The organism is Saccharothrix xinjiangensis, from assembly GCF_039527585.1.
Taxonomy (GTDB): Bacteria; Actinomycetota; Actinomycetes; order Mycobacteriales; family Pseudonocardiaceae; genus Actinosynnema; species Actinosynnema xinjiangensis.
In genome coordinates this window covers 1-56,652 of the sequence record NZ_BAAAKE010000024.1, presented here as the reverse complement: position 1 = coordinate 56,652, position 56,652 = coordinate 1, and the positions used below count along the sequence as shown (strand labels likewise).

The following is a 56,652-nucleotide window of genomic DNA, read 5'->3' as shown; positions in this document are numbered from 1 at the left end:
CTGGACCTGGGGGTGCTCGCGCGCGGCGCCCTGCCCGACGACTGGCCGTGGTGGGCCCGGCTGCTCACCGCGGCGGCGTTGGCGGCGGGCCAGAGCGCGCCGGTGCTGTGGTGGCGGCGGCGGTCCGTGCCCGTGTGGGCGGCGCTGCTGGTCGCCTGCGGAGCCGCGCACGCGGTCGAGGTGGGGATCGGGGCGAGCACCGGCAGCCTGTTCACACCGGGGCAGTGGGCGGTGCTCGTGGCGCTGCACGGCGTGGGCCTGACCGGGCGGCCGGTGGCGGCGGCGGCCACCGCCGGGGTCACGGTGGCCGCCGCGCTGGTCGTCGAGGTGACCCGGCCCGAGATGGTGGTGCTAGCCGTGGCGTCGGCCGTGCTGCTCGGCCGGTCGCGGGCCGCGCGGGCGGAGGTCGCGCGGGCGCTGGCCGTGCGCGAGGAGCGCACCCGGGTCGCCCGCGAGCTGCACGACGTGGTGGCGCACCACATGTCCGTCCTCGCCGTGCAGGCCGAGACCGCGCCCTACCGGCTCGACGGCCTGGGACCGGAGGCGGCCGAGGAGTTCCGGGAGGTGGCCGAGAAGGCGCGGCAGGCTCTCAACGAGATGCGCGACCTGCTGGGGGCGCTGCGCGGGGGGCGGAGGCCGAGCGCGCACCGCAGCCGACGCTCGACCAGGTGGACGCCCTGGTGGAGTCCATCCGCCGGGTCGGCACCCCGGTGGAGCTGGAGTTCGACGACGGCCTGCGGCGACTGGAGCCGCTGCGCGCGCTGTCGGTCTACCGCGTCGTGCAGGAGAGCCTGAGCAACGCGCTCAAGCACGCGCCGGGTCAACCGCTGGAGGTCCGGCTGACCCGGTCCGGCGGAGCCGTCCGCGTCCACGTCCGCAACCGCCTGGTCACCGCCCCCGGGCCCGCCGGTCAGGGCATCTCGGGGATGCGCGAACGCGTGGACCTGCTCGGCGGTAGCTTCCGGGCGGAACCCGACGGCGAGGGCGGTTTCACCGTCGACGCGGTCGTCCCCGAGCGAGGAGGGCCCAGGTGATCAGGATCGTCGTCGTCGACGACCAGGCGATGGTCCGCGACGGCTTCACCGCCCTGCTGGACCGGCAGCCCGACATGACCGTGGTGGGCGCGGCGGGCGACGGCGAGCACGCCGTGGTGCTGTGCCGGCGCGAGCGGCCGGACGTGGTGCTGATGGACGTGCGGCTGCCGGTGCTGGACGGGCTGGCCGCCACCCGCCTCCTGCTCGACGGCCCGCACCGGCCGCGGGTGCTGATCCTGACCACCTTCGACCTCGACGAGTACGTGTACGAGGCGCTGCGCTCGGGCGCCGGCGGTTTCCTGCTCAAGGACGCCCGCGCCGAGGAGCTGGTCAACGCGGTCCGCGTGGTCGCGCAGGGGCACGCGCTGCTCGCGCCGCAGGTCACCGCCCGGCTGATCGAGCGGTTCGTCGCGCAGGCGCCGACGCGCCCGCGCGAGCTGGCCGGGCTGACCCCGCGCGAGACCGAGGTGCTCGGCCAGGTCGCGCGCGGCCTGTCCAACGCCGAGATCGCCGAGCGGCTGTCCATCGCGGAGGAGACGGTCAAGACCCACGTCGGCCGCATCCTGGCCAAGCTGGGCCTCCGCGACCGCGTCCAGGCGGTCGTGCTGGCCTACGAGAGCGGTCTGGCGGGCGACCGGCGGCGTTGACCGGCGGCGTTGACCGGCGGCGGACCCGGTCGGGTGACAGGCGCTTCGCCGGGCGGCCTCCGGGTCCCCGGGCCCTTCAGCCCCGGTCGTCGGCGCAGATGCCGATGGCGGCCCAGAGGACGCGGCCCTCGTCGAGCGTGGGCGTGTTGCCGCAGGCGGTGCTGAGCCGGCGGATGCGGGTCAGGTCGAGCCGGCGGCCGGCGGCGCGCGGCGACGGACCGGTGTGCCGGACGGCGACGGTGAGCTGGTCCGGGAACCGCTCGATGCGCAGCACCAGGGTGGAGCCGGCGTGCGCCCTGGTGATCTCGACCAGCTCGCCCGCCAGCAGCACCGCGCGCGGGCCGGCGTGGCGCAGGTTCCACTTCAGGCAGGTGCGGCGGGCGAAGTCGCGGGCCAGGTGCGGCGCGTCGGTGTCCGGGGGCAGCTGCATCTCGTTGCGGTGCCGCCGCGCCGGCGTGGTCGCCACGGCGAGCGCGGCGTCCAACCGGTCGTGGCAGGGCACGAACCGGCTCAACCCGGTGCGCCCCAACATCCTGCGGTGGCGCTCGGTGGTGGCCACGAGCATCAGCGGCACGCCCGGCCAGCGGCAGCAGCGCATCCACACCGCGGCGAACACGGCGGCCAGCGGGTCGCTGCCCAGTTCGAGGTCGGGCCCGAGCACGACGACGACGGCGTGCGGCTGCTCCGCGACGTGCTTGAGCAAACCGTCGCGCATCCCCACGTAGGTGGACAGGTCCAGCCGCCCCACGGGGGACAGCAGCACCACGTCGCCGCGGGTCACCGCTCGTAGCGACAGGTCGGTGTCGATCGTCACGCAGTCTCCACCCATGGCAGGTCGGCTCGCCGAGTGCTCCTGGTCGAATCCCCTCCTCCGTCATAGCCGGTCATCGGGACCGTGTCACTGCCAGTACGCTGCCAGGGGGCTTCATCTCACCCGTTTGCCGATCCTCGTCACGTGGAATCCGCGCGGTTGCAGGGTTTTGTCCGTTTTCGCCCCCGGTTTTCACCGGGGCGCGGGCCCGGTGCTCCGCCGCACCACCAGCCTGGGCCGGAAGACCACGTTGTGCTGCGGCGGCCGGTCGCCCAGGAGCGACCACAGCCGCTGCCACGCCAGGCTGCCCAACTCGTGCTGCGGCACCGACGCGGTGGTCAGCGGGGGAGTGGTGTACCGGGCGAAGGGGATGTCGTCGAAGCCGGCGATCGAGACCCGGTCGGGCACCGCCACGCCCAGCTCGTGCAGCCCGCTGAGCGCGCCGAAGGCCACCAGGTCGTTGAACGCGACCACCCCGGTCGCCCCGGAGTCGAGCACCGCCCGCGCCGAGGCGTGCCCGTTGACGAACGTCGAGCCGCACGGCAGCTCCACCAGGTCGACGCCCGCGCGCTCGCGCGCCAACGACCGCAGCGCGGCCGAACGCGCCTGGTGGGCCGCGCTGGAGCCGGGCCCGGCCAAATAGGCCAGCCGGGTGTGCCCGAGCGCGAGCAGGTGCTCGGCCACGTCCCGCACGCCCGCGCCGTAGTCCACGGTCAGGCTGGGCACGGTCAGCCGCGGCAGCTCCCGGTTCACCAGCACCAGCGGGCCGAGGCCGGGCGCCAGCGCGACCAGCCGCTCGTCGGGCAGCCGGGACGAGGCCAGCACCAGGCCGTCGCACCGCCGGGCCACCTCGGCGGCCAGCACCTCCTCCTCGGCCGGGTCCTCGTTGGACTCGGCCACCATCACCCGGTGCCCCTGCGCCGCCGCGGCCTCGGACAGGCCGCGCAGCACCGCCTGGAACATCGGGTTGGCCAGGTCGGGCACCACCAGGCCCACCGTGGTGGTGCGGCCGAGCGCCAGGCTGCGCGCGTGCGGGTTCGGCTCGTAGCCCAGCGCGGACGCCGTGGCCCGGACCCGGTCGGCCAGGTCCGCCGCCACCGTCGACCGGCCGTTCATCACCCTGGACACCGTCGCCCGGGACACCCCGGCGGCCGCGGCCACCTGGCTGATCGTGACGCCCGCCCGCCTGCCGGTCGGCGCGCCCCGCTCGGCGCCGGCGGTCACGGCGCCTCCCCGGCGGACGGCCGGTGCCCGGGGCGCTGCCGCAGCACCTCGACCAGGCCGGCCCGCGGCACGCACCCGGAGAACGCGAAGCAGGCCGCCAGCTCCTCGGCCTCCTCCGGGCCCACGCCGGCGAAGCAGCGCCCGAACTCGCCCACCAGCGGCTCGGCCAGCAGGATGTTGCGCACCAGCGTGGTGGCCCACGCCCGGCGGCCCCACGGGAACGGGTCGTAGTCGGGGAACTCGCGCTCGAACAGCTCCTCGACCGGGTCCAGGAGGCTCCTGACCCCGCTGTCGTCACCGCCCCAGGCGTCCGCGCCCAGCCGCGCCTTCTTCGCCAGCACCGGCGCGATCCGCTCCAGGTAGGCGCAGTCCGGGCGGGTGTGCACCAGCCCCTGCAACCCGATGTCCTTGTAGGTCCACAGGCTCCAGTCGGCGTCGTGCTCGTGGTAGATCTCCAGCTGGTCGCTCAGCAGCCGGTACCGGGCCTCGTCGGTGCGCGCGTCGCCGGTGTAGACTGGGCCGAACTCCCCGATCCAGATGGGGGTGCCGGTCCGGCGCATGAACTCGGTGCGCCGCAGGAACGCCCGCTCCAGCGCGCCGCGGTCGAAGAACTCGCCGCGGGTCGTGCCCGGGTACTCGCCGCCGCGCGCGATGCCGGGCAGGGCGTAATCGTGCGCGCTGTAGACCGCGTTGTCGAAGGGCTCGGTGAAGACGGAGAAGTCGGTGGAGTACCGGTTGCCGTCCAGGAACAGCACGTGGCGGTCGTCCACGGCCCGGATGGCGCGCTCCAGCCGCTGGTAGAACGGGCCGATCACCTCGCCCGACGCGTCGGCGGGCTCGTTGACCGGGTTGTAGCCGGCCACCTCGGGGCGGTCGGCGTAGCGGTCCGCGATGACCTCCCACAGGTGCACGACCCGGTCCTGGAAGTGCCGGTGGGCCCAGAACTGCGCCCAGTGCGTCGGGTTGTCGCTGTGCCAGTGCTGGTTCTGGCAGCCGGGCAGGGCGTGCAGGTCCAGGATCGTGTAGATGCCCTGCTCCGCGCACCGGTCGATGAGCCGGTCCAGCGGCCCGAAACCGGCTTCGAGGATCTCGAACGGCCGGTCGTCCGCCTCGAAGTGGCGGTAGTTCAGCGGCACGCGCACCGCGTTCAGGCCCAGCGAGGCCAGGAAGCGGGCGTCGTCGACGCCGAAGAAGTCGTCCAGGAACCGGTCGAAGAACCGCCGGTACCCCTCCTCGCCCAGGTTGGCGCGCAACGCCTTGCGCTGCAACGACTCCGTGGCCGGGTAGCCGGTGATGAAGTTCTCCATGTTCATCCAGCCGCCGAGCCCGTACCCGGTCAGCGCGACCGGTGCGCCGGAGTCGTCGGCCAGCCGGGCGCCGCGGACCTCGACCCAGGGCAGAGCGGGCATGGGCTCCTCCTCACCGGTGGACCGAGCCAGGTCACGGTAACCGGTTTCTCACCGTTACGAAACTTATCGGAGCTGTTCACAGTCCTGGGACATGTGTTGAGACGCCCACCTTGAAACCTTCCAAAGCAAGGATTGACACCCTGACGAGCAGCACGGTAGAAAGCGGTTTCCCGGTCAGTGTGGTGCGGGCCACAGGCCAGGTGGGCGGGCGACGTCGCCGAGGAGGGCGCATGGCCGGTTCCGAGGGGGCGAGGCCGGGCGGCGTGCCGGAGACCCCGGGGCCGGTCGCGGGCAGCCCGGCGCCACCCCGGCGGTCCGCGCCGCCACGCCGCCGGGGCAGCGTGCGGCGACGGGACGGCCGGGCGGCCTACCTGTTCCTGGCGCCCTGGGCCGTCGGCATGGTCGTGATCACCATCGGCCCGGTGCTGGCCTCGCTCTACCTGTCGTTCACCAACTACTCGCTGCTGCGCCCGCCGAAGTGGACCGGCCTGGACAACTACGCCCGGATGCTCGGCGACGAGCGGCTGCTCACCTCGCTCGCGGTCACCTTCCGCTACGTCTTCGTCTCGGTGCCGCTCCAGCTGGCGGTGGCCCTGGGCCTGGCCCTGCTGCTCAACCGGGGCGTGCGCGGCCTGGCGTTCTACCGCTCGGTCTACTACCTGCCCTCCCTGCTGGCGGGCAGCGTGTCGATCGCGATCCTGTGGCGGCAGATGTTCGGCACCGAAGGCCTGGTCAACGACCTGCTGGCGCTGGTCGGCATCCAGGGCGTCGGCTGGATCGCCCACCCCGACTGGGCGCTGGACACCCTGGTCGTGCTCAACGTGTGGACCTTCGGCGCGCCGATGGTGATCTTCCTGGCCGGGCTGCGGCAGATCCCGGTGGCGCACTACGAGGCGGCCACCGTGGACGGCGCCGGCCGGTGGGCCCGGTTCCGGCACGTGACGATCCCGCTGCTCACCCCGATCACCTTCTTCAACCTGGTGCTCCAGCTGATCGACGCGTTCCAGAACTTCACCCAGGCGTTCGTGGTCAGCGGCGGCACCGGCGGCCCGTCGGACCGGACCCTGTTCTACACGCTCTACCTCTACGAACGCGGCTTCGGCTCGTTCCAGATGGGGTACGCCTCGGCGCTGGCCTGGCTGCTGTTGCTGATCGTCGCGGCGCTGACCGCGCTCAACTTCCTGCTGGCCAGGCGATGGGTGTTCTACGGTGACTGAGCCCCGGGCGCGTGAACGCGGACTGCCCGCGCCGCTGCGGCACGGCCTGCTGGTCGTGCTCGGCGTGGTGATGGTCTACCCGCTGCTGTGGCTGGTCTCCAGCTCCTTCAAGCCGACCGACCTGATCTTCCGCGACCCGTCGCCGTGGCCGAGCTCGTTCACCCTGGAGAACTACGTCAACGGCTGGACCGCGCTCGGCCCGGGGTTCCAGCAGTACCTGCTCAACTCGGCGTTCATCGCGGTGGCGTCGGTGATCGGCAACCTGCTGTCGTGCTCGATGGCGGCCTACGCGTTCGCCCGGCTGGACTTCCGCGGCAAGCGGTTCCTGTTCGCCCTGACGCTGGCCACCGTCATGTTGCCGGTCCACGTGCTGATCGTGCCGAGGTACGTGCTGTTCTCCCAGCTGGACTGGATCAACACCCACCTGCCGCTCGTCGTGCCGAAGTTCCTCGCCACGGACGCCTTCTTCATCTTCCTGATGGTGCAGTTCATCCGGTCGCTGCCCCGGGAGCTGGACGAGGCGGCCCGCATCGACGGCTGCGGCCACTGGCGGATCTTCTGGCGCGTCATCCTGCCGCTGTCCACGCCCGCGCTGGCGACCACCGCGCTGTTCACGTTCATCTGGACCTGGAACGACTTCTTCAGCCAGCTGATCTTCCTGACCGACCGGGACCTGCACACCGTCCCGGTGGCCCTGCGCACCTTCCTGGACGGCCAGGGCAGCAGCTCGTGGGGCGGGCTGTTCGCCATGTCGGTGGTCGGGCTGGTCCCGGTCTTCGGCTTCTTCCTGGCCGGGCAGCGCTACCTGACCCAGGGCATCGCGACCACCGGCATCAAGTGAGGAGTGGGGACATGACCAGGCTCTTGCCGTCCTTGGTCGGCGTCGTGGCGCTGGCACTGGCGCTGCCCGCCTGCTCGTCCGGCGGCGACGACGCCGGCGGCCCGGTCGAGCTGCGGTTCTCCTGGTGGGGCAACGAGAAGCGCGCCGAGGCCACGGAGAAGGCGCTCGACGCGTTCCGGGCGGCGAACCCCGACATCGGGGTCACGGGGGAGCACGCCGACTTCAACGCCTACTTCGACCGGATCGCCACGCAGGTCGCGGCCGGCGACGCGCCGGACGTGATCACCATGGGCGGGGTGTACCCGCGCGAGTACGGCGGGCGCGGCGCGCTGCTCGACCTCGAAGAGGTGGCCGGCTCGCTGGACCTCGGCCGGCTCGACGAGGCCGCGCTGTCCAACGGCGAGTTCGACGGCGTCCGGTACGGCGTGCCCACCGGCGTCAACACCTACGGCCTGGTGGCCAACCCGGCGGTGTTCGAGGCCGCGGGCGTGCCGCTGCCCGACGACGACACCTGGACGTGGGCCGATTTCGAGCGCATCGCGGGCGAACTGGGCGACGAGGTCCCCCCGGGCACTTACGGAGTGGAGGACCCGACCGCGCCGGAAACGCTGGAGGTCTTCTCCAAGCAGCGCGGGGAAGGGCTCTACACCGGTGGCGGCGAGGTCGCGATCAGCACCGGCAGCGTCGAGGACTGGTTCGACATGACCGGGCGGCTGCGCGACGCCGGCAGCACGCCGCAGGCCACGGTGACCGTGGAGCAGATGTCGGTGTCCGCGCCCGAGCAGACCCTGATGGGCCGCGGCCTGGCCGCCATGAGGTTCGACTGGAGCAACCGGCTCGCCGCCCTGCGCACCGCCTCCGGCCGGCCGCTGGTGATGCTGCGGGCGCCGGGCGAGACGGCGGGCGAGCAGGCCGGCATGTGGTTGCAGGCCTCGCAGCTCTACACCGTCAACTCCCGCACCGGGCACCCGGAGGCGGCGGCGCGGCTGATCGACTTCCTGGTCAACGACCCGGCGGCGGGCGCGGCGATCGGCACCGACCGCGGCATCCCGGCCAACCGGGAGGTCCGGGAGCGCATCGCCGGGTCGCTCGACGAGCACCAGGCGGCCGAGGCGGCGTTCATCGACGAGATCGGCGACGAGGTCACCCCCGCGCTCGTGCAGGGACCCGTCGGCTCCACCGACACGCTCCAGATCCTCCAGCGGGTCAACTCCGACGTGCTGTTCGACCGGATCGGCGTGCCCGACGCCGCCCGCCGGTTCGTCGACGAGGTCACCGCGGCGATCGGCGGCTGATGGCGGCGATCGACCGCAGGGCCCTGGTCGACCGGTACGCCGTCGACGTGGTGGGCGTGGCGCCGAGGTCGCCGCTGTCGGTGGGCAACGGCGAGCTGTGCTGCACGGTGGACGTCACCGGGATGCAGACGTTCCCGGGGCTGTACCCGGTGGGCGAGGACGGCGGCACGCTGCTGGCGACCCAGGCGCAGTGGGGCTGGCACAGCACGCCGCCGCCGTCACCCGCGCCGGACCTGGCCGACAGCGTGCGCGAGTACGACACCCCCCGGGGCCCGGTGCCCTACGTGGACCTCGCCGACGACTTCGACCGGGCCACGCCCGCCCAGCGCTGGCTGCGGGCCAACCCGCACCGGCTGGACCTGGTCCGGATCGGCCTGCTGGTCGACGGCGCCCCGCCCGCGCCGGACGGGCCGCGCGGCGCGCGGCAGCGGCTGGACCTGTGGACCGGTGTGATCACCAGCGACGCGCGGCTGGCCGGCGCGCCGGTCCGGGTGGTGACGTGCTGCCACCCGGACCGGGACGTGCTCGGCTTCCGGGTGGTGTCGCCCGCGCTGGCCGACGGCCGGCTGGCGGTGCGGCTGGCGTTCCCCTACGGCTCGGAGGCCTGGGACGACGCGGCCGACTGGCGCAGCCCGGACCGGCACCGCAGCACCCTCCGCCGCCGGGGAGCCGGGTTCCGGGTCGACCGCGAGCTGGACGGCACCCGGCTGGCGGTCGAGGTCCGCTGGGGCGCGGACGCCGAGGTCCGGCGGACCGGGCCGCACGAGTTCGTGGTCGTCACCGGGGGAGGGGCGCTGGAACTGGCCGTGCGCTTCACGCCGGGCGACGTCGCGCCGGACCGGGCGCCGGTGGCGTTCCCCGAGGTGCTGGCCGCGAGCGAGCGCGGGTGGCCCAGGTTCTGGTCCTCCGGCGGCGCGGTGGAGCTGGACCACGGCCCCGACCCCCGCGCCCCGGAGCTGCAACGGCGGATCGTGCTGTCGCAGTACCTGACGGCCGTCCAGTGCGCGGGCTCGCTGCCGCCCGCCGAGACGGGGCTGCTGGCCAACAGCTGGCGCGGCCGGTTCCACCTGGAGATGCACTGGTGGCACGGCGCCCACTTCCCGCTGTGGGGCCGGCCGGAGCTGCTGGCCCGCGGCCTCGACTGGTACCCGCGGGTGCTCGACGTCGCCCGCGCGACGGCCCGCGAGCAGGGCTACCGGGGCGCGCGGTGGCCCAAGCAGGTCGGCCCGGACGGTCGGGAGAGCCCCAGCCCCATCGGCGCCTTCCTGCTCTGGCAGCAGCCGCACCCGATCCACCTCGCGGAGCTGGTGCGCCGGGCGGGCGACGAGGGCGCGGTGGCGCGCTACGGCGAGTGCGTGCTGGCGTCGGCGGCGTTCATGGCCGACTTCGTGGTGGCCACCGAGGAGGGGTACGCGCTGGCTCCGCCGCTCGTGCCCGCCCAGGAGTCCTACTACCGGGACCGCGCCCGCACCGCGAACCCGACGTTCGAGCTGGCCTACTGGGCCTGGGGGCTGCGGGTCGCGCAGCGGTGGCGGCGGCTCCTCGGCCTGCCCGAGGAGCCGCTGTGGACCCGCGTCGCGGACGGCCTGGCGCGGCCGCCGGTGCGCGAGGGCCGCTACGCCGCGATCGGGACGCCGCCGTGGACCGTCCGCGAGGACCACCCGTCGATGCTCTGCGCGCTCGGCGTGGTCCCCGAGACCGGGCTGGTCGACCACGGGGTCATGCGGGCGACCCTGCGCGACGTGCTGGCCGACTGGGATTGGTCGAGCACGTGGGGCTGGGACTACCCGGCCATGGCGATGACCGCGACCAGGCTCGGCGAACCCCGCACCGCGGTGGACGCGCTGCTGCTGGACTCGCCCAAGAACGGCTACCTGCCCAACGGGCACAACCGGCAGACCGCGCGGTTGCCCGCGTACCTGCCCGGCAACGGCGGGCTGCTGGCCGCGGTGGCCCTGATGGCCGCGGGCTGGGACGGCGGGCCGCCGCGCCCGGGTTTCCCCGCCGGCTGGCCGGTGCGGCACGAAGGTCTCGTCCAGGCGCCTTGACCGGTTCGAAAGGAAGCGCAGTGCAGCCCAAACCCAGTGGGCGGTCCCGTCGCCGCTACGCCGTCGTCGGCGTCGGCCACCGCGCCGCCATGTACGTCGAGGCGCTCGCCGGCGAATACGCCGACGACGGCGTGGTGGTGGCGTGGTGCGACCCGAGCCCCACCCGGATGTCCTACTACGACGAGGTGCTGGGGCGGGCCCCGGCGCGCTACGCGCCCGAGCGGTTCGCGGACCTGCTGCGCGAGCAGCGGCCGGACGCGGTGATCGTGACCTCCCCGGACGCCACCCACCACCACTACGCGGTCACGGCGCTGCGGGCGGGCTGCGACGTGGTGGTGGAGAAGCCGCTGACCACCACCGCCGAGGGCGCGCGGGCGATCTCCGACGCCGTGCGCGAGTCGGGCGGCGAGCTGGTCGTGACGTTCAACTACCGCTACTCGCCGCGCAACGGGGAGCTGCGCGGGCTGATCGCGGGCGGCGCGATCGGCGAGGTCACCTCGGTGCACTTCGAGTGGGTGCTCGACACCGTGCACGGCGCGGACTACTTCAGGAGGTGGCACCGGGACAAGGCCCACTCCGGCGGCCTGCTGGTGCACAAGGCGAGCCACCACTTCGATTTGGTCAACTGGTGGTTGGGCGACGTGCCGCGGACCGTGTTCGCGCTGGGCGGCCTGCGCTTCTACGGCGCGGACAACGCCGCCCGGCGCGGGTTGGGCGCGCGGCCGGGGCGTTCGACCGGCGCGCCGGGCGCGGACCGCGACCCGTTCGCGCTGGACCTGGCCGCCGACGACGTGCTGCGCCGGCTCTACCTGGAGGCCGAGCCGGACGACGGCTACCTGCGCGACCGGGACGTGTTCAGCGGCGGCATCACCACCGAGGACAACCTGTCGGTGGTCGTCGGGTACGGCTCGGGCGCGTCCCTGAGCTACTCGCTCAACGCCCACTCGCCGTGGGAGGGCTACCGGGTCGCGGTGAACGGCACGGCGGGCAGGCTGGAGCTGGACGTGGTGGAGCGCGGGCACGTGCTGCCCGCCGGCGCGGCCGGCGTGGTCGGTCGACCGGCGGTCGACCCCGGCGTCGCACCGGACCGCCCGGCCTCCGCGTCGGCGGCGAACCCGCGCCCGGCGGGTGAGCGGCTGCTGCTCCAGCGGCACTGGTCGGTCGCGGAGGAGGTGCCCGTGCCGCAGGGCGACGGACCCCACGGCGGTGGCGACGCCCACCTGCTCGACGACGTGTTCCGACCCGGTTCCGCGCCGGACCCGCTGGGTCGCCGGGCGGGGGTGGAGGACGGGTTGCGCAGCGCCGGTGTCGGCATCGCGGCGAACCGCTCGCTGCGGACCGGCGAGGTGGTGCGGATCGCCGACCTGGGGCTCTCCGCGGACTGGTGACGGGGTGTGGTGGCCAGGGCGGTGAGGGGGTACGGCGGCCGGAACGGTGACGGGAGCGGCGACCGGAACGGCGAGGAGCGCAGCGGCCGGAACGCTGACGGGGTGCGGCGATCGGAGCGGCGAGGGGCCGATGACCGCAGGTCTTCGGCGGTCGGCGGCCCCCGCGGTGGCACGATGCGGGCCATGATCCTGCTCGTGCCCGCCGACGTGCTCCACCCCCGCCGCCCCGACGAGCACTTCGCGGCCGAGGCGGAGGCCGCCCGCGCGGCCGGGGTGGCGGTCGCCCTCGTCGACCACGACGCGCTCGCCGACCCGTCCGGCGACGCCGACCGGGCGGTGCGCCGGGTGCCCGAGGGCGGCGGCACGGCCGCCTACCGCGGCTGGATGCTGGACTCCGACCGGTACGCGGCGTTCGCCGGTGCGCTGCGGCGGCGGGGCGTGGACCCGTGGACCGACCCGGAGCAGTACCGGAGGGCGCACGAGCTGCCCGGCTGGTGCTCGGACCTGGCGGAGGTCACGCCCCGGTCGGCGTGGACGGTGGGCGACGACCGCGCCGGTTTCGACCGGGCGCGCGGCGAGCTGGGCCCCGGTCCGGCGGTGCTGCGCGACTACGCCAAGTCGATGAAGCACCACTGGGACGAGGCCGCCTTCATCCCGGACCTGGCCGACGCCGACGCCGCGTGGGCCGTGGCGAGCCGGTTCCGGGAGCTGCGCGAGGACGTGGTCGGCGGGTTCGTGCTGCGCCGCTTCGAGCGCTTCGCCTCCGCCGAGGTGCGCACCTGGTGGGTCGACGGCGCGTGCCGGTTGGTCGGCCCCCACCCCGACACCCCCGACGACCTGCCCGGGGTCGGACCGGACCTGGCCGGCATCGCACCGCTCATCGCCGGCCTGGGGCTGCCCTTCGTCACCGCCGACCTGGTCCGGCGCGACGACGGCGAGTGGCGCGTGGTCGAACTGGGCGACGGGCAGGTCAGCGACCGGCCGTCGACGATCCCGCCCGCCGCGCTGGTGGACCTGCTGCCCGCGGGGGACCAACCCCGTGAAATCGGCGGGCGCCGGCCGTCGACATGACCTCTTGGATTAAGCGCGACCACCACCCCGGGAACTCCGAGAACGCAACTCCGCATTCATGCGGAACGTGATAAGCCATTCGAGTATTGACCATCGGGGTGAATTGATAGTGCGTGCACCATGTGGGTGATCTGCTGTTCAGTGCCGTTGATTCACTTCCCGGCGTTGCTACGCTGCCGATCGCGGCTACTCATCGGGAAGGGACATGAGCGGCTTCGAGGTGGATGTAGAGGGTTTGCGGAAAGCCGCCGCGGCGGCGATTTCCGCCGGGGAACAAGCCGGTCGGGTCGAACTCGGGTCGACGCCCCGGGACGTGCCCGCCGCGCTGCCCGGCTCGGAGTCCGCGGCCAAGGCCGAACCCCTCGCCCACGCCTGGACCGAGCGCCTGGCCTGCTGGTCGACGGACGTCAACCGGCTCGGCGGGAACCTGTCGGCCGCCGCGGACCGCTACGAGGCCGACGAGGGCGCCGCCGAACAGGACTTCACGCTGCTGGGTTGGTGGCCGGGCGGATGACCCTGAGCTACCACGACGTCCGCCGGTGGGACGCCGACGCGATCGAGACCACCGCCCGGTCGATCCGCACGCGGAAGGACAGGCTGATCGGGCTGGAGGACGAACTGGACCGGTCGTTCGGCCCGCTCCTGTGGCACGGGGACAGCGCCACCGCCGCGCGCGGCGAGCTGAGGGCCATCCGGGACCGCGCCGAGCACCTCGTCGCGGAGGCGAGCGCGGTCCAGCGCGCGCTGCACGAGGCGTCCGACGCCGTCGCCGACTTGAGCCGCCTGGTGCACGAGACCGAGTCGACCGCCGGCGCCCACCACTTCGCCATCGGCGCGGACGGGTCGATCGCGGACGCGTCGCCCCAGGTCGCACCCGACCCGCAGCGCGCCCGGCTGGCCGACGAGCTCGCCCACGCCGTGAGCCGCATCCTGGTCGCCGCCGAGGAGATCGACCGGGCGCTGGCGCACACCATGGCCAAGGCGGAGGCCGCCGGCGTCCCGGACCAGGGCGCGACGAGCCTGGCCGGGGCCGACGTCGGCCGGCGCACCGCCGACGGCCGCTACCGGATCGGCGCACCGGACCGGCCGGACTTCCGGTTCGACGAGGACTTCGCCCACGGCTCGGCGGACCCGACCCCGGGCGACCACCTCGCCAAGGCGCAGTGGCTCGCGACGCTGCGCGGCGCGCAGCTCATCGGCGACATGCCGGACGCCACGCAGATGTACGAGCACTACTGGAAGAACACCGGTGAGCCCAGGGAATTCGACTACGAGAAGGCCTACCGCGAGGACCCGCACGTCCGCGCGGGCGCGGACGGGGAGATCACCCGTGCGGCGCTGGCCGCGGAGGAGTTGATCCGGGCGGGGAACACGGAGTTCCCGATGACCGGCGAGGCCACGGCGGCCAAGCCCTACCCGGCGACGGAGAACTGGCAGAAGGCGATCGGCGACCACCAGGTGTGGAGCCACGGGAACGTCAGGGTGAACGGGAACACCGTGACGATGGAGATCGTCGTCGAGGCCGAGGACCGCTACAACTTCAACCGCGACGACGAGGACGTCAGGACCGGGTTGCCGGACAACGGCAACGGCCGGTTCACCGAGGTCGGCTGGGCGAAGCCGTTCGACGCGCACGGCACGATCACCAGGACGGTCACCTGGGAGCTGGGGCACCCGCCCACCGGCGCGCCGGGTGAGGAGATCGACGCGCGCGGCGCCGAGCGCGACCGGGGACCGACCCCGGACAACCCGAGGGAGCGACGTCGGTGAGCAGGACATCACCCCGGCCCTGGGTCCTCGCGGTGGCGGCCGTCGTGACGTCGGGGATCGTGGTCCTGGTCGGCTTCATCGGTTATCGGGTGGTGGGGGTGGGCGTGAGCGGGTCGATGGAGGGCGCGGCCGCGGCGAAGTCCGGCACGGGTGAACTGCGAACCGACCTCGCCCCGCTGGTCAAGCGCTTCCCGGTGCTCGACGCGCCGGACGCGGCGCGGTGGATGTCGGGGACGTTCGGGCGCTCCGACGTGCCCGGACCCTCCACCTACTGGATCGACGCGGTGGTCACCCTGGCGCCGGACGCGGTCGAGCGACTGGTGTCCGCCTACGCGCCGACCGCGGCGGGCGAGGTCCCCGACGTGGTGGAGGGCATGCGCGACCGGTTGCCGAGCGGGCCGTTCCTGAGCGGGGACGCGCTGGACGCGGCGTTCGACCACGAGCGCTGGTACGCGTCCGCCTACCTCGACCCGGGGTCCGGCGAACTCGTCCTGGTCGCGACCGGGGTCTGACGACCGACTCGGGTCTGACGGCCGACCGCCGGGGCGGGTTTCGCACGTACCCGTGACGAGGTCCCCGGTCACCCTCGCGCACGAGGGCGACCGGGGACCCGGCGGTCAGCTGGTCGGGAAGTTGTCCGGCGTGCTGACCCGGCTCTTGATGTACGCACCGGACTCGGTGAGCACACCGCTGCTGGAGTAGTCGCCGCCGTTGCAGGTGCCGGGCCGGAGCGCGGCGCTGCTCTCGTTGGCGTCGGAGTACGTCCAGTTCGCGTAGCTGATCTTCAGCTGGTCGAGCAGGTCGAGCCAGGCCGCGGTGCTGGTCCGGTCGTACGAGCCGCCGCCGGTGGCGGTGACCGTGCCGAACTCGGTGACGAACAGCGGCAGGCGCGACGCCGCCCGGCTCACGGTGGACCGGTAGTTGTCCTTGTGCGAGGCGGCGTAGAAGTGGAACGCGTACATGATGTTGGTCGCGTTGACCGGGTTGTTGATCACCTCGGACTCGTTGGAGCCCTCGGACACGCCCAGCGACGACCAGGCGCGGGTGCCGACGATGACGATCGCGTCGGGGTCGGCGGCGCGGATGACCGGGATGACCTGCTCGGCGTAGCTCTTGATGCCGGCCCAGCTCACGCCGTTGGGCTCGTTGGCGATCTCGTAGATCACGTTGCGCTTGTTGGCGTTGCGCGCGGCGACCGCGGCGAAGAACGTCTTCGCGCGCTGGAGGTTGTAGTTGGGGTCGCCCGGCGTGAGGGTGTGGAAGTCGATCAGCGCGTACATGCCGCGGGACTCGGCCATGTCCACCAGGGCGTTGACCCGGTTGGTGAACGCGGTCGGGTTGGTCTCGTAGCCCTGCTCCTGCACGTACATGGCGATGCGGAACAGGTCCGCCTTCCAGTCGTTGACCAGCGCGTCGAGCGAGGCGTTGTTGTAGCACTTGTCGAACCACTGGATGCCGTGCGTGCTCATGCCGCGCAGCTGGATCGGGCGGTTGTACTGGTTGCAGAGGTTCACGCCGCAGACCCGCAGCTGGCCGTTGGCCTCCACCGGGTTGCGGGGCGTCGGCGGGTTCGAGGTCGTGGTGGTCGTCGTGGTCGTGGTGTTGGTCGTCGTGGGCGACCCGGTGCACGCCACGCCGTTGAGCGCGAACGACGTGGGCACGGGGTTGTTGCCCGACCACGTGCCGGTCAGCCCGAGGTCCGTGGACGCGCCGGTGGCGAGCGACCGGTTCCAGTCGACGTTGGTCGCGGTGACCGAGGAACCGGACTGCGACCAGGTGGCGTTCCAGCCCTGGTTCACCTTCTGCGAGGTGTTCGGGAAGGTGAACCCGAGCGACCACCCGCTGAGGGCGTCGCCGAGGTTGGTGACCTTCACGTTGGCCTGGAACCCGCCCTGCCACTGACTCGTGACGGTGTAGTCCACCCGGCAGCCCTGCGCGGCGGCCGCGGCGTGCGGGAGCACCGCCGCCGCGCAACCGAGGGCCACCGCGGATGTAGCCAGTACGGCGGTGGAGCGCTTCACTGAGCCCCTCCTCATCTCGACAGCGTTCTGGGAGCGCTCCCAGAGCGCTCCTAGACCGGGGACCGTACACCGAGATGCACGTGCACGTACATAGCGTCGTGCCCGGTAACTTTGCGTGATCAAGGGCACGGGGCGACCCCGGGCACGGGTCCGCCGCCCCGCCGGGAGCGCTTCCCGGCGGGGCGGCGGACCGCTCCGTCAGCCGTTCGCGGGCCCCGCCCACCCCTGCGGCACGTGCCCGACCCGCACCCGCTGCGGGTGGTCGCCCACCGGCACCGAGAGCAGCTTGCGCCCGGTGGCGAAGTCGATCGCGGTGACCTGGTCGGCGCCGCTCTCGGAGATCACGCAGGCCCGGCCGTCGCCGCTGACCGTGGCCCAGTACGGCTTGGCCGCCGGCACCAGCGGCCCCTCGCGCAGCGACGCGCGGTCCACGACGGTGGCGTAGTCGTCCATGGTCCCGGCGACGCACAGCTTGTCGCCGGCCGGGCTCATGGACATGCCGTGGTGGCGCGAGTCGTTGACGAAGGTGGTGCGGTCGTCGCTGGTGCCCGGGTTCTTGGGCAGCTCCTTGAGGCGGGTGACGCGGTCGCCCGCCACGTCGTACTCCAGGAACCCGTTGAAGAACGAGACCTGGAAGTACAGCGTGGACTCGTCCGGGGTGAACGCCACCGGCCGCACCGAGTCCGACAGGTCCGACCGGCCGAAGGCGTCCAGCCGCTGCCGCATGTCGACCACCCGCTCCTGCCGGAACGTGGCGGTGTCGACGACGGTGATCCGCCGGTCGCCCTTGGTGAAGTCCAGGGCGGGGTCGTCGAGGTCGGTGTTGACCTCGCCGATGGACATGTTCCACAGGCGCCCGCCGCCGTCGGTGAAGACGTTCTCGTGCGGCTTGTCGCCGGTGGCGAACTTCCCGACCTCGCGGCCGGTGTCGATGTCGAGGACGTGCACGGTGTTGGACGTCGAGGCCGACACCGCGACCCGCGAACCGTCGGGGGAGACGGCCATGTGGTCGGAGCGGAAGCCCGAGACCGGGAAGCGCCACCTGATCCCGCCGGTGGCCAGGTCGACCGACACCACGTCGGCGAAGCTGGGCCGCGACGCCACCACGGCCGAACCGTCCGGCGTGGTGTACATGTCGTCGACGAACTGGTCGTGCCCCTCGCCGGGGCCGTGGCGGATGCCCAGGAAGAAGATCAGCTTGATCGGGTTGAGGTAGATCTCCCGCAACCGCTCCTCGCGGTCCGGGATGATGTTCACCCGCCCGATCCTGCCGAAGTCCCCGGTGGAGGCGATGACGTCGGCGGTGCCGTCCCAGTTGTTGCCCACGAACATCACCTCCCGCAGCTGCGCGGCGCCCGCCGGGGCCGCCGACCCGGTGGCGACCAGCCCGGTGGCCACCAGCCCGGCGGTGATCACCCCGGACAACCGCGCGCGTCGGCCGCGGTGCGACGATGTCTTGGTCATGCGGACTCCCAACCGAAACGGCTCTGTTCGCGGCGGAAAGGCCCGAACCGGCGGTCGCCCGGCGGGCGACCGTGTTGCTACTCTGCGGTAGCCACAGCGAACCAGTGGGTGGCGCACCCGTGGTAGGGGCGGCCGGCCAACAACCCGGCGAGCCTGTTGTGGCCCTGCCACAGCGCCGTGGTCGGGAGGAGCCGTGCCCGCAGCGAACCGGAGCGCGCTGCTCCGCGAGGTGCTCAAGGCGATGTCCGAGGACGACCGGGTCCTCGACGAACTGGTCCTGGCGGCCCGGACCCGCTCACCCGAGGTCGCGCGCCTGCCCGAGGCCGAGAACCGCCGCCACGTCCAGGTGCTGCTGGCCGCCGGCCTGGACTCCCTGGCCCGTCCCGCGCACCCCGACGACCAGGACTTCGCCACCGCCGAGGCGCTGGGCGCGGACCGCGCCGCCCAGGGCGTGCCCATCACCGCCCTGCTGTGCGGGGTCCAGGCCGGCCGCACCCGCGCGGTGCGCATCGCCATCGACCGCAGCCGCGCCGCCGGCGTGCCCGACGACGTGATCCTGGAGGCGGTCCTCGACCTGGACCGCTACACCGGCGCGCTGGAGCGCCACATCGTCAACGGCTACCACGCCGCCGAGCTCCAGCTGTCCCGCACGACCCGAGACGTGCGCACGCGGCTGCTGCGCGGGCTGCTGCTGCCCGGCGACCGGGAACCGCCGCGCGCCGAGGACCTCCACCGGGCCGGGCTGCGGCCGGGCGGCCGCTACCACTGCGTGGTCTCCGACGTCACCGAGCCCTCCCTGGCCCGCGCCCTGGAACAGCGGCTGCTCGGCCTCGGCGGCGTGTACGGCCTGGTCGAGGGCAGGCTGACCGGACTGGCGGGCAGGCCGCCGACCGCCGATGACCTCGCGCCCGACGTCCTGCTGGTCGTCGCGCCCGGCGCGGCCCTGGCCGAGCTGCGCGACGTCCACGCCCTGTGCGCGGCCGCGCTGCCCATCGCCGCCGGGCAAGGGCTGCGCGGCGTGCGCCACCTCACCGAGCTGGCCGGTGAGACCGCGCTGGCCGCGCAGCCCCTGCTCGCCGACCTGCTCGTGGACAGCGCGCTGGGCCGGCTCGACCCCGCCGACGACTTCCACCGCGACCTGGCCCGCACCGCGCTGGCCTACCTCGACCACGGCCGCCGCCTCGGCCACACGGCCGCCGCCCTGCACCTGCACCCCAACACCGTCCGGTACCGCCTCGACCGCCTGGCCGAGATCACCGCGCTGCCACTGGACGAACCCGCCGCCGACGCCCGCTCGACCGTGCTCGACACCCTGCGCGCCTGGTGGGCGCTGCGAACCTGGCTGGGAAGGCGGTCGCGCGACCGCACCGCGCGGCTCGCGCGCACGAGCCGATCGCACCCGTCCCACGAGTCCGCGACGGCGAACCCCGGCCGCGGGTAGGCCGCCGCCGGCTGCCATCGCCGCCAGAGCACCGAGCCGTCACCCTCCCGCCGCCGCCCGACCGCTCAGACGCCGAGCGGTGAGTCCGCCGGTCGACTCTCGGTGAGCGCGCGGAACAACCAGCCGTCCTCTCTCGGCAGCACGCTGTTCCACACCTCCACGACCCGGTGGTCGACCACCCCGCGGTAGGTGTAGGTCTTCGGCGTCGACGGGTTGGTGCGCAAGAGGGCCAGGTTCAGCGCGGCGGCCCAGAGCACCAGCCGCTCCAACGCCTCCACCGTCGAGCACGACGGCGGCACCGCGCCCCTCAGCACGCCGCGGTGGTCGATCTCCCACAGCAGACCCCGGTCGTGCAGGGCGCGGTCCAGGCCTGCGCCGTAGCGGTTCATCGCTTCCGCGACGGCTGTGTTGACCGTGCAGGTCATGGTGGACATGCGGTTCCGGCTCCAGTGCGATCGAGGACGACGACGCCGGCATCATTCCAATCGGGACACTTCCTCGATCAGGCGATCACCGCGCCCCACCGGGCAACACCGCCCACCGTCGCGGGGCGGTCGGAGGCCGCCTCACCCGTCCGCCCAGGGGTTTCACCGGTTCGAGGCATGGCCCGGGGGCCCGCTCCCGGTCCACACTGGAGGGAGGCCGTCCACCGACCCGGAGGAGCCCGTTCCACCGTGAGCACCGACGAGCGCGACCGGACCGCCGGGCCGGCGCTCGGGCATCGGGTCCGGCGCGTGCGGGAGGCCGTGGCCCTCCCGGGGCCCTTCCCCGCCGCGCCCGCGGGCAGCGGGCTGGCCACCGTGCCGGGTGATGCAGGCAGTCCGCTGGTGGGCCACACCTTCAGCGCGACCCGGGATCCCGTGGCGTGGGGCCGGGGCCGGCTGGCCGAGCACGGCCCGATCAGCTGGTCGTGCGGGTTCGGCAGGCGCATCGTGTCGGTGGTGGGGCCGGAGGCCGCCGAGGCCGTGCTGGTCAACCGGGAGCGGGTGTTCGCCGCCCGGCCGGGGTGGGAGCACTTCCTGGGCCCGTTCTTCCGCGGCGGCCTGCTGACGCTGGACGGCGACGAGCACGTGCGGCAGCGCCGCGTGGTGCAGCAGGCGTTCACGGCCGACCGCCTGCGCGGCTACCTGGACCGGATGAACCGGGTGATCGAGGCGGGCCTCGACGGGTGGCGGCCCGCGGACCCCTTCCCGGTGGTGCCCGCGGTCAAGCGGCTGACCCTGGGACTGGCCGCCGACGTCTTCCTCGGCGCCGGGCTGGGCCGCGAGTCGGAGGTGGTCCGGGCGGCCTTCGCGGACATGACCGGGGCCGTGACCTCCCTCGTGCGGGTCGGCCTGCCCGGCACGCGGTGGGCGCGCGGCCTGGCCGGCCGGCGCGTCCTGGAGCGGTTCTGCGCGCAACGCCTGCCCGCCAAGCGGGCGGGCGCGGACCCCGACCTGTTCGGGATGCTGTGCCACGCCCGCGCCGACGACGGCCTCAGGTTCGACGACACCGAGGTGGTCGACCACGTCATCGGCCTGCTGCTGGCCGCGCACGACACGACCACCTCGGCGCTCAGCTCGATGGTCCACCGGCTGGCCAGGCACCCCGAGTGGCAGGACCGGGCGCGGGCGGAATCCCGTGCGCTGGGCCGGGGTTTCGTCGAGTGGGGCGACCTGGGCCGGCTGACCGCGCTCGACCTCGTGGAGAAGGAGTCGCTGCGGCTGGTCACCCCGATCCCGGTCTTCCCGCGCCAGACCGCGCGGGACACCGGGCTGCTGGGCCGCCACCTGCCCGCCGGCACCCTGGTGACGGTCACGCCCCAGGTCAACCACCACCTGCCGGAGCTGTGGCCGGACCCGGAGCGGTTCGACCCCGAGCGGTTCGCCGCGCACCGCCGCGAGGACCGGGTGCACCGCTACGCGTGGACGCCGTTCGGCGGGGGCGTGCACAAGTGCGCGGGCGCCCAGTTCGCCGACGTGCACATCAAGGCGTTGCTGCACCAGGTGCTGCTGCGCTTCCGGATCGCGGTCGCGCCCGATTACGAGACCCGGTTCGACTTCTCCGCGCTGCCGGTGCCCCGGGACGGCCTGCCCGTGCGGCTGGAGCGGATCGGGTGAGGTCCTAGGACTAGGACCCGGGCGGCGGGAACCCGGGCAGCAGCCGGGTCAGCTCGGCGGGCGCCAGGACGGTCAGCACGCGGCTGTCCGCCGCCCTGGCCACGAGACCGCGTGCCAGGAACGCGTCCAGCACGGCCTTGCCCAGCACGCCGCCCAGGTGCGGCAGGCGGTGGGTGCGGTCCAGGCAGGCGGTGGCGAGCTTGCGGCGGCCCGGCGCGAGCGCGGCCAGGTCCACGCCCAGCTCGGCGAAGGCCTCCTGGTCGGGCCCGAGCGCGACCTCGTCGCCGAGGCCGTCCGGCGGGCGCAGCGCGCCGCGCTCGACCAGGGTCGCGAACGCGGTGACGCCGAGCCGGCCCGCCGCGTGGTCGTAGCAGGTGTGCGCGATGTCGGCGGGTGACGGCGCGCGATCGGGCAGGCCGACCGCGTCCGCGCCCCGCGCGTAGTGGGCCAGCGCCGCCAGCACCTCGCCCAGGCCGGGCGCGGCCCGGTAGACCGAGTGCCGCCCGGCGCGCTCCGCGGTGACGAGGTCCTTCTCGCGCAGCCGGGCCAGGTGGTTGCCCAGCCGGGACGCCGACACGCCGATGGCGTCGGCCAGCTGGCTGGAGGTGTGCGGGCCCTCGGCGGCCAGCAGCTGCAACGCGGTCAGGCGCACGGGGTCGGCCAGCTCGGCGGCCAGCGCGGTGACCGCGGCGACCACCCGGTTCTCCGGATCGACCCATCCCGCCACACCGGTCACGCTACCACCCTTCAGGTGGACGTGAACCATGGTTGGTCCTACAGTCACCTTTCACGAAACTTTGAAAGGTGGTGGGCGGTGGGTGAGGTCGAGACCTGGTTGCGCCGGCTGATGTGGGCGCGCGGCGCGTCCGCGGCGGGCGACGGCCTGTGGTTCACGATCTGGGCGCTGTACTTCACCCGCGTCGGCGGCCTGCCGCCGGTCGCGGTGGGCGTCGCGATGGCCGCGGCGGGCGCGGTCGGCCTGGTCGCGGCGGTGCCCCTGGGCGCGCTGGCCGACCGGTTCGACGCCCGCCACGTGCTGGCCGCCACGACGACCGCGCGCGGCCTCGCCATGGCCTGCTACCCGTTCGCCGAGGGGACCTGGGCCTTCGTGCTGGTCACCGTGGTGTTCGTGGCCCCGGCCAACGGCGGCAACGCCGCCCGGACCGCGCTGCTCACCGGCCTGGTCGCCGACGACGGCGAGCGCGTCGCCGTCCTGGCCCGCCAGCGCGTCGCCCAGCACGTCGGGTACGCGGCGGGCGCGGGCGTCGGCGCGCTCGTGCTCGGCCTGGACGACCCCGCCGCCTACTCCGCGGCGATCACCGCGAACGCGGCGAGCTTCGCCGTGCTCACGGTGATCGCCCTGCGCGCGCCCACGCCCCGGCGCCCGGTCGGCCGGTTCGCCTCGCCGCTGCGCGACCGCCCCTACCTCGCCGTGGCGGGGACGACCGCCGTGCTGTCGCTGTGCTGGGCGATGCTGTCGACCGGCGTGCCGCTGTGGACGTCCCGGTCGCTGCCGCTGTCGCTGAGCGGGGTGCTGGTCGTGATCAGCTCCCTCGGCGTCGCGCTGCTCCAGGTGCCCGCGACCCGCCTGGCCGCCACCACGTCCCGCGCGGCGCGCACGGCCGCGGTGTCCGGCGCGGCGCTGGCGGCGGCGTGCGTGCTGCTGGCGCTGTCCGGGGACGTCGGGCGGCACGCCGGGGTGGCCGTCGTCGTGGTCGCCGGGCTGCTGCACCTGGCCGGGGAGCTGGGGTACGTGGCGGCGAGCTGGCGGCTGTCGCTGTCGCTGATGCGCGAGGAGTCGCGCGGCGCCTACCAGGGCGTGACCGAGGCCGCCACGGCGACCGCGCAGATGGTCGGCCCGGCGTTCTTCACCGCGGGCCTCACCGCGTTCGACGCGGGCGGCTGGCTGCTGGCCGCCGCCGTGTTCCTGGCCGCGGGGTCCGCCGTGCCCGCGCTGACCCGGAGGGCCGAGCGGAGCCGCGAACCGACCCCCGCCTGACGGGTGTCAGGGCGCCAGGCGCGGGAACACGGGCGCGGGCGGGGCCGCGGTGTCGCCCTCGCCGAGCTGGGCGAGCAGCCGGGCGCTCCCGTGCGGCAGGAACGGGCCCAGCTCGACGGCCAGCTCGCGGCAGGTCCGCACCGCCGTGCCCAGCACCTCGTCCAGGTCCGCGCCGGCCAGCGTCCACGGCCGGGCGTGCTCGACGTACCTGTTCGCCGCCGCGACCACGTCGAACAGGGCGGCCGTCGCCGCGCGGAAGTCGAACCGGGCCAGCGCCGCGTCGACCTCGGCGGGCAGCGCGGCGACCTCCGCGAGCGGCGCGGCCGGGGCGATCCGGCCGCCCCGCGACCGGTGGACCAGGGCGAGCACCCGGTTGACCAGGTTGCCCAGGCCGTTGGCCAGCTCGGTGTCGGCCCTGGCGAGCAGCCGCGCCTCGGTGAAGTCCGTGTCACCGAGCGGGGCCACCTCGCGCAGCAGCCACCAGCGCACCGCGTCGGGGCCGTACCGGTCCACCAGCTCGACCGGCCGCACCGCGTTGCCCGAGCTCTTGGCGATCTTCGCCCCGCCCGCGGTCAGGTACTCGTGCACGAAGACCGTGTCCGGCAACCGCTCGCCCGCCGAGAGCAGCAGCGCGGGCCAGTGCACCGCGTGGAAGCGCAGGATGCCCTTGCCGATCACGTGCACCCGCTCGGTCGCGCCCGCCCACAGCGCCGGGTTCGCGGTGAGGTAGTTGGCCAGGGCGTCCCACCACACGTAGACCACCTGGTCCGGGTCGCCGGGCACCGGGATGCCCCAGCCGTCCGAGCGCGCCGCGGGCCGCGACACGCTGATGTCGGACAGCCCGGCGCGCACGAACGCCAGCACCTCGTTGCGCCGCGCGGCGGGCTCGACCCGGAGCCCGCCCGACTCCAGCAGGTCCAGCAGGCGGCCGGTGTACCGGGAGAGCCGGAAGAACCAGTTGCGCTCGCGCACCGGCTCCGGCGGCACGCCGTGCTCGGGGCAGCGACCGCCGCTCAGCTCGTCCTCGCGGTAGAACTGCTCGCAGCCCGCGCAGTACAGGCCCTCGTACTCGCGCTGGTAGAAGTCGTCGCGCGCGGCGCTCGCCAGCCACAGCCGCCGCACGCCGTCGAGGTGCCTGCGGTCGGCGCTGGTGCGGATGAAGTCGTCGACGGACAGGCCCAGCGGCGCGTGCAGGGCGGCGAACCGCGCGGCGTTGGCGTCGACGAACTCCCGCGCGGTGACGCCGGCGGCCCTGGCCGCGGTCACGTTCTTCACCGCGTTGTCGTCGGTGCCGGTGAGGAAGTGCGCCCGGCCGCCGCGCAGGCGCCGGTGCCTGGCCAGCACGTCGGCCTGGACGAGTTCGAGCGCGTGCCCGAGGTGCGGCTCGGCGTTGACGTAGGGGATGGCGGTGGTGATGTAGGTGGTCATGCGTCCTCCCGCCCGACCGGCGGCGGAGGACGGACCCCGGCGACGGCCGGGGCTTGGTCCGATGTGGTGTCGGCTCGTGGTGTCAGCGCACGTCGACGTCGGGCCCCGCGGCGGGGCCCGACATCAAGGGGGAACAGGTGCGCACGGCCTCATGGTGGCAGGTGGCACGGGTGGTGATCACCCGATTTTCCGGCACCCGCCGCCTGCTGCCCGCCTGCCTGCTGCTTGCCCTCCCGCCGCAGCCGTCAGACCACCGCCGCAGCCTCCGCGGCAGCTGCCCCGACCACGTGGTCGCGCAGGGCTTCCGCGAACGCCACGGCCGGCACCCAGCCGTCCGCCTCGCGCACCCCGCCGGCCAGTTCGACGATCAGCAGCGGTTCCGCGGTGATCCCGACGCGGTCGCCGGCCGGGTAGGCGTGCAGCCTCGGCACGCCCGGCCACACCGGCACGTCCGCCTCCACCCCGTCGGCCAGGGTGAGGCGCAGCGCCACGACCTGCTCGTCCCCGTCCGCGCGCGGGTCGACCCGCACCTGGAACGCGCGTGCCGCCCCGTCCGGCAGCAGCGCCGCGACGGCGCGGGCCAGGCCGTCGCTGACCGCGATCAGCCTGGCCCGCCGCTCGACCTCCCGCAGCCGGTCGCTCGCCGTGACCTCGCGGGACCTGCCGTGCTCGTCGCGGATCGCGACCGCGGCGGGCGCCGGCCGGGCGAACCACTCGCGCGCCCCGGCCTCCACGTCCGTCCTGCCCGCCACGACGACCCCCTGTCCTAGGTGAGAGATGCTCACGAATCCTAGGTCGAGGTCGGACGGCCCACTCCGCCGAGCCCGGGGTGGGCCGGTTGCCGCCCGTCGGGTCGGGCAGGAGGAGCCGCGCCGTGGAGCTGACCCGGGTCGACGTGGTGGCGATCCTGCTCACCCGCGCCCACCTCGACGCAGCCGCGACGCCCTGGTCACCGGCCACGGCGACCTGGCCCGCGCGCCCGTCGCCACGCTCGTCGACCGGGCCCTGAACCGCTGGGCCCCGCGCCGCCGAACCGGTTTTCGGCGCGGTAATCCACCTGGACGGGTGGTTTCTGCGCCGTATTGCGGACATGCCGATGTCGGGCGCCGGTGGTCGGGGTCCGGTGGGCGACGATCGCCCCGTGACCACGACTCCGATCTTCGACGAACTCGTCGCGCTCTACCTGTCCGAGGAAGCACCGGCCCGGCCGCACGAGCAGCGCCCGCCGCACGCGCCCGACGAGGGCCAACCGCAGTGGCCCGCCGTGGGCGTGCTGGAGCAGTGGTGGTCGCAGTGCGCGCGGACGGTCGGCTGATCCACGGGAAATCCGGGCGAACGGGAATTCACGGCATCCCGGGTCCGGCGGTTCGAGGCGGCCGATTCGACGTGACGGGGAAAAGCGGAGCCGGTTCAGCGGCTCCGTGATTCGTGCGCCTCGCGGAACTCCTCGACGACGTGCGCGGGAAGGCGGCCGCGGTCGGCCAGGTCGTGGCCGTTGCGCCGCGCCCATTCCCGGATGGCCCTGGACGTGGCGCTCGGCCGCCTCGGCGCACGTCGGGCGGGTGCGCCGCGCCCGCCGCGCCTGCCGGCCTTGTCCGCGTGGGCGATGAAGAGCGCCAACGCTTCGTGCAGTCGGCGCGCGTTGTCGGGGGAGAGGTCGATTTCGTACGACACGCCGTCCAAGCCGAACGAGACCGTCTCGACATCACCGGCCGAACTCCCGTCGAGGTCGTCAACCAGCCGGACCAGAACCTGCCGCGCCATTCGGCACCTCCTACCGCTTCTTCTCGCGTTCAGGGTAGCCCTGTTGTGATCGCCGGGTCCGCGCAATTGAAAACGAAATAGGTTCATATCGAGTTGGCGGCCACTAATCAAGGACCGGCGTTCCGGAGTGAATATGCAGGTGACGGGCCCGGTTGCCGGCGGACCGGTTCCCCGACCCACGACACCGCACCGTGCTCGAAGCGTGGTCCGTCCGTGTCAATACGGAGTCGGATCACCTGTTCGGGCATGATCCGCGCACGGAGCGGGTAGGTTCGCCGTGTCATGGCGTCTCCACCAGAGAGGGCGTGAGGTGGCGATGACGACGACGGGACCCGGTGTGCGGACCCGGGTCGACCTCCTCGACGGGGGCCGGGCGGTGCTGCTGGGCATCGGCGGCGAGGTGGACCAGGCCGTGGTCGAGCGGCTGGACTGGGCGTTCTCCGAGGGGCTCGAAGCGGCCGTGCGGGCGGGCGCGCCGCTGCTCGTGACCGACCTGGGCGAGGTCACGTACTTCGCCTCGGTGGGGATGACCGCCCTGCTGCACGCGCACGAGCGGGCCGGGCGGTGCGGGGTGGAGCTGGTGGTCGTGGCGCCCGCCAACCACCTGATCACCAGCCTGCTGGTGATGGTGGGCCTGGACACGGTCGTCCACCTGGTCGACTCGGTCGACTCCGCGCTGTCGCCCGGGGTCGGCGGGTAGGCGGGGACGAAGGCGGTCGGTCCGACGTGGACCGACCTCGCTCACCGCACCGGCCGCACCACACCGCACCGGCCGCACCGCACCACGGCTCAGAACCGGATCACGACCCTCCCGCGCAGGCCGCCCGCGTCCATCACCCGGTACGCCTCGGCAGCCTCTTCGGGCGGGTATTCACCCGCCACCCGCAGTTGAAGCCCACCCGCCGACGCCAGCAGGCCCTCACCGCCGGCGCGCCGCCCGGCCGCAGGCCGAGCAGGTCGAGGCCGAGCGCGTCGGTGAGCCCGTTCATCGGCAGCGTCGCCGCCCCCGCGCGGTTCCCGCACCTCGCGGTCGACGACGGCCGGCACCTCCGGTCCGCCCCGCTCGGTGACGCCCACTGCCCTTGCCATCGACGGCCTCCTCACCGTCGTCCCTGCCCACCCGGGGTCGCCCGCACGCGGGCGTTCAACCGGGACGAGGTCAGCGGACCGCCGGCGTCCACGTGCGCCGAACACCGCCCAACGGTCCCCGAATTCGCTCGATGAGGTGGTGACCGGCCCCGGGATCGTGCCTGCGGGTCGAGGGACCCGGTTTGGCCGCCCCGGGTCGTGGCACCCCGGGCGGGGTGCCGGACGGGAGGACCGCGGCACCGGGTCACCCCGGCCGGCGCGGACCGCCCGGTCGGGCGGGACCGGCACCGGGCGGGTACCGCGAGGTCGCGGACCGGGAGCCCGCAGTCCGGGAAACCCTTCCAGCACCAGGAGGCACGTGATGACGGAGGGTGGCTGGGCGTTCGACGGCGAACCCGTCACGCTGTCGCCGAACACCGTGACGCTGGTCCACGGCACCTCGTTCTGCGTCTGCGGCAGCAACGGCGACCTCGACGGCGCCGCCGCCCAGGGCACGTTCTTCCAGGACACCCGCATCCTGTCCGGCTGGCGGCTGCGGGTGGACGGCGCGCCCGTCGAGCACATCACGACCAGCACCCCGGACCCGTTCCGGGCCAGGTTCGTCGGTCGCGGGCGGTCGCCGCGGCCCCAGGCGGAGAGCACCCTGCTGGTGCGCCGCGACCGGTACGTCGGCGCGGGCATGCGCGAGGACCTGGTGCTGCGCAACTACGGCCGCGAGACCGCGACGCACGTGGTGACGATCCGGGTGGAGGCCGACTTCGCGGACCTGTTCGAGGTCAAGGAGGGCCGCGTGCGGTCGCGGGGCGAGCACGCCTCCGAGGTCGCCGACGACGAGCTGCGCCTGACCTGGCGGCTGGACGGCCGCAGCCGGGGCACGCGGGTGTGGGGCGAGGGCGCGGAGTGCTCGCCCTCCACCCTGACCTTCCGCGCCGTGATCCCGCCGAAGGGGGAGTGGAGCACGTGCGTGACGGTGCAGCCGGTGGTGGACGGCGAACCCGTGGCGCCCCTGTTCCCGCGCGAGCACCCCGTCGACCAGTCCGTCCCGGCGCGGCGCGAGGCGCAGTGGCGCAAGGCCTCGCCGGTGCTGCGCCGCACCGGCAACCGGGCGCTGGCCGCCACGTTGCAGCGCAGCCGGGAGGACCTGGGCGCACTGCGCATCTTCGACCCGGACCGGCCCGACGACACCGCGATCGCGGCCGGCGCGCCGTGGTTCATGACGCTGTTCGGCCGCGACTCCATCCTCGCCTCCTACATGAGCCTGGCCATCGACCCGTCGCTCGCGCTGGGCACCGTGCGCACCCTGGCCCACCACCAGGGCGTGCGCGTCGAGCCGAACAGCGAGGAGGAACCGGGCCGCATCCTGCACGAGATGCGCTTCGGCGCGGACGCCTCGCTGGTGCTGGGCGGCAGCAACGTCTACTACGGCACCGCCGACGCCACGCCGCTGTTCGCGGTGCTCGTCGGCGAGCTGTCCCGGTGGGGCATCGGGCGCGACCGCGTCGCGGCGATGATCCCGCACGTCGACCGCGCGCTGGAGTGGGTCGAGCGGCACGGCGACCGGGACGGCGACGGGTTCGTCGAGTACGAGCGGGCCACCGACCGCGGCCTGGTCAACCAGGGCTGGAAGGACTCCTGGGACGGCGTCAACTTCGCCGACGGCACCATCGCCCGCGCCCCCGTCGCGCTGTGCGAGGTGCAGGGCTACGCCTACTCCGCCTACCTGGCGCGGGCCTGCCTGTGCGACGACTTCGACGACCCGGGCGGCGCGCGGCACTGGCGCGAGCGCGCCGCCGAGTTGAAGGAGCGGTTCAACGAGCGCTTCTGGCTGCCCGACCTCGGCCGCTACGCGGTCGCCCTGGACGGTGACAAGCGGCCGGTGGACGCCCTCGCCTCCAACGTCGGCCACTGCCTGTGGAGCGGCATCGTGGACGACGACAAGGCCGCGATCGTCGCCGACGACCTGCTGTCGCCGCGCATGTTCACCGGCTGGGGCGTGCGGACGCTGGCCTCCGACATGGGCGCCTACAACCCCATGAGCTACCACAACGGTTCCGTGTGGCCGCACGACAGCGCCCTCGTCGCCACCGGCCTGATGCGCTACGGCTTCGTCGAGCACGCGCAGCGGGTCGCCACCGCCGTCCTGGACGCCGCCGAGGCGTTCGGCGGCAGGCTGCCCGAGCTGCTGTGCGGCTTCGACCGCGCCGACCACCCCGAACCCGTCCCGTACCCGACGTCGTGCTCACCGCAGGCGTGGGCGTCGGCGACGCCCGTCCACCTCCTGCGCTTGCTGCTGCGCGTGGAGCCGTACGTGCCGCACCGCAAGGTGTGGGTCGCGCCCGTGCTGCCCGCCTCGTTCGGGCCGCTGTCGCTGGACGGCGTGCCGCTGGCGGGCACCCGGGTGTCCTTGGAGGTCGACGGCGACGACGTGCGGCTGCACGGCCTGCCCGACGACGTCGAGCTGGTCCGCGGGATCGTCCGGCGCCACCCTGGCGCGATCAGGAAGTCGAGGTAGGTGAAACGCCATGCGGATAGCGATGGTCGCCCCACCGTGGTTCGAGCTGCCGCCCTGCGCCTACGGCGGCATCGAGGCGATGTGCGCGGACCTGGTCGACCGGCTGGTCGCCCGCGGCCACGAGGTGGTCCTGGTCGGCGTGGGGCGCAACGGCACGGCGGCGAGGGAGTTCTTCGCCACCTCCGACGTGCCCTCGGCCGACCACCTGGGCCAGGGCCTGCCCGAGCTGGTGCACGCCCTGGCGCTGCTGGACATCCTGTCCGGGATGGACGTCGACGTGGTGCACGACCACAGCATGGCCGGGCCCCTGCTGGCCCGCGGTCGTGACGTGCCCACCGTGGTCACCGCGCACGGGCCGGTGACCGGCCAGATGGGCCGCTACTACCGGGGTCTGGGCGACAGCGTCCAGATGGTCGCCATCTCCCACGCGCAGCGCGCCGCGGCGGCGGACCTCAACTGGGTCGGCACCGCGCACAACGCGGTCGCCGTCGAGCGCTTCCCGTTCCGGCGGGACAAGGAGGACTTCGCGCTGTTCCTCGGCCGGGTCAGCCCGGACAAGGGCATCCCGCAGGCGGTCGCCGCGGCCGCGGCGGCGGGGATCCCGCTGCGCATCGCGGCCAAGTGCCGCGAGCCCGAGGAGCACGAGTACTTCCACGACGTGGTGGAGCCGCTGCTCGGCGGTGACGTCGAGTGGCTGGGCGAGGTGGCCGGCGCGACCAAGCTGGACCTGCTCGGCGCCGCCCGCTGCCTGCTCTTCCCGATCCAGTGGGACGAGCCGTTCGGGATGGTGATGGTCGAGGCGATGGCGTGCGGCACCCCGGTCGTGGCGCTGCGGCGCGGTTCCGTGCAGGAGGTGGTCACGTCCGGCGAGACCGGTTTCACCTGCGACGACCACGACGGGCTCGTCGCCGCCCTCCGGCGCGTCGGCGAGCTGTCGCCGGACCGCTGCCGAGCCGAGGCGGAACGACGGTTCGACGTCCGCGCAATGGTTACCCGGTACGAGCAGGTCTACCAAGCGGTCACCGCCGCGCCGACGTTGTCCAGCCGGGCGGTGTGACCGTGGCAGGCCGAGGGCGCAACCCACACGGGAGGCAGGAATGGCTCTGAGATCGGCCAAGCGGGCGGAACGCGCCCCGGTGCGGCGGCGCGGTCGGGCGCTGGGCCTGGTGAGCCTGTGCCTCGGGCTGGCCCAGGTCGCGGCGCCGCACGCGGTGCGCCGGCTGAGCGGGGTCGACGACTCCGCCACGTCGCGCCGGGTGGTGCCCCTGGTGGGCGCCCGGGAACTGGTGCACGCCGCCGGGCTGCTCGCCGGCCGCCGCGTCGGGCCGTGGGCGTGGACGCGCGTCGCGGGCGACGCGATGGACCTCGCGAGCCTGGCCGTGGCGCTCGGGAACCGCGGCGGGCAGCGCCGCGGCCGCCTCGTCGGCGTCACCGGCGCGGTCCTCGGCATCACGGCGCTCGACGTGCTCACCGCAGTCCAGGCCACCCGTGCTCGTGAAAAAGGAGGAACTGTGGAGCTGACGGCTACGACGACCGTTAGGCGACCGGTGGAGGAGGTCTATTCGTTCTGGCGCGGGCTGGAGCACCTGCCGTCGTTCATGACCCACCTGGAGGAGGTGCGCGTCACCGGCGAGAAGACCAGCCGCTGGCGGGCCACCGCCCCGTTCGGCAAGACCGTCGAGTGGGACGCCGAGATCGTCGACGAGGAACCCGGCGTGCGCATCGGGTGGCGCTCGACCGGCGACGCGGACGTGCCCAACACCGGCAAGGTGTGGTTCGTGCCCGCGCCGGACGATGTGAGCACCGAGGTGCACGTGGTCATGGCCTACGACATCCCCGGCGGGAAGATCGGCAAGGCCGTGGCCAGGTACTTCGGCGAGGAGCCGCACCAGCAGCTCGACGACGACCTGCGCAGGCTCAAGCAGGTCCTGGAGACCGGCGAGGTCGTCCGCTCCGACGGCGCGCCGTGGGGCAAGCGCGCCCGCGAGGAGTTCCCGCAGCGGCCCGCGCAGCCGCTGTCACCCGAGGAGCTGGCGAAGGGAGAACCGGCGTGAAGGCCGTCACCTGGGCGGGGCGCAACACCGTCGAGGTCCGCGAGGTGCCGGACCCGACCATCCTCAACGGCCGCGACGCCATCGTCCGCGTCACCTCCACCGCGATCTGCGGCTCCGACCTGCACCTGGTCGACGGCTACGTGCCGACCATGCAGGACGGGGACGTCCTGGGGCACGAGTTCATGGGCGAGGTGGTCGAGGTCGGTCCCGGCGTCGACCCGGCCAAGCTGCGCGTCGGCGACCGCGTCGTGGTGCCCTTCCCGATCGCGTGCGGCGCGTGCGGGGCCTGCGCGGCGGAGCTGTACTCGTGCTGCGAGAACAGCAACCCGAACGCGGGCATCGCGGAGAAGATGTTCGGCCACCCGCTGGGCGGCATCTTCGGCTACTCCCACCTGACGGGCGGGTACGCCGGCGGTCAGGCGGAGTACGTGCGCGTCCCGTTCGCCGACGTCGGACCGCTCAAGGTCGGGCCCGACCTGACCGACGAGCAGGTGCTGTTCCTGTCCGACATCCTGCCCACCGGGTACATGGGCGCGGAGATGTGCGACATCCAGCCCTCCGACGTGGTGGCGGTGTGGGGAGCGGGCCCGGTGGGCCAGTTCGCCGCGGACAGCGCGCGGGTCCTCGGCGCGGCCCGGGTCGTCGTCATCGACAAGGAGCCCTACCGGCTGCGGATGGCGGAGGAGGCGGGCTTCACCACGATCAACTTCGACGACGTGGACGTCCGCTCCAGGCTGCTGGAGCTGACCGGCGGGCGCGGACCGGACAAGTGCATCGACGCCGTGGGCCTGGAAGCCACCCACGGCAGCGCGCACGTCAACGCCTACGACCGGGTCAAGCAGGCCGTGCGGTCGGAGACGGAGCGGCCGCACGCGCTGCGCCAGGCGATCCTGTCCTGCCGCAGCGGCGGGATCGTGTCCGTCATCGGCGTGTACGGCGGGATGATGGACAAGTTCCCGGCCGGCGCGTGGATGAACCGGTCGTTGACGCTGCGCACCGGTCAGACCCACGCCCACCGGTACATGAAGCCGCTGCTGGAGCGCATCGAGCGCGGCGAGATCGACCCGACCCGGATCATCACGCACCGGATGCCGCTGGCGGACGCGCCGCGCGCGTTCGAGATCTTCAAGAACAAGCAGGACAACTGCGAGAAGGTCGTCCTCACGCCGTGACCGACGTGCGGGGTGGCCGGTCTCCGGCCACCCCGCACCCGGTGGGCGACCACCGTCGCGTTCGTCGCACCGGGCGGTGACCGGGTGGTGGGCTGCGCGGCTGTTTCGGGATCGCGCCCTCGGGTAGTCGGAGGCCGAGTCGCACCAGGCTCGCACCAGTCGTGGAAGGGGAACGATGAGCGACACGACCACCGAGGACCGGCTGCGCACCGCCCTGTCGGACGTGGTGTACCCGGCGGCGAAGGAGCAGTTGGCCGACCACGCCTCCCGCAACAACGCCGACGAGGACACCGTGCACGCGGTGCGCTCCATCCCGGAGGGCGTCTACGAGTCCTTCGACCAGGTCGTCGAGGCCGCCGCGATCGACGAGCGGCGGGACTGAGGAGGGCAACTGGTCGTCGAGTCGTCGTTCCCACAAGCTTGCCACCAGGGCGTTGTCCAGATCAGACGGGAGGGCTAAGCGCGCTGCGCAATTCGGGTGATTCTCCTCGTCGGCGTCACTTGAAGCCTTCTTGCTCGGGTGCAGGGCCTACATGCTCAGCGATTGTCGGGAAGCTGTGTAGGCCTGATCGGTTCAGCTGGAGGGGCAAGGCGGTCTTGCAGGGTCGCGTGGCGGAACTGGTACACAGGACCAACGGTTCTCAGGAGATGGCGTTTATTGGCATCAGCGAGAAATTTGAGCAGTCTCAAAGGAACTCGGTACTTGCCGGCCAGGTAAAGCTGACTGATGGCAGTCCGCCATGCAGCGGTGTTGAGCATCCAGGTCACGACTCCGATCGCGAGTCCGCCGACAAGTCCGAGCATGAGCCTGTCGACAAGTCCGAATGAAGACTGGTCGGCCAGTCCGAATGTAAGGCCGTTTACCAGTCTGGGCATGAGCTCTTCAATGAGTGTGAACGATACTCCACTGGCGAGACCGCCGGTGGACCCGTACAAAACTGCGAGGCCGAACAGAAGGGTCAGGTCGCCTCGGTGTTGTGCGCTGGGGGTTAGATTCTGATTTAAATCTCGTTCCCCGAGGCCGCTCACGAGTCCGGTCGTAAATCCAAAGGTGATGCCAACTAGAAGTCCTGGCATGAATCCTATGGTGAGCCCGAGGGTGAGTCCTGATATAAGGCCCAGTACTATGCTGGATCCCCACTGGACGGAACCTGGTCTGAATCGCGTAGGTTGGGGCGGCGGGGCGTCGAGGAAATCCTCGGGATGTCCGACGAGGACTCCAAAGGTAAGTCCGGACACGATTCCTGCCACAGGCCCGAATGTAAGTCCCGCTACAATTCCGAAAGCAAGCCCGAACGCAAGGCTTGATCGCCATTCGATCTGGTTCGCTCTGACTCGGAAAGGTAGGGGCGGGCCGAACATGCTTTCAGTCCAGAATGCCAGGCCGGACAGAACTCCAACTACGATTCCTGCGACGATTCCGCCGATGAGTCCGCCGACGAGTCCGAACGCGAGTCCGATGAGAAGTCCTGTCGCGAGTGCGACTGCGATGGCGTTGAGGATGCTACGGGTTGTGCGCGGTACCCATGCAGAGATCTGCCACCAGCGCAGGTCGCGGGTGTTGTGGTCGCGGAGGTGTCGAGCGATGACGGAAAGAGCGTGCTGGGCGACCTGAGGGGTGAAGGGTGGTGGCGGTTGACCTGGTCTGGGTGTGTAGGCGTTGGTGATGGCGTGATCAAGGAGGTGATGGGTGATGTCGTCGGACGTGGGGAACCGAGTGGTGTCGAGCAGTTCGTCCGGGTCGGCGGTAGAGGGGCCAGGCACGGATGCGACGTGGTGGTAGATGTCACGGAGCAGCGTGATGGTCAGCGGATTGGTGAGGGCGGCAGTCGCAGGGGTCATGCTGCCGGCAGCCAGGGTGTTCAAGAGGTTCCGCCACACGCGGGGTGGTGGAACGGGCAGGTTGTGGCGGAGGTAAGCCGCAGCGTCGCCGGATGTCAGCGGACGCAATTCTATGCAGGCAGCGCCGGTGAGGATCTGCTGCTGGGAAGCAGCAGCGAGTTCAGTGGTGCGGGTGAGCAAGACCAGGCGGAAGGTTGCCTGGTCAGCAAGAGCGCGGAGAGCGACAGGCCGGCGGTGCTCGGGGATTTCGTCCAGGCCATCGAGGATGACTGCGACGCGGCCTGCTGCGATTAGCGCCGCCGCGTGAACTCGACCACCGCGCCCGGTGAGCGGTGGAAGCTCGGTCATCTTGGCGGCAAGCCAATCTTGGATAGGTGTGGTGTCAGGATTCCAACTGGCTAGGGTGAACAGCACGGGAACCGGAACACGAGCACGCTGGTCGACAGGGGTGTGGTCACGAAATTCGAGGGCGTCGAGTAGCAACAGAATGGCGGCGGAGCTCTTTCCGGAGCCCGGTTCACCCATGATGATCAGACGCCCGGAGGCCAAGCCGCCGTAGATGCGGTGCAGCGTGCGGTGGGTGCCCTCACGTAGTTGGGCAGGGGTGACTCGGGCCAACCCCGGCAACGGGTCGAACGAGCCAGCCCGAGGTGTGGTGGCCTCTGACAGCGGGCCGGCGACTGGCAACGGGCTGCGATGCCATCGGATCGGCAAGGGTCGTGGATGCATAAGTCCACGGTCGGCGGCTGCACCGATCCACTGCACCCGGGCACCCGCCACGAGCACGTCCGTCAGCTCATCGAGATCAAGTTCGGGTCGATCACCGAAGTGTCCGCTCTTCAGCAGCGGCACCACTGCGATCACCAGGCCGACCGCGGCCAACACGAACTGACCGTATCCGCTGGCGTCAGTCCTGTCCGGGCCTGTGAGCAGAGTTACCCGCAGCACCCACCACCCCAATCCCGCCAGCAGCAGGACCAGACCGACCGATACCAACCATTTGCGCGGCATACCTGATGATCGCTGGAACCTCCCAAGGCGTACCACTGCGCAACAGCACGCCTGCACCGATTTCCCTCGTTCGCCGGTGAACGGACATCAAGGCCGGGCCGGAGCGGAGACCACGGCTTCACCCGGCGAGCCCGGCCTCGTAGCCGGCGATCACCAGTTGCGCCCGGTCGCGGGCGGCCAGCTTCGCCATCAGGTGCCCGATGTGGGTCTTCACCGTGTGGCGGCTCAGGTGCAGGTGCTGCTCGATCTCGGCGTTGGACAGGCCCCGGGTGATGAGCGCCAGCACCTCCCGCTCCCGCGCGGTCACCCCGTCGAGCGCGCGCCGGGCGGGGCGCGGGGTGCGGACGAAGTCCGCGATGAGCCTGCGCGTCACGCTGGGCGCGAGCAGTGACTCACCCGCGGCGACCGTCCGGACCGCGTCGAGCAGCCGGGCCGGCGGGACGTCCTTGAGCAGGAAGCCGCCCGCTCCCGCGCGCAGGGTCTCGTAGACGGCCTCGTCCAGGTCGAACGTGGTCAGGACGAGGACCTTCGGCGCGCGGGGGAGCGCGGTGAGGTACCTGGTGGCGGCGATCCCGTCCAGGTCGGGCATCCGCACGTCGACCACCGCCACGTCCACCGGCACCTCCCTGGCCAGCGCGCACGCCTCCCGCCCGGTGCCCGCCTCGGCCACCACCTCCACCCCCGGCTCCGCGTCCAGCAGCGCCCGCACGGTGGCGCGGTACAGCGGCTCGTCGTCGGCCAGCAGCACCCGGATGGTCACGGCGCGCCGCCGAACGGCAGGGTGGCGCGCACCTCGAACCCGCCGCCCGGCGCGGAGCCCGCGTGCAACGTGCCCCCGTGCAGGTCGACGCGTTCGCGCATGCCCAGCAGGCCGTGCCCCGGCGGACCGGGCCGCGCCGTGCCCTCGTCGACCACGGAGATCACCAGCCGGTCGGGCTCGACGGCGGTGACGAGCCGGCAGCGCGGCGGGCGGCTGTGGCGGCGCACGTTGGTCAGCGCCTCCTGCGCGATGCGGTAGGCCGACACCCGCACCGCGGCCGGGAGCCCGGACAGGTCGGCGTGCCGGGCGGTGACGACCACGCCGGCCGACCGCGCCTCGTCGACCAGCGGGTCCAGCCGGTAGCCGGGTTCGGCCGGGTGGTCCGGCTCGTGGTCGAGTCCGGCCGGGTGGTCCGGCTCGTGGTGGGGTTCGGGCGGTTGGTCCGGCCCGTGGTGGGGTTCGGCCGGGTGGTTCGCACCGCGGTCGGGTTCGGCCGGCCGGTCCGGCCCGGGGCCGACCTCATCCCGCCCACCCGGCCGGTGGCGGGCGGGCAGGTCGCGCAGCGCGCCGACCACGGTCCGCACGTCGGCCAGCGCGGAGCGGCTGACCTGCTCGATCATCCGCAGCGCCGCCTCCCTCTCCCCGGGCCGACCCTCCGCCAGGTGGTTGGCGACCGCGGCCTTCATCGCGATCAGGCTGAGGTTGTGCCCGACCACGTCGTGGATGTCCCGGGCGATGCGCAACCTCTCCTCGGCCAGCGCCCGCGCGGTCCGCGCCGCGGCCAGCTCGGCGGTCCGCCGCCGCCGGTCGCGGACCACCGCGGCCACCGCCCAGGACCCGGCGATCACCACCGCGCTGTAGAGCAGGGCGGCCACCGGCGTGGTGGCGAACGACTCGGCCCCCTCGGGCGCGGGAACCAGCGGCAGGCCCGGGACGACCGCCACCGCGACACCCGCCGCCGCCACCGAGGCCAGCGCACCGGCCGCGCCCACCGCCCCCGACCGGGCCGAGGCCAGCCCCAGCGGGTACAGCGCCCACGCCAGGGCCAGCGGCACGGTCTCCTGCCCGAGGCCGGTCACGACGGCCACCACCCCGACCAGGGCCACCGCGACCAGCACGGCGACCGGCCACCGCCCGCGCGCGGCCAGCGGACCGCCGAGCGCCGCGGCCGCCACCCAGGCGAGCGCGTCCGGCTCCGGCGACCGGAGACCCGCCCACAGCACGACCACACCGGCGGCCACCGCGTCGACCGCCCACCGCGCCCCCGGTCCGAGTGCCATGCCGCCACCGTAACCGGGTCGCCGCGGGCGGAACTCGGACCACGGTCCGATGTCCGGCGGCCCGGACCGACCCACACTTCCGCCGTGCTCAGCCTGATCCTCTCCACCGCGCTCCTCGCCACCACAGCAGCCACCGCACCGCCAATCGCCGCCGCCACTGCCGACATCACCGCTGCCGACATCACCGCCGTCGTCGAGCAGCACCGCGAGCGGACCGGGTTGCCGGGCGCGGCGGTCGCGGTCACCCGCGGTGACGCCGTGGTGCTCGCGGCCGGGTACGGCCGCACCCCCGGCGGCGAGCCGATCTCGGCGCGCACCCCCATGGCGGTGGCGTCGGTCAGCAAGTCCTTCACCGCGCTGGCCGTGGCGCGGCTCGCGGAGCGCGGCGAACTCCGGCTCGACGACCCGGTGCGCGCCCACCTGCCGGAGTTCCGGATGGCCGACCCGCGGGCCGCCGACATCACCGTGCGCCACCTGCTCGACCAGACCTCCGGCCTGTCGGACACCACCCACCGCTCGTTCACCGGACCGGAGGTGCGCACCCTGCGGGAGGCCGTGGCGGCGATGCGCGACTCGACCCTGGCCGCCGACCCCGGCACGCGCTGGGAGTACCACAACCCGAACTACCAGCTGGCCGCGCGCCTGGTGGAGGTGGTCGGCGGCCTGCCGTTCGACGAGCACCTGCGGCGCACCGTCTTCGAGCCGCTCGGGATGCGCGACAGCCGCACCGTGGACACCGACCGCGACCTGCCACCGAGCGCCCGCGGCCACGTCCGGGTCCTCGGCGTGCCGATCGCCGTGCCCGAGCCACCGGCCTTCGGCAACGGCTCCGGCGGCGTGCTCAGCACCGCCGACGACCTGGCGGCGTGGCTGATCGCCCAGAACAGCGGTGGCCGTGGCCCGACGGGCGCTTCGATCGCCACCCCGGCGACCATCGCCGCGACGCGCACCCCGTCCGCGGTGTCCGACTCCTACGCCCTCGGCTGGTCCACGGGTGTCACGGACTCCGGCGCGCCGCTGGTCGACCACGGCGGCGACCTGTTCACCTCGACCGCCTACCAGGCGCTGCTGCCGAACTCCGGCCACGGCATCGCGGTCACGGCCAACGCCGCGTCGGGCGAAGCCCAGGAGATCGGCGCACGCCTCATCGCCCTGGTGGAGGGCAGGCAGCCGCCGCCGTCGAGCGACCCGTACCCGGTCGTCGACGCGGTGCTGCTCGGGCTCGCCGCCTGCGGCGCGGGCCTGGCGGTCCGGGGCGTGGTCCGCGCGCGGCGCTGGGCCGCCCGCCGCCACCGGTGGACCGCTGCGCGCCTGCCGCTCCTGCTGCTGCCGGCGCTGCTCGCCGCGACGGTCCACCGGGTCGTGGGCTTCCTCTACCGGGGCCGCGACGTGGCCTGGCTCCAGGTCGCCTACCTGTTCCCGGCGTTCGTGGTCGCGCTGCTGGTGACGGCGGCGGGCTGCCTGGCCGTGCTCGCCGCCAGGGCCGTCGCGCTGCGCCGGGCGACCGGGAAGAACGGTCGGCTCGCGGCCGGGTGAGGCCCAGCCGGGCGGTGTTCAGCGCGGCGCGTCGACGACGGCGGTCCCGGTGGTCCAGGCGCGGGTCTGGTCGCTGAGCGTCACGCCCAGCCCCGGCCGGTCGGACAGGTGCATGCGGCCGTCGCGGGTCTCCAGGCGTTCGTTGAACAGGGGGTGCAGCCAGTCGAAGTGCTCGACCCACGGCTCGCGCGGGTAGGCGGCGGCCAGGTGGACGTGGATCTCCATGGCGAAGTGCGGCGCCAGCTGGAGGTGGTGGTGGTCGGCGAGGGTGGCGAGCTTGAGGAACTGGGTGATGCCGCCGACGCGGGGCGCGTCGGGTTGCAGGACGTCGACCGCGCCCGCCCGGATCAGCTCGTAGTGCTCGGCGACGCTGGTCAGCATCTCGCCGGAGGCGACGGCGGTGGTCAGGGCCCGGGTGAGCTCGGCGTGGCCGACGGTGTCGTGGGCGTCCAGCGGCTCCTCGATCCAGACCAGGTCGAACTCCTCCAGCGCGCGGCAGACCCGCATGGCGGTGGGGCGGTCCCACTGCTGGTTGGCGTCGACCATCAGCGGCACGCCGTCGCCGAGGTGCTCGCGCACGGCGGCCACGCGGCGCAGGTCCTCGGCCGCGTCGGGCAGGCCGACCTTGATCTTGACGCCGCCGACGCCGGAGCCCAGCGAGCGCGTGGCGTTGTCCTTGACCTGCTCGACCGATTCGTGCAGGAACCCGCCGGAGGTGTTGTAGCAGCGCACCGAGTCGCGGTGCGCGCCCAGCAGCTTGGCCAGCGGCAGGCCGGCGCGCTTGGCCTTGAGGTCCCACAGCGCGACGTCGAACGCGGCCAGCGCCTGGGTGGCGGCGCCGCTGCGGCCGACCGAGGCGCCCGCCCACACCAGCTTGGTCCACAACCGGCCGATGTCGTTGGGGTCCTCGCCGATCAGGTCGGGCGCGACCTCGCGGGCGTGGGCGAACTGCGCGGGCCCGCCGGCTCGCTTGGAGTAGGAGAAGCCGACGCCCTCCAGCCCGGCCTCGGTGCGGACCTCGGCGAACAGCAGCGCGACCTCGGTCATGGGCCGCTGCCTGCCGGTGAACACCTTGGCGTCGCTGATCCCGGTGGGCAGGGGCAGGGCCACCGAGGACAGCGCAACGGACTCGATCCGGTCGTGGGCGACAGCGGTGGGCATCGGGCTCCTCCTCTGCGGAATCACGTACGTGAATTCCGGCGGCATTCGTCGTATTGACACCCGTCAGCCCCGATCGTAACGTCCATTCTGGTTGGAAAACGCTTACCAGCAATGCTGTCAACGGTTTCGGGACTTTTCGTTCAGCCCGTTGAACAACGCGGGCCGATCGGCGCCGAGGTCGGACCCCTGCCTGCTCGTGACCACATCCCCGGAGACCCCATGCGTTCCCGCTTCGCCCTGCCCGTGCTGGCCTGCCTGCTGGTCGCCGGCGCGGCGACCGCCCAGGCCGCCGACACCACCCTCGTGGTCGCGCTCAACGGCGACGACGGCAACCCGGGCACCGTCGACCGGCCCCTGAGGTCGATCCAGAAGGCGGTGGACCTGGCCCGGCCCGGCACGTCCATCCTCATCCGGGGCGGCACCTACGCGGTGACCGCGAACGTCCAGATCCTCAAGAGCGGCGAGTCGGGCAGGCCCATCAGGCTGGCCAACTACCCCGGCGAGCGCGTGGTCGTCGACGGCGAGGGCCTGCCCGCCAGCCACACGCCGGTGGGCGGCAGCATCCCGCGCGCCGAGCGGGGCGTGTTCCACCAGGAGGCGTCGTGGTGGCACGTCTCCGGTCTGGAGGTCATCCGCGGCCCGTACGCGTGGTACTGCGCGGGCTGCAACAACAACGTGTTCGAGCGGCTGGTCACCCGCGACAACTACGAGTCCGGGTTCCAGCTCCAGGGCGCCTCGTCCGACAACCTGATCCTCAACCTGGACAGCCACGGCAACCGCGACCCGCGCAAGAACGGCGAGAGCGCCGACGGCCTGGCCATCAAGGAGGGTTCCGGCACCGGCAACGTGGTGCGCGGCGCGCGGCTGTGGAACAACGTCGACGACGGTTTCGACGCCTGGCTGTTCACCTCGCCCATCCGCGTCGAGAACACCGTGGCGCACGGCAACGGCCACAACCGCTGGAACCTGCCGAACTTCTCCGGCGACGGCAACGGCTTCAAGCTGGGCGGCGGCGACCCGGCCCCGGCGGCCGCCCACACCCTGACCAACACGATCTCCTACGGCAACGCCGCGCACGGCTACACCGACAACGGCAACCCGGGCTCGATCACCTTCACCCGCAACACCGCGTGGAAGAACGCCAAGACCGGCTTCACGGTCAACCGCTCGACCTCCGGGCTGACCGGCAACCTCGCGGTGAACAACGCGACCCCGGTCTCGCTCGGCTCGTCCACCGGCTCCGGCAACTCCTGGAACATCAAGTCGTCGTGGGGCGACTCGGACTTGCAGAGCACCAGCGCGTCCACCACCACCGGGGCGCGCGACGCGAACGGCAACATCCGCTCGTCGAACTTCCTGGTGCCGAAGAGCTGCTCGAACCTCGGGGCGCGCATCTGAGACCGGTGGCGGCCGGCGGTGGTCGCGCCCTCGCCACCACCGGCCGCCGACCGCACCGGGGACGCCGGATCGGGTGACGTGCGGCATGGCGGCCCGACGCGCGGGCAACCTCGCGAGGGGCGTCCGGGAGCCGGCGCCGCCGTGGGAACCCGGGTGAAGGCCGGTGACGACGCTGTGGACCTCAACCAGTACGAGCGGCGGCAGCTCAAGAAGATCCAGCGCTGGTTCGAGCACACCGACCCGCGCTTGGCCGCCGTCCTGTCGGGTCGGCCCCCGGCGCGCCGGAGCGCGTGGCGCAAGTGCGCCCGGCTGGTCGTGGACCTGCTCGGCGCGGTCTGCCTGATCTCCGGCGTGGTGGTCGCGCTACCGCTGCTCTTCCCCGGTTTCCTGCTGCTGATGGCGGGCGCGTGCCTGCACACGGCGGCCTGCCGGCACGACGCGCTGCTGCGGCAGGCGCCGGACGACTGACCGCGGCTCCGTCGTGTTCGGCCGGTGACCGGGGGTCACATCGGGTTCACCGGCCTCGGGGGTCGTGGTATCGGCCCCTATCTGGCACCCTGGGGGTGAGTCGAGGTCGGTGTTGCGGTGCGCCGCGGGACTGGCGCCTAGCTAGATCCGGTGGCGATTGACGAGGTGAAGGGCCCCGGCACGGGTGCCCGAGCGATTGTGGAGAACAGTGGCAGCGTAGTCCAGCAGTCCGGTGTCGGTGACGACACGGGCTGGTCGAACGCGCCCTTCCCGGCCCTGGCCGCGGACCCGGACGGAGCCGTCCTGGGGTTGAACGACGCCGCGAGGCGGTTGTTCCCGCGAGCCGCCGTCGGTGGTCGGTTGGAGGTGGGCTGCCCACCCTGGTTGGCGCGGGCCCACCAGGATTTCCCCGGGCGGCCCGGCGGGTCGACCGGGTCCGCGCGGGGCGCGGTGGCCCGGCGCAGCTTCGAGGCCCACCCGGTCGGCGACGACCGCGGCGCGGTGGTGTGGTGGCTGGTCGAGGACACCGACGCGCGCCTGGCCCGCGAGGAACTGCGCGTGGAGCGGGAACGCGCCGCGCTGCTCGGCCGGATGTCCTCGGCGCTGTCGACGTCGCTGCACCCGGAGCGCTGCATGGAGGTCACCGCGCGGCTGGCGGCCGACCACCTGGCGGACGCCGCGGTGGTCATCGCGCCCGGCAGGTCGGGTGAGCACCCGCTGACGCACTGCGTGCGGGGCGGGGCGCCGACGAACTCGGTGAAGGCCTTCGACCCCTACGACGTGCCCGGCCTCGGCGAGGCGCTCCAGGGCTTCCCGCCGGTGCCGTCGCGCTGGATCGACCCGTCGTCGGCGCCGGGGTGGCTGGTGCCGAGCGACTTCGGCCTCGGCGAAGTGACGTCGGTCGTGGTGACCCCGCTGCCGGGGCACGGCGTGCCCGCCGGGGCGCTGGTGCTGCTGCGCGGCACGGGCCGGCCGGGGTTCGACGAGGAGGAGGAGCGGTTCGCGCGGCTGTTCGCGGCCCGCGCCGGCGCGGCGATCTCGGCCGCGCGGATGTTCGCCCAGCAGGGCGCGATCACCGACGCGCTGATGCGCGACCTCCTGCCCCCGGTGCTGCACCAGATCGGCGGGGTCGAGTACGCGGGCCGGTACCGCGCGTCGGTCGACACCGAGCGGATCGGCGGCGACTTCTACGACGTCCACCCGGCGACGGGCGCCGACGAGGAGGGCGGCGAGGCCCTGGCGGTGCTCGGCGACGTGTGCGGCAAGGGCCTGGAGGCGGCCGTGCTCACCGGCAAGGTGCGCACCACCCTCCACGCGCTGCTGCCCCTGGCGAACGACCACCAGCGGGTGCTGGGCCTGCTCAACGACGCGCTGCTGACCTCGCGCAACAGCCGCTTCGTCACCCTGGTGCTGGCCTCCGTCCGGCGCGTCGGCGCGCACGTGCGGGTGCGGCTGACCAGCGGCGGCCACCTGCCGCCGCTGGTGCTGCGGGCCAACGGCGAGGTGCGGGAGGTGGCCACGTCGGGCACCCTGGTGGGGGTGTTGCCCGAGATCACCTCCACCACCGCGGACGTCACGCTCGCCCCCGGCGAGACCTGCCTGCTCTACACCGACGGGATCACCGAGGCGCTGGGCGGTCCGATGGGCGGCGAGATGTTCGGCGAGCAGCGCCTGCGCGACGCGCTGGTCGACTGCGCCGGCATGCCCGCCGACGCGATCGTCGAGCACGTGCACATGCTCGCCTCGCACTGGGTCGGCGCGGGCGACCACGACGACATCGCGGTGCTGGCGATCACCGCGCCCCGCGGCAGCCACCTGACCGCGGTCGACGGCCACGGACCCGGCCGGTACACGGCGTGAACGCCACCGACACGGCGCTCGGCTGCATGGACCTGCTGTGGGCGGCGGTGCGGGCGGGTGACGAGCACACCGCGATCGACGTCGTCCTGGACGCGTACGCGCGGGGCCTGGACGCCGAGTCGCTGCTGCTGGACGTCATCGCCGCGGTGCAGCGCCGGGTCGGCGTGGAGTGGGCCGCCAACCAGCTCACCGTGGCCGAGGAGCACGCGGCGACGGCGATCAACGAGCGCGCCATCGCGGCCCTGACCCGCACCCTGCCGCGCCGCGAACCGCACCGCGGGCGGATCACCGTGGCCTGCGTGGACGGCGAGTGGCACGCCCTGCCCGCGCGGCTGCTGGCCGAGGTGTTCCGGCTGCGCGGCTTCCGCGTCGACTACCTGGGCGCGCAGGTGCCCACCCCGCACCTGATCACCCACCTGCACCGGACGGGCCCGGACGCCGCGGCGCTGTCCGGCTCGATCGCCACGAGGCTGCCGGTCGCGCACGCCACCGTCACCGCCTGCCAGGCCGCGGGCGTGCCCGTGCTGGTCGGCGGCAGCGCCTTCGGCCCGGACGGCCGCTACGCCCGCCTGCTGGGCGCCGACCTGTGGGCTCCCGACGCCCGCACCGCCGCCGACCTGCTCGCCGCGCGACCCCTGCCCCGCCCGCGCGACGGCCACCAGCCCATCGACGACCTGCCGCACCTGGGCGACCAGGAGTACACGATGGTGTCGCGCACGGCGAAGCTGCTGGTCAAGGCGGTCTACACCGGCTTGGAAGAGCTGCTGCCGGTGATGCGCGACTACACCGAGGCGCAGCGCAGGCACACCGCCGAGGACCTGGCCCACATCGTCGACTTCCTGGCCACCGCGCTCTACACCGACGACCGCGACATGTTCACCGGCTTCACCTCGTGGACCGCGGGCGTGCTGTGGGCGCGGGGCGTCCCGGCCGGCTTCCTGGTGCCCGCGCTGGACCTGCTGACCGCCGAGCTGCGAGACTTCCCCCGCGCCACCGGCCTGCTCGCCGCCGCCCGCGCCGAACTGCTCCGGGTGCCGGACTCCCGGTCTCCCGACTCCCCGACCCCCGACTCCCGAACCCCTCGGCGTCGGCCCCACGACCCCGGAACGACCACATGAACCCACCGCGCACCCTGACCTGCACCACGACCGTCGTCGACGGCCACACGGCCCGCGTCACGGTCTCCGGGGACCTCACCTACACCGCCGGTGACCGGCTGCCCGCCGAGATCGCCGAGCTGCTCGCCCGGCACCCCGTCCGAAGCCTGCACCTCGACCTCTCCGACCTGGGCTTCTGCGACTCGTCCGGGCTGGGCGCCCTGCTCACCGTCCTGCGCGCGACCACCGCGGCGGACGTCGAACTGCACCTGGACAACCGGCCCGCCACGCTGGACCGGCTGCTGCGGCGCACCCGCACCTACGACCACCTCACGCGCGGCGCCGGGCAGGAGCGCAAGGAGCGGCTCGACCACTGACCGCCGTCACCGGTCCCGCGCGGGCGGGCGCCCGACCCCCGGTCGGCCGTGGCGCCGGGTGACGAACGGGCGCAGCCGCTCGGCCAGGTCGGCCAGGGCGGCGTGCCGCCGCCGGGCGCAGTGCTCCAGCAGGGGGCGCATCCGGTCCGCGACCCGGGTGGAGGTCAGCTCCCGGGCCGCCTCCAGGGCCCGGCCCCCCGTGCCCGCCCCGGCGACCGGGTCGCCGTCGAGCACGTGGCCCAGCGCCAGCGCGGTCAGGCAGAACGCCGCGCTGCGCCGCATCGAGGCGCCGTAGCCCTCCACGGCGGCGGTCAGCGCGGGCACCGCGACGCGCAGGCTCGTGCGGTCGCCGCGGACGGCCAGCTCGGCGTGCACCACGCCGATCATCGCCTGGAGGTCCGTGGGGTCGAAGAACCCCGCCCACGACGGCGCGGCGGAGCCGGCGGCGGACGCCAACCGGTCCTCGGCGCGCACCAGCAGCGTCAACGCCTCGACGCGCGAGCCGCGCAGGGCGTGCGCCCACGCCTGGTTGGCGAACACGATCGCCGCGGTGCGGGAGGAGCCGACCCGCTCGGCGGCGGCGAGGGCGTGGCCGAACTCCCGCAGCGCCCCGGTGTGGTCGCGGTGGTGCAGGTGGATCCGGCCGATCCGGTAGTGGACGTTGGCCACCAGGTCCTGCTGCGCGTGCCCGTCGAGCAGGGTCAGCGCGGAGCGGTAGTGGGTGCGCGCGGCGCGCGGGTGGCCGGTGTCGAAGGCGACCCAGCCGGCCAGGTTGTGCAGGTCGGCCAGCGCCACCAGCAGCCGGTCGCGCACCGCCTCGCGGGCCTGGGCGCGCAGCAGTCGGCGGCCGTGGGCCACCTGGGAGCGCACGGCGGTGCGGCAGGAACCGCCGCCGTCGCGGTAGTCCTGTTCGCGCAGGACCCGCGTGGCGGACTCCAGCCGCCGCACGTCGGTCGTCCCGATGCGGGCGGGTCCACCCCGGTCCCCGCGGTCGGCGCTGTCCGTGGTCATCGCAGGCTCCGTTCACGGTGGGTGCGGCGTCGCCGGACGGCCTTTCGGGCAGGGCCGCGCCACCGGTCGGTGGCCCTCGGGGCGGAAGTCGGGCCCGGTGCGCTCCGAGGGCCCCGCGGTGGCGCGCTCGACACCACCGCGGGGCCCGCGCGGAACCCGGGGTCGGTCGAGCGGGCGCGAGGAGGACGGTCGGCCGGCCGCGGTCGACGGGACCGTTCCGCGTGAACCCGTGGTGCCACCGCGCGCACGACGCGGTCGTGGGCCGGAAGTGCTTCCCGCACCTCCCCACGACCGGTGGGCTGCCCGCACGATCCTGGTCTTTCGTCCCACCAGGGTAAGGGCCGCGGAGGAACCCGAACGCGGAAGTCAACCGATCGAATCAGCGCGATGTGGATGGGTCACGTTCGGTTGCCGGGGGTACCGGGTGGACACCGGTGGGACACCCACATGGCCGACCACCGGGTCACCCGGCAGGCAGGTCCACCCGGTTCGGCGCGTCGCAGTGCGGGGTGGGCCCGCGCCGAATCGTCCTCAGTGGACAGCGGGCGGTCCCGGGGAGCGCCGCCGCTCCCCGGGACCGCGCGTCGGGTCAGCCGAGGTTCTTGCGCACCACGTCCCACTCGGTGGCGCACAGCCCGCACGCGGCGCCGACGAACTGGGCCCGGCTCGCCTGGTCGCCCTTGAGGTGCCACTTCAGCCAGTGCCCGCCGACCCGGCCGAACTCGCCGCCGTTGGGCTGGTCGAAGGTGCCGAAGTGGCCGACGTCCAGGTTGCCCATGAACGCGGGCAGCCCGGAGGGCAGCCGCCCCCAGTCGTCCATCGCGTTCTCGTAGGCGATGTCGCCGGGGCCGCCGATGAAGTAGGCGATCGGTGTGCGCAGGCGCTGGAGCAGGTAGTCCTGGGAGTCGCGGAGCAGGCCGCTGTTCCACAGCGCCACCGTCGTCAGCCGCGGGTCGCCGGCCACCTCGTAGGTCTCGATGCCGCCGCACGACTGGCCCATCACCGCGATCTTGGTGGTGTCGAGCCGGCCGCGGTACTTGCTCCCGATCCGGGAGTTCTCCGCGATCGCCCAGTCGACGGCGTCGAGGAGCATGTCGGAGTTGGTCGACCCGGACCCGCCCGGCCTGCCGTTCGCGATGACCAGGAAACCGTGCGAGGCCCACTCGGTGAGGACGTTCTGGAACCACGTGCCGTCCGCGCGGCACGCCCCGTTGCCCCACGCGACGACGGGCAGCCTGGTGTCGGCGGGGAGGGTGTTGGGCCGGTAGACGGTGTGGCCGGGCAACCGGAGGGTGGTCTCGTAGCCGGCGGAGTAGGGGCCCGAGCCGCCGGCGGCGGAGGGCGGGGCGGTGGAGGACGGGGCGGCGGTCGCGGCGCCGGTGGTCACGCCGGTCAGGAGGACCGCGCCGAGGATCGCGCTGAGGGCCACGCTGGGGAACGCGCTGAGGATCGCGCTGGGCAATCGCATGGGCTGCTCCAGGGGTACGGCGGTGAGGTGGGGGCGGCGTTACCCGGATCGTGTCGCACGGACTCCTCCCCGCCCCAGCGTTGTCGCGCCGGACCGGCGGAACCACCGATGCCCGGCGCCGGCGGCGCAGGCGGTCCTCCCGGTGGGGCGTCACCCCGGCGGGGGGACCGCCTGCCGGCGCGGAGCACCCGGCGGGCGGTTCACGCCCGGCCGCAGCCTCACTGTCCGCAAAGGACTGTCCGTTGAGGACTGGACGTTGAGGACTGCCCGGTCGCGGTTCGCGGGCGCGTGGAAGCCCCCGTCAGGTCCCCTGGAGCCGGCGCTCCAGCTCGAACAGCTGGGTCTCGACGCGCGCGGCGAGGTGGGGCCGCTGCTGGGCCCGGTACATGTCGATGGCCTCCTGCCACGCGGCACGAGCCTCCTGCGGCCTGCCCAGGGCCGCCAGGGGGTAGCCCATGCCCTCCAGCGACTCGACCGCGCCGTAGGTGTGCTCCAGGTCGCGGAAGATGCCCAGCGCCTCCTGGTACATCTCCAGCGACTCCGCCGACCGGCCGGTGCGGTGCGCGATGTAGGCCAGGCTGTCCAGGGTGGCCGCGACGCCGTTGCGGTCGTCGTGCTTCCGGTGCAGGGCCAGGGCCTGCTCGCAGTACTCCCGCGCCCGGTCGTACGCCTCCAGCTTGGCGGTGTACCAGCCCGCCATGTTCAACGTGACCGCTTCGCGCGCGTAGCCCCCGTCCATGGTGCGCAGGACGTCCAGGGCCTTGAGCGTCTGCTCCAGCGCCCGCTGCCACTCGTCGTCCAGTTCCCACGCCCACGCCAGCGCGATGTGGGTGTGCGCGAGCAGGAAGCTGTCACCGCTCTCCTCGGCCAGGGCGATGGCCCGGTCCAGGTGCTCCATGGCCTCGTCGTGCCTGGTCAGCTTGGCGTAGGCCCAGCCGAGGTTGCGGTAGACGAGCACCCGCGTGGCGTGGTCGGCCGCGCGGTCGGCGGCGACCAGGGCCTCCTGCCACAGCCTGAGGTTGTCGTTGAGGTGACCTCGGCGGACGTGGAACGACGTCAGCACCAGCGCCAGCCGCCACACCGGCGGCCACCAGCCGATCTCGGCGGCGGCGTGCTGCGCGGCCAGCAGGCAGGCGTGCTCGGCCTGGAACCACTCCATCGCCGCCGGGTCGCCGTCCAGCGGCACCGGGTTGCACCCCGGGACGGGCGGGTCCAGCTGCACGGGTGTGCCGTGCGGGTCGAGCAGGCGGTGCCCCGTGTGCGCGGTCTGCACGTAGTGGTCGAGCACGCGGCGCAGCGCGGCGTCCCGGTCGGCCTCGGGGAGTTCGCGGCGTGCGGCGTCGCCCGCGTAGCGGCGCACCAGGTCGTGCATCCGGTACCGGCCGCGCACGTCCCGGCCGACCAGCGACGCCTGCTCCAGCTCGCGCAGCACCGCCCGGGTGGCGCCGGTGGGCAGGCCGATGAGGTCGGCGGCGGCGCGCAGGCCGATGTCCGAGCCCGGCGCGACGCCGAGCAGCGCGAACGCGTTCGCCTGCGGCGGGGTCAGCGCCTGGTGCGACCACGACAGGACGGTGGAGATGCCGGCGGCGGGGTCCTCGTCGAGCGCCTGGAGGCCGAGTTCGCGCAGCTCGGCGGCGAAACCGCTCAGCGGCACGTCGGGGCGCATGCTCGCGCGCGCCGCGATCACGCTCAGCGCCAGCGGCAGGCCGCTGCACAGCCGGATCAGCTCGTCGACCGACTGCTTCTCGGCGGCCACCCTGGCCCGGCCGAGGCGGGCCGCCAGCAGGGTCCGCGCCTCGGCGTCGGGCAGCACGTCCAGCATGAGGTGCGCCGCGCCGTGCGCGGAGATCAGCCCGCTGAGCTGGTTGCGGCTGGTCACCAGGACCAGGCACGAGTCCGTGCCCGGCAGCAGCGGCACGACCTGGGCGGTGTCGACGGCGTTGTCCAGCACCAGCAGCATCCGCTTGTCGGCGATCAGCGAGCGGAACAGCGCGGCCTGGGCGTGCGGCGCGACCGGCACGCGACCCGGGTCGACGCCCAGCGCGTCGAGGAAGCCGCGCACCGCCACCGCCGGGTTCATCGGCTCCCGGTCCGGGCTGAACCCGCGCAGGTCCACGAACAGCTGCCCGTCGGGGAACCGGTCGGCGTAGCGGTGGGCCCAGTGCAGCGCCAGCCACGTCTTGCCCATGCCGCCCGACCCGGCGATGGCCGAGATCACCATGGTCCGGGCGGTGCGGGACGCGCCTTCCAGCGCCGCGTCCAGCCGCGCCAGCTCGTCGTGCCTGCCGATGAACGAGGTGGGCGGCGCGGGCAGCTGGCGCGGCGTCACCCCCTTCTCGGCGGCCTGCGGCACGCCGCGCGGCGGCGCGAGCAGCGACGGGTCGGAGTTGAGGATCCGCTGGTGCAGGTCGCGCAGCGCGGCGCCGGGGTCGGTGCCCAGCTCGGTGACCAGGCGAGTGCGGAACCGCTGGTAGTGCTCCAGCGCGTCGGCGGCCCGCCGGCCCCGGTACAGGGCCAGCACGTACTGGCCGGCGACCCGCTCGTCCAGCGGGTGCTCCGCGGTCAGCCGCGACAGCTGGGCCACCAGCTGCTCACCCTGGCCCAGCCGGAGCCGGCAGTCGATCAGGTCCAGCTCGACGCCGAACCGCTCCTGGTGCATCCGGTCGCGCTCGGTGGCGGCCCAGGCGCTGTCGACGCCGGTCAGCGCCTCGCCGCGCCACAGGCCCAGGGCGGCGGTCAGCAGCTGCTCGACCTGCGCGTCGTCACCGCCGGCGGCGGCGGCCCTCGCCCGGAGGTGGTGGAACCTGTGCAGGTCGACGGACGTCCGCTCGGTCAGCAGGGCGTAGCCGCCGGAGCGGTGGACCAGGCTCGCGGTGCCGGTGCCGGTGCCGGTCGCGCTGGTGGCGGTGCCGGCGGGGTTCGTGGTGTTCCCGGCCAGTGCCTGGCGGAGCCGGGACACGTAGCTGGACAGCGTCGCCTGCGCCCGGCGCGGCGGGTCGACGCCCCACACCCGTTCGACCAGTCGTTCGGCCGGCACCACGTGGTTCACGTCCACCGCCAGCGCCGCCAGCACGCACCGCTGCTTCGCCGGGCCGAGGTCCACCGCCCGCCCGTCGACCCGAGCCGTCACCTCTCCGAGCAGGTCGATCCCGACCGCCATCCCACCCCCATGCGCACGTGCTCCCGTTACCGGGCTGACCAGGGCATTCCAACATCGTTCAAACGGAACGCAAGATCCATCCCGGATAGTTCCCCTCACGGCGGCCCGTTGACCTGGGGGAGCGGGTCGCCTCCCAAAGCCTCCCACAACCGCCTTTCGTCCTCACCCGATCGGGGGACTCCGGTCGGGTTCGCGTCACAACCGGCCCCCGCCGGGTAACCCCTCCGGGAGTGTCCACGAGGGACACCTGCGGAGGAGGTTCGAGCGGGCATGGGCATCGGCGACAAGTTCGACGAGCTGAAGGACAAGGCCAAGGACGTCCTGGGCCAGCACGGCGACAAGGTCGACCAGGGAGTGGACCGAGCCGGTCAGGCCGTTGACGAGCGGACCGGCGGGCAGCACTCCGAGCACATCCGGCAGGGCACGGAGAAGGCCAAGGAAGGGCTGGACCGGTTCGGTCGGCAGCAGTGACCTGCTTTGCCAAGGGTCGGCGAGGCGATCGTCAGGACATGGCGAAGGCGGGATGAGGTAGTCGGGCTGGAGAGGGCCGTCCTCGCGGTGGGGCGGCCCTCTCGCTCGTGCTGATCGGTCGCTGGTGCTGACCGAGCACTTGTGCTGACCGAGCACTTGTGCTGACTGGTCGCTCGTGCTGATCGGTCACCCGAACGACCGGTTCCCGAATAAGTGCCGTACCCCTACGGATCACCACCCTGATTGTTCCCGGACGGGCGTCGCCCGACAGTGGGCGTGCACATGGGTGACCGGGTCAGGCGAGAAGTCGGGGCCCCTGCCACCGACTTCTTGGTAGGCGCGTCGCCCGGCAGCGCGAGGGTGGCTGCCGGGCGGCACGCGTCGACCACGGCGACAACGGTTGCGGGGGCAGGAGCCGTCTGGGGGTTTGGGGATTTGCGGGTTCACGGGCTTGAAAGGGAAAGATCAAAAGCGGTCGCTCGCCGCTGGGCAGGCCTCCGGGGAGGGGAAGTGCGGGCTCGTGGTCTCCCGTATGGCCTGCCAGAGGCAACCACCCTTGTCAAGGGGTCCGCGAAGAGCGTGCGGACCCCTTGACAAGCGCGGTAGGGCTGCGCCCAGGCCATACGGGAGACCACGAGCGAACCCGAAGTTTTACAAGCACGCGGCAGGTGCGGATGGTCCATTTCCAGTGCGCGTGTGCGCGCGCACACAGATGTTCATCTGTGTTGTGGAATTAACCATCTACGAGGCCGCCGGCGGCCGGCTGAGGCCCGATTTGACATGGGTTCGAGTGCCTTAGGCTGGTCGGAGCCGGCAGGCTCGGTGGGGCGCTTTATCCCACCGTGCCTGCCGGCTGCGGCCTGCCTTCGGTACTCGTAAGGGCCCCATGTCAAATCGAGCCGGTATCAAGACCGTGGCCAACCAAATACGACGAGCCAGGCAAGTTCGCGGCGCCCAGGGCCCTCAGACCCCGACCCTGGCCCAGCAGCCCCGACCCAACAGCCCCGACCCAGCAGCCCCGACCCAGCGCCCCAGCCCCCGCTCAACCCTCCAGCTCGGCCCACACGACCTTGCCGTCAGACCTGGGCTCCATCCCCCAAGCCGCGCTGAGCGCGGCCACGATGATCAACCCCCGCCCGCGAGCGGAATCGACCTGGATCGGTTTTTGCTCCGGCGGCGCGGGGGAGTTGTCGGCCACCTCGATGCGCAATCCCGAATCGGTCCTGGAGATGGTCAGGCCCACCGAGCCCTCCGCGTGGTCCACCGCGTTGGACACCAGCTCGGTCACGACCAGCACGGCGTCCTCGGAGACGTCTTCCGACAGGCCCCACGCCGAAGCGGCCTCCGCCACCACCTGCCGCGCGCGTGCGGACGAACCCGCTGAGGCGGGCAGCGTCATGGCCACCGGCGCCGCTGGTTCGTTGCGCACATCCGCTCCCGTTGATCGGCTGTCACCGCATCGTCGCACATCCGCCGACCGCGTCACCGACTGGTCGTGCTCAAAGCGGCGTGCCGGGGGTTCGTGGCGGCATTCGGGCCTTCGGGTGGCTAGGCTCGGGCCCCATGGAGTTGCGGGTGCGCAGTGAGGTGCGGGGCGGCTGGACGGTCGTCGTGGTGTCGGGCGAACTGGACGCGGACACCGTCCCCGTGCTCTCCGACCTCCTGGAGGAGAGCACGGTCGACCGGGTGGTGGTCGACCTGAGCGGGGTGCCGTTCATGGACACCACCGGGTTGTCGTTGATGCTCGACTGGCACCGGAGGCTGGACGGCGCCGGTGGCGAGTTCCGGATGGCCTCCCTCCAACCCTCGGTGCACAAGCTGTTCCGGTTGACCGAGCTGACCGAGGTCATGCACATCCACGACTCGGTGGAGGCGGCCACGGCGGTCGGGTGACCGCCGCAGTCCACCCCCCTCCGCCCTGCTCAAGCCTCCGCCCCCGCTCCAGCCTCAGTCCTGCTCCAACCCCAGGTAGAAGGCGATCAACCGGAGCAGGTGGTCGGTGTCCACGGGCTTGGTAACGTAGTCCGTCGCCCCCGAGGCGAGTGACTTCTCCCGGTCGCCCTTCATCGCCTTCGCCGTCACCGCGATCACCGGCAGGTCGGCGTACCGGGACATGGCCCGGATCGCCGCCATGGTCGCGTTGCCGTCCAGCTCCGGCATCATGATGTCCATCAGCACGAGCGCCACGTCGTCGTACTGCTCCAGAGCGCGCACCCCGGTGATCCCGTTGTCCGCGTAGATCACGTTCAACCCGTGCAGCTCCAGCACGGAGGTCAGCGCGAACACGTTGCGCAGGTCGTCGTCGACGATCAGCACCTTCTCCCCGTGGAACCGCATCGGCGGCGGGGGCAGCTCCTCCGGGGCCACCACGGGTTCGGTGGTGGGCTCGGCGGGCGCGAGCAGCTCCGGCAGCGCCTCCGGCTCGACCACGACCGGCAGCACCAGGCCCTGCTCTCCCAGCGGCAGGTACAGGGTGAACGTCGAGCCGGCGCCCGGTTCCGAGCGCACGTCCAGCCGCCCGTCCAGCAGGGTCGACAGCTCCCGGCTGATGGACAGGCCCAGACCCGTGCCGCCGTACTTGCGGGACGTGGTGCCGTCGGCCTGCTGGAACGCCTCGAAGATCACCGACAGCTTCTCGGCCGGGATGCCGATGCCGGTGTCCTGCACGTCGAACGCCACCGAGCCCTCGACCATCCTGATCCGCAGCCGGATCCCGCCGTCGTGGGTGAACTTCACCGCGTTGGACAGCAGGTTGCGCAGGATCTGCTGAACCCGGTGCTCGTCGGTGTGCAGGGTGGGCGGCACGTCCGGGTCGACCACGACGCCGAAGTCCAGGCCCTTCTCCGCCGCCAGGGGCGAGGTCAGCGCGTCGACGTAGGCCACCAGGTCCGACACCCGCACCGAGTCGGTCTGCACCTGCATGTGCCCGGCCTCGACCTTGGTCAGGTCGAGGATGTCGTCGATCAGCTGGAGCAGGTCGGTGCCCGACGAGTGGATGGTCCGGGCGAACTCGACCTGCTTGGGGTTGAGGTTGCCGTCGAGGTTGTCGGCCAGCAGCTTCGCCAGGATGAGCAGGCTGTTGAGCGGGGTGCGCAGCTCGTGGCTCATGTTGGCCATGAACTCCGACTTGTACTTCGACGCCGACGACAGCTGGCGGGCGCGGGCCTCCAGCTCGACCGAACCGGCCCGCAGCTCCTCGGTCAGCCGCTGCGACTCGACCAGGAGGCTGTCGGTCCTGGCGTTGGCGAGCATGGTGTTCGCGTTGACGCCGATGTTCTCCTTCAGCTGGTCCAGCAGGTCCAGGTGGACCTCGGTGAACTCGCCGAACGACCCCAGCTCGATCACGCCCAGCGTCTCGCCCTGGAACATGATCGGCAGGATCACCAGGTTCGAGGGCGGCGCGGCGCCCAGGCCCGAGGTGACCTCCAGGTACCCGGGCGGCACGTCGGTGACCAGCACCGTCTTCTTCTCGACCGCCACCTGGCCGATGAGCCCCTCGGCGCGCTTGAACCGCGTGGGCCGCCCGTCGCGGGGCGACCAGCCGTAGGAGGCGGTCAGCTCCAGCACCTCGGACTCGCCGTCGACCAGGAAGAACGCGCCGTGCTGGGCGGAGACCAGCGGGGTCAGCTCGCTCATCACCAGCGACGCCATCGCCTTGAGGTCGCGGTGGCCCTGCATCTGGCCGGACAACCGGGCCAGGTTGGTCTTGAGCCAGTCCTGCTCCTGGTTGGCGCGGGTGGACGCCTTCAGGTTGCTGATCATCCGGTTGATGTTGTCCTTGAGGTCGGCGACCTCGCCGGAGGCGTCCACGGTGATCTGCCGGGTCAGGTCGCCCGCGGTCACCGCGGTGGCCACCACCGCGATGGCGCGGACCTGGCGGGTGAGGTTGCCGGCCAGCTCGTTGACGTTCTCGGTCAGCCGCTTCCAGGTGCCGGAGACGCCCTCGACCTCGGC

At 73.3% G+C, this 56,652-nt stretch carries 51 protein-coding genes (1 of these 51 only partly in view); 31 read left to right on the top strand and 20 right to left on the bottom strand.

The features are described from left to right. The 3 genes in view from ABD223_RS33275 to ABD223_RS33265 are tightly spaced (each overlapping or abutting the next) and all read left to right on the top strand, a layout consistent with a single transcriptional unit that may run on beyond the window. On the top strand, window positions 1–795 hold the 3' portion of the coding sequence (locus ABD223_RS33275) for a histidine kinase dimerization/phosphoacceptor domain-containing protein (protein WP_344040684.1). Its footprint begins 81 nt before the window's first position; only the last 795 of its 876 coding nucleotides appear in the window; the start codon falls outside the window, past its left edge; it ends in the stop codon at window positions 793–795. Next, window positions 711–1,034, top strand: coding sequence for a sensor histidine kinase (locus ABD223_RS33270; protein WP_344040683.1), 324 nt, complete (start codon window positions 711–713; stop codon window positions 1,032–1,034). Before ABD223_RS33275 ends, ABD223_RS33270 begins: the two co-directional genes overlap by 85 nt. Then, a complete protein-coding gene (locus tag ABD223_RS33265) occupies window positions 1,031–1,681 on the top strand; it encodes a response regulator (RefSeq protein WP_344040682.1) in 651 nt (216 codons plus the stop codon). Before ABD223_RS33270 ends, ABD223_RS33265 begins: the two co-directional genes overlap by 4 nt. A 76-nt stretch (window positions 1,682–1,757) precedes the next feature. Here the strand turns inward: ABD223_RS33265 and ABD223_RS33260 are convergent, their stop codons facing one another. The 3 genes from ABD223_RS33260 to ABD223_RS33250 all read right to left on the bottom strand — a co-directional run bounded on the left by ABD223_RS33260 (window position 1,758) and on the right by ABD223_RS33250 (window position 5,125). Beyond that, entirely contained in the window at window positions 1,758–2,495 is a 738-nt protein-coding gene (locus ABD223_RS33260) for an STAS domain-containing protein (RefSeq protein WP_344040681.1), read from the bottom strand. A gap of 189 nt (window positions 2,496–2,684) precedes the next feature. Next, on the bottom strand, window positions 2,685–3,716 hold the full coding sequence (locus ABD223_RS33255) for a LacI family DNA-binding transcriptional regulator (RefSeq protein ID WP_344040680.1): 1,032 nt from the start codon (window positions 3,714–3,716) through the stop codon (window positions 2,685–2,687). Continuing rightward, entirely contained in the window at window positions 3,713–5,125 is a 1,413-nt protein-coding gene (locus tag ABD223_RS33250; protein ID WP_344040679.1) for a glycoside hydrolase family 5 protein, read from the bottom strand. The genes ABD223_RS33255 and ABD223_RS33250 overlap by 4 nt, the downstream gene beginning before the upstream one ends. Before the next feature lie 230 nt (window positions 5,126–5,355). Here ABD223_RS33250 and ABD223_RS33245 point away from each other — a divergent pair, with 230 nt between their 5' ends. The 9 genes from ABD223_RS33245 to ABD223_RS33205 all read left to right on the top strand — a co-directional run bounded on the left by ABD223_RS33245 (window position 5,356) and on the right by ABD223_RS33205 (window position 15,267). Further along, complete coding sequence (locus ABD223_RS33245; RefSeq protein WP_344040678.1) at window positions 5,356–6,342, top strand: carbohydrate ABC transporter permease; 987 nt, start codon at window positions 5,356–5,358, stop codon at window positions 6,340–6,342. After that, window positions 6,335–7,183, top strand: a complete 849-nt coding sequence (locus ABD223_RS33240; RefSeq protein ID WP_344040677.1) for a carbohydrate ABC transporter permease — start codon at window positions 6,335–6,337, stop codon at window positions 7,181–7,183. The genes ABD223_RS33245 and ABD223_RS33240 overlap by 8 nt, the downstream gene beginning before the upstream one ends. Window positions 7,184–7,194: 11 nt before the next feature. After that, complete coding sequence (locus ABD223_RS33235; protein ID WP_344040676.1) at window positions 7,195–8,478, top strand: ABC transporter substrate-binding protein; 1,284 nt, start codon at window positions 7,195–7,197, stop codon at window positions 8,476–8,478. Further along, a complete protein-coding gene (locus tag ABD223_RS33230; RefSeq protein ID WP_344040675.1) occupies window positions 8,478–10,526 on the top strand; it encodes a hypothetical protein in 2,049 nt (682 codons plus the stop codon). The genes ABD223_RS33235 and ABD223_RS33230 overlap by 1 nt, the downstream gene beginning before the upstream one ends. A gap of 20 nt (window positions 10,527–10,546) precedes the next feature. Next, window positions 10,547–11,914, top strand: coding sequence for a Gfo/Idh/MocA family protein (locus ABD223_RS33225; protein ID WP_344040674.1), 1,368 nt, complete (start codon window positions 10,547–10,549; stop codon window positions 11,912–11,914). A 183-nt stretch (window positions 11,915–12,097) separates the two neighbouring features. Next, window positions 12,098–12,985, top strand: a complete 888-nt coding sequence (locus tag ABD223_RS33220) for an ATP-grasp domain-containing protein (protein ID WP_344040673.1) — start codon at window positions 12,098–12,100, stop codon at window positions 12,983–12,985. A 205-nt stretch (window positions 12,986–13,190) separates the two neighbouring features. Next, window positions 13,191–13,499: a hypothetical protein gene (locus ABD223_RS33215; protein WP_344040672.1), complete on the top strand. Its 309-nt coding sequence runs from the start codon at window positions 13,191–13,193 to the stop codon at window positions 13,497–13,499. Continuing rightward, a complete protein-coding gene (locus tag ABD223_RS33210) occupies window positions 13,496–14,755 on the top strand; it encodes a WXG100 family type VII secretion target (RefSeq protein ID WP_344040671.1) in 1,260 nt (419 codons plus the stop codon). Before ABD223_RS33215 ends, ABD223_RS33210 begins: the two co-directional genes overlap by 4 nt. Beyond that, window positions 14,752–15,267 carry a hypothetical protein gene (locus tag ABD223_RS33205; protein WP_344040670.1) on the top strand — a complete coding sequence of 172 codons (516 nt, stop codon included), beginning with the start codon at window positions 14,752–14,754 and terminating at the stop codon, window positions 15,265–15,267. Before ABD223_RS33210 ends, ABD223_RS33205 begins: the two co-directional genes overlap by 4 nt. Window positions 15,268–15,372: 105 nt before the next feature. On the opposite strand, the gene ABD223_RS33200 is transcribed toward ABD223_RS33205, so the two are convergent. Both ABD223_RS33200 and ABD223_RS33195 read right to left on the bottom strand, forming a co-directional pair. After that, complete coding sequence (locus ABD223_RS33200) at window positions 15,373–16,740, bottom strand: cellulase family glycosylhydrolase (RefSeq protein ID WP_344040669.1); 1,368 nt, start codon at window positions 16,738–16,740, stop codon at window positions 15,373–15,375. 234 nt (window positions 16,741–16,974) lie between these two features. After that, window positions 16,975–18,240, bottom strand: a complete 1,266-nt coding sequence (locus tag ABD223_RS33195; protein WP_344040668.1) for a YncE family protein — start codon at window positions 18,238–18,240, stop codon at window positions 16,975–16,977. 193 nt (window positions 18,241–18,433) lie between these two features. Between ABD223_RS33195 and ABD223_RS33190 the strand changes: the two genes are divergently transcribed. Continuing rightward, the gene (locus ABD223_RS33190) at window positions 18,434–19,681 is read left to right on the top strand and encodes an RsbRD N-terminal domain-containing protein (protein ID WP_344040667.1); all 1,248 of its coding nucleotides are present in this window, start codon (window positions 18,434–18,436) and stop codon (window positions 19,679–19,681) included. Between the two features lie 65 nt (window positions 19,682–19,746). On the opposite strand, the gene ABD223_RS33185 is transcribed toward ABD223_RS33190, so the two are convergent. Further along, window positions 19,747–20,115 (bottom strand): hypothetical protein, encoded by a 369-nt coding sequence (locus tag ABD223_RS33185; protein ID WP_344040666.1) that lies wholly within the window; start codon window positions 20,113–20,115, stop codon window positions 19,747–19,749. A 240-nt stretch (window positions 20,116–20,355) separates the two neighbouring features. Here ABD223_RS33185 and ABD223_RS33180 point away from each other — a divergent pair, with 240 nt between their 5' ends. Beyond that, on the top strand, window positions 20,356–21,780 hold the full coding sequence (locus tag ABD223_RS33180) for a cytochrome P450 (protein WP_344040665.1): 1,425 nt from the start codon (window positions 20,356–20,358) through the stop codon (window positions 21,778–21,780). Window positions 21,781–21,790: 10 nt separating this feature from the next. Here the strand turns inward: ABD223_RS33180 and ABD223_RS33175 are convergent, their stop codons facing one another. Next, on the bottom strand, window positions 21,791–22,507 hold the full coding sequence (locus ABD223_RS33175) for an ArsR/SmtB family transcription factor (RefSeq protein ID WP_344040664.1): 717 nt from the start codon (window positions 22,505–22,507) through the stop codon (window positions 21,791–21,793). Window positions 22,508–22,594: 87 nt separating this feature from the next. On the opposite strand from ABD223_RS33175, the gene ABD223_RS33170 reads away from it, so the two are divergent. Further along, complete coding sequence (locus ABD223_RS33170; RefSeq protein WP_344040663.1) at window positions 22,595–23,779, top strand: MFS transporter; 1,185 nt, start codon at window positions 22,595–22,597, stop codon at window positions 23,777–23,779. Window positions 23,780–23,785: 6 nt separating this feature from the next. Here ABD223_RS33170 and metG read toward each other — a convergent pair whose 3' ends face one another. Next, window positions 23,786–25,207, bottom strand: coding sequence for a methionine--tRNA ligase (metG, locus tag ABD223_RS33165; protein ID WP_344040662.1), 1,422 nt, complete (start codon window positions 25,205–25,207; stop codon window positions 23,786–23,788). 245 nt (window positions 25,208–25,452) lie between these two features. Then, a complete protein-coding gene (locus ABD223_RS33160) occupies window positions 25,453–25,959 on the bottom strand; it encodes a hypothetical protein (protein ID WP_344040661.1) in 507 nt (168 codons plus the stop codon). 122 nt (window positions 25,960–26,081) lie between these two features. Between ABD223_RS33160 and ABD223_RS33155 the strand changes: the two genes are divergently transcribed. Together ABD223_RS33155 and ABD223_RS33150 are read left to right on the top strand one after the other, a co-directional pair. Then, complete coding sequence (locus ABD223_RS33155; protein WP_344040660.1) at window positions 26,082–26,216, top strand: hypothetical protein; 135 nt, start codon at window positions 26,082–26,084, stop codon at window positions 26,214–26,216. A 132-nt stretch (window positions 26,217–26,348) separates the two neighbouring features. Continuing rightward, window positions 26,349–26,522 (top strand): hypothetical protein, encoded by a 174-nt coding sequence (locus ABD223_RS33150; protein WP_344040659.1) that lies wholly within the window; start codon window positions 26,349–26,351, stop codon window positions 26,520–26,522. A 95-nt stretch (window positions 26,523–26,617) separates the two neighbouring features. On the opposite strand, the gene ABD223_RS33145 is transcribed toward ABD223_RS33150, so the two are convergent. Next, window positions 26,618–26,971: a histone-like nucleoid-structuring protein Lsr2 gene (locus ABD223_RS33145; RefSeq protein WP_344040658.1), complete on the bottom strand. Its 354-nt coding sequence runs from the start codon at window positions 26,969–26,971 to the stop codon at window positions 26,618–26,620. Window positions 26,972–27,287: 316 nt separating this feature from the next. Here ABD223_RS33145 and ABD223_RS33140 point away from each other — a divergent pair, with 316 nt between their 5' ends. Then, a complete protein-coding gene (locus ABD223_RS33140) occupies window positions 27,288–27,671 on the top strand; it encodes an STAS domain-containing protein (protein WP_344040657.1) in 384 nt (127 codons plus the stop codon). Between the two features lie 89 nt (window positions 27,672–27,760). Here ABD223_RS33140 and ABD223_RS33135 read toward each other — a convergent pair whose 3' ends face one another. Continuing rightward, the gene (locus ABD223_RS33135) at window positions 27,761–28,060 is read right to left on the bottom strand and encodes a hypothetical protein (protein WP_344040656.1); all 300 of its coding nucleotides are present in this window, start codon (window positions 28,058–28,060) and stop codon (window positions 27,761–27,763) included. Between the two features lie 361 nt (window positions 28,061–28,421). On the opposite strand from ABD223_RS33135, the gene ABD223_RS33130 reads away from it, so the two are divergent. The 5 genes from ABD223_RS33130 to ABD223_RS33110 all read left to right on the top strand — a co-directional run bounded on the left by ABD223_RS33130 (window position 28,422) and on the right by ABD223_RS33110 (window position 34,180). Further along, window positions 28,422–30,572: an amylo-alpha-1,6-glucosidase gene (locus tag ABD223_RS33130; RefSeq protein ID WP_344040655.1), complete on the top strand. Its 2,151-nt coding sequence runs from the start codon at window positions 28,422–28,424 to the stop codon at window positions 30,570–30,572. A gap of 10 nt (window positions 30,573–30,582) precedes the next feature. Next, on the top strand, window positions 30,583–31,629 hold the full coding sequence (locus tag ABD223_RS33125; RefSeq protein ID WP_344040654.1) for a glycosyltransferase family 4 protein: 1,047 nt from the start codon (window positions 30,583–30,585) through the stop codon (window positions 31,627–31,629). A gap of 40 nt (window positions 31,630–31,669) precedes the next feature. After that, a complete protein-coding gene (locus ABD223_RS33120; protein ID WP_344040652.1) occupies window positions 31,670–32,626 on the top strand; it encodes an SRPBCC family protein in 957 nt (318 codons plus the stop codon). Beyond that, on the top strand, window positions 32,623–33,798 hold the full coding sequence (locus ABD223_RS33115) for a zinc-dependent alcohol dehydrogenase (RefSeq protein ID WP_344040651.1): 1,176 nt from the start codon (window positions 32,623–32,625) through the stop codon (window positions 33,796–33,798). The genes ABD223_RS33120 and ABD223_RS33115 overlap by 4 nt, the downstream gene beginning before the upstream one ends. 175 nt (window positions 33,799–33,973) lie before the next feature. Further along, window positions 33,974–34,180 (top strand): DUF2795 domain-containing protein, encoded by a 207-nt coding sequence (locus tag ABD223_RS33110; protein ID WP_344040650.1) that lies wholly within the window; start codon window positions 33,974–33,976, stop codon window positions 34,178–34,180. Window positions 34,181–34,335: 155 nt separating this feature from the next. Here ABD223_RS33110 and ABD223_RS33105 read toward each other — a convergent pair whose 3' ends face one another. The 3 genes from ABD223_RS33105 to ABD223_RS33095 all read right to left on the bottom strand — a co-directional run bounded on the left by ABD223_RS33105 (window position 34,336) and on the right by ABD223_RS33095 (window position 38,691). Then, on the bottom strand, window positions 34,336–36,651 hold the full coding sequence (locus ABD223_RS33105; protein WP_344040649.1) for an NACHT domain-containing protein: 2,316 nt from the start codon (window positions 36,649–36,651) through the stop codon (window positions 34,336–34,338). 118 nt (window positions 36,652–36,769) lie between these two features. Next, window positions 36,770–37,411 carry a response regulator gene (locus ABD223_RS33100; RefSeq protein WP_344040648.1) on the bottom strand — a complete coding sequence of 214 codons (642 nt, stop codon included), beginning with the start codon at window positions 37,409–37,411 and terminating at the stop codon, window positions 36,770–36,772. Next, window positions 37,408–38,691, bottom strand: a complete 1,284-nt coding sequence (locus ABD223_RS33095; RefSeq protein ID WP_344040647.1) for a sensor histidine kinase — start codon at window positions 38,689–38,691, stop codon at window positions 37,408–37,410. Before ABD223_RS33095 ends, ABD223_RS33100 begins: the two co-directional genes overlap by 4 nt. Window positions 38,692–38,775: 84 nt before the next feature. On the opposite strand from ABD223_RS33095, the gene ABD223_RS33090 reads away from it, so the two are divergent. After that, the gene (locus tag ABD223_RS33090) at window positions 38,776–40,227 is read left to right on the top strand and encodes a serine hydrolase domain-containing protein (RefSeq protein WP_344040646.1); all 1,452 of its coding nucleotides are present in this window, start codon (window positions 38,776–38,778) and stop codon (window positions 40,225–40,227) included. 18 nt (window positions 40,228–40,245) lie between these two features. Here ABD223_RS33090 and ABD223_RS33085 read toward each other — a convergent pair whose 3' ends face one another. After that, window positions 40,246–41,388, bottom strand: a complete 1,143-nt coding sequence (locus ABD223_RS33085; RefSeq protein ID WP_344040645.1) for an L-talarate/galactarate dehydratase — start codon at window positions 41,386–41,388, stop codon at window positions 40,246–40,248. Between the two features lie 219 nt (window positions 41,389–41,607). On the opposite strand from ABD223_RS33085, the gene ABD223_RS33080 reads away from it, so the two are divergent. From ABD223_RS33080 to ABD223_RS33060, 5 genes are all read left to right on the top strand, one after another. Then, window positions 41,608–42,786, top strand: a complete 1,179-nt coding sequence (locus tag ABD223_RS33080) for a right-handed parallel beta-helix repeat-containing protein (protein ID WP_344040644.1) — start codon at window positions 41,608–41,610, stop codon at window positions 42,784–42,786. A gap of 141 nt (window positions 42,787–42,927) precedes the next feature. Then, window positions 42,928–43,254, top strand: coding sequence for a DUF3040 domain-containing protein (locus ABD223_RS33075; protein WP_344040643.1), 327 nt, complete (start codon window positions 42,928–42,930; stop codon window positions 43,252–43,254). Between the two features lie 198 nt (window positions 43,255–43,452). Continuing rightward, the gene (locus ABD223_RS33070; protein ID WP_344040642.1) at window positions 43,453–45,114 is read left to right on the top strand and encodes a PP2C family protein-serine/threonine phosphatase; all 1,662 of its coding nucleotides are present in this window, start codon (window positions 43,453–43,455) and stop codon (window positions 45,112–45,114) included. Then, window positions 45,111–46,232, top strand: a complete 1,122-nt coding sequence (locus tag ABD223_RS33065; RefSeq protein ID WP_344040641.1) for a cobalamin B12-binding domain-containing protein — start codon at window positions 45,111–45,113, stop codon at window positions 46,230–46,232. Before ABD223_RS33070 ends, ABD223_RS33065 begins: the two co-directional genes overlap by 4 nt. After that, entirely contained in the window at window positions 46,229–46,588 is a 360-nt protein-coding gene (locus ABD223_RS33060) for an STAS domain-containing protein (RefSeq protein WP_344040640.1), read from the top strand. The genes ABD223_RS33065 and ABD223_RS33060 overlap by 4 nt, the downstream gene beginning before the upstream one ends. 6 nt (window positions 46,589–46,594) lie before the next feature. Here ABD223_RS33060 and ABD223_RS33055 read toward each other — a convergent pair whose 3' ends face one another. From ABD223_RS33055 to ABD223_RS33045, 3 genes are all read right to left on the bottom strand, one after another. Continuing rightward, the gene (locus tag ABD223_RS33055; RefSeq protein WP_344040638.1) at window positions 46,595–47,599 is read right to left on the bottom strand and encodes a tetratricopeptide repeat protein; all 1,005 of its coding nucleotides are present in this window, start codon (window positions 47,597–47,599) and stop codon (window positions 46,595–46,597) included. Window positions 47,600–48,188: 589 nt separating this feature from the next. After that, window positions 48,189–49,067, bottom strand: a complete 879-nt coding sequence (locus ABD223_RS33050) for a poly(ethylene terephthalate) hydrolase family protein (RefSeq protein WP_344040637.1) — start codon at window positions 49,065–49,067, stop codon at window positions 48,189–48,191. A gap of 301 nt (window positions 49,068–49,368) precedes the next feature. Continuing rightward, entirely contained in the window at window positions 49,369–52,227 is a 2,859-nt protein-coding gene (locus tag ABD223_RS33045) for an AfsR/SARP family transcriptional regulator (protein ID WP_344040636.1), read from the bottom strand. A gap of 270 nt (window positions 52,228–52,497) precedes the next feature. Here ABD223_RS33045 and ABD223_RS33040 point away from each other — a divergent pair, with 270 nt between their 5' ends. Next, the gene (locus tag ABD223_RS33040; RefSeq protein ID WP_344040635.1) at window positions 52,498–52,698 is read left to right on the top strand and encodes an antitoxin; all 201 of its coding nucleotides are present in this window, start codon (window positions 52,498–52,500) and stop codon (window positions 52,696–52,698) included. Between the two features lie 1,042 nt (window positions 52,699–53,740). Here ABD223_RS33040 and ABD223_RS33035 read toward each other — a convergent pair. Continuing rightward, a complete protein-coding gene (locus tag ABD223_RS33035) occupies window positions 53,741–54,127 on the bottom strand; it encodes an ATP-binding protein (protein WP_344040634.1) in 387 nt (128 codons plus the stop codon). A gap of 146 nt (window positions 54,128–54,273) precedes the next feature. Here ABD223_RS33035 and ABD223_RS33030 point away from each other — a divergent pair, with 146 nt between their 5' ends. After that, window positions 54,274–54,591 carry an STAS domain-containing protein gene (locus ABD223_RS33030; RefSeq protein WP_344040633.1) on the top strand — a complete coding sequence of 106 codons (318 nt, stop codon included), beginning with the start codon at window positions 54,274–54,276 and terminating at the stop codon, window positions 54,589–54,591. 54 nt (window positions 54,592–54,645) lie between these two features. Here ABD223_RS33030 and ABD223_RS33025 read toward each other — a convergent pair. Then, the coding region (locus tag ABD223_RS33025; protein ID WP_344040632.1) for an ATP-binding protein at window positions 54,646–56,652 on the bottom strand (2,007 nt) is incomplete at its 5' end.

What these genes read in the sequence shown, in the direction of transcription:
- ABD223_RS33250 (WP_344040679.1), bottom strand. Translation starts at nt 5,125, where the DNA reads ATGCCCGCTCTGCCCTGGGTCGAGGTCCGCGGCGCCCGGCTGGCCGAC.
- ABD223_RS33245 (WP_344040678.1), top strand. Translation starts at nt 5,356, where the DNA reads ATGGCCGGTTCCGAGGGGGCGAGGCCGGGCGGCGTGCCGGAGACCCCG.
- ABD223_RS33235 (WP_344040676.1), top strand. Translation starts at nt 7,195, where the DNA reads ATGACCAGGCTCTTGCCGTCCTTGGTCGGCGTCGTGGCGCTGGCACTG.
- ABD223_RS33230 (WP_344040675.1), top strand. Translation starts at nt 8,478, where the DNA reads ATGGCGGCGATCGACCGCAGGGCCCTGGTCGACCGGTACGCCGTCGAC.
- ABD223_RS33220 (WP_344040673.1), top strand. Translation starts at nt 12,098, where the DNA reads ATGATCCTGCTCGTGCCCGCCGACGTGCTCCACCCCCGCCGCCCCGAC.
- ABD223_RS33215 (WP_344040672.1), top strand. Translation starts at nt 13,191, where the DNA reads ATGAGCGGCTTCGAGGTGGATGTAGAGGGTTTGCGGAAAGCCGCCGCG.
- ABD223_RS33210 (WP_344040671.1), top strand. Translation starts at nt 13,496, where the DNA reads ATGACCCTGAGCTACCACGACGTCCGCCGGTGGGACGCCGACGCGATC.
- ABD223_RS33195 (WP_344040668.1), bottom strand. Translation starts at nt 18,240, where the DNA reads ATGACCAAGACATCGTCGCACCGCGGCCGACGCGCGCGGTTGTCCGGG.
- ABD223_RS33185 (WP_344040666.1), bottom strand. Translation starts at nt 20,115, where the DNA reads ATGTCCACCATGACCTGCACGGTCAACACAGCCGTCGCGGAAGCGATG.
- metG (WP_344040662.1), bottom strand. Translation starts at nt 25,207, where the DNA reads ATGACCACCTACATCACCACCGCCATCCCCTACGTCAACGCCGAGCCG.
- ABD223_RS33145 (WP_344040658.1), bottom strand. Translation starts at nt 26,971, where the DNA reads ATGGCGCGGCAGGTTCTGGTCCGGCTGGTTGACGACCTCGACGGGAGT.
- ABD223_RS33140 (WP_344040657.1), top strand. Translation starts at nt 27,288, where the DNA reads ATGACGACGACGGGACCCGGTGTGCGGACCCGGGTCGACCTCCTCGAC.
- ABD223_RS33135 (WP_344040656.1), bottom strand. Translation starts at nt 28,060, where the DNA reads ATGGCAAGGGCAGTGGGCGTCACCGAGCGGGGCGGACCGGAGGTGCCG.
- ABD223_RS33130 (WP_344040655.1), top strand. Translation starts at nt 28,422, where the DNA reads ATGACGGAGGGTGGCTGGGCGTTCGACGGCGAACCCGTCACGCTGTCG.
- ABD223_RS33125 (WP_344040654.1), top strand. Translation starts at nt 30,583, where the DNA reads ATGCGGATAGCGATGGTCGCCCCACCGTGGTTCGAGCTGCCGCCCTGC.
- ABD223_RS33120 (WP_344040652.1), top strand. Translation starts at nt 31,670, where the DNA reads ATGGCTCTGAGATCGGCCAAGCGGGCGGAACGCGCCCCGGTGCGGCGG.
- ABD223_RS33110 (WP_344040650.1), top strand. Translation starts at nt 33,974, where the DNA reads ATGAGCGACACGACCACCGAGGACCGGCTGCGCACCGCCCTGTCGGAC.
- ABD223_RS33105 (WP_344040649.1), bottom strand. Translation starts at nt 36,651, where the DNA reads ATGCCGCGCAAATGGTTGGTATCGGTCGGTCTGGTCCTGCTGCTGGCG.
- ABD223_RS33095 (WP_344040647.1), bottom strand. Translation starts at nt 38,691, where the DNA reads ATGGCACTCGGACCGGGGGCGCGGTGGGCGGTCGACGCGGTGGCCGCC.
- ABD223_RS33085 (WP_344040645.1), bottom strand. Translation starts at nt 41,388, where the DNA reads ATGCCCACCGCTGTCGCCCACGACCGGATCGAGTCCGTTGCGCTGTCC.
- ABD223_RS33080 (WP_344040644.1), top strand. Translation starts at nt 41,608, where the DNA reads ATGCGTTCCCGCTTCGCCCTGCCCGTGCTGGCCTGCCTGCTGGTCGCC.
- ABD223_RS33060 (WP_344040640.1), top strand. Translation starts at nt 46,229, where the DNA reads ATGAACCCACCGCGCACCCTGACCTGCACCACGACCGTCGTCGACGGC.
- ABD223_RS33055 (WP_344040638.1), bottom strand. Translation starts at nt 47,599, where the DNA reads ATGACCACGGACAGCGCCGACCGCGGGGACCGGGGTGGACCCGCCCGC.
- ABD223_RS33050 (WP_344040637.1), bottom strand. Translation starts at nt 49,067, where the DNA reads ATGCGATTGCCCAGCGCGATCCTCAGCGCGTTCCCCAGCGTGGCCCTC.
- ABD223_RS33045 (WP_344040636.1), bottom strand. Translation starts at nt 52,227, where the DNA reads ATGGCGGTCGGGATCGACCTGCTCGGAGAGGTGACGGCTCGGGTCGAC.
- ABD223_RS33040 (WP_344040635.1), top strand. Translation starts at nt 52,498, where the DNA reads ATGGGCATCGGCGACAAGTTCGACGAGCTGAAGGACAAGGCCAAGGAC.